Source organism: Rhodopseudomonas faecalis (assembly GCF_003217325.1).
GTDB lineage: Bacteria > Pseudomonadota > Alphaproteobacteria > Rhizobiales > Xanthobacteraceae > Rhodopseudomonas > Rhodopseudomonas faecalis.
Genome location: NZ_QJTI01000002.1, coordinates 275,973 through 331,483, shown reverse-complemented (window position 1 = coordinate 331,483; position 55,511 = coordinate 275,973). Strand labels below are relative to the sequence as shown.

General features: G+C 64.2%; 59 protein-coding genes (2 of these 59 cut by a window edge). 25 read left to right on the top strand and 34 right to left on the bottom strand.

Annotation, left to right across the window (positions count from 1 at the left end):
• Positions 1-271: the end of a methyl-accepting chemotaxis protein gene (locus tag BJ122_RS03410; RefSeq protein ID WP_110779748.1), read on the top strand. 1,757 nt of this gene lie to the left of the window's left edge; only the last 271 of its 2,028 coding nucleotides appear in the window; the start codon falls outside the window, past its left edge; it ends in the stop codon at positions 269-271.
• 130 nt (positions 272-401) lie between these two features.
• On the opposite strand, the gene bfr is transcribed toward BJ122_RS03410, so the two are convergent.
• Entirely contained in the window at positions 402-881 is a 480-nt protein-coding gene (gene bfr / locus BJ122_RS03405; protein ID WP_110779747.1) for a bacterioferritin, read from the bottom strand.
• A gap of 148 nt (positions 882-1,029) precedes the next feature.
• Positions 1,030-1,287 (bottom strand): (2Fe-2S)-binding protein, encoded by a 258-nt coding sequence (locus BJ122_RS03400; protein ID WP_110779746.1) that lies wholly within the window; start codon positions 1,285-1,287, stop codon positions 1,030-1,032.
• 493 nt (positions 1,288-1,780) lie between these two features.
• Here BJ122_RS03400 and BJ122_RS03395 point away from each other — a divergent pair, with 493 nt between their 5' ends.
• Both BJ122_RS03395 and BJ122_RS03390 read left to right on the top strand, forming a co-directional pair.
• On the top strand, positions 1,781-2,077 hold the full coding sequence (locus tag BJ122_RS03395) for a hypothetical protein (protein ID WP_110779745.1): 297 nt from the start codon (positions 1,781-1,783) through the stop codon (positions 2,075-2,077).
• Between the two features lie 223 nt (positions 2,078-2,300).
• Positions 2,301-2,588 (top strand): hypothetical protein, encoded by a 288-nt coding sequence (locus tag BJ122_RS03390; protein ID WP_027277760.1) that lies wholly within the window; start codon positions 2,301-2,303, stop codon positions 2,586-2,588.
• A 148-nt stretch (positions 2,589-2,736) separates the two neighbouring features.
• On the opposite strand, the gene BJ122_RS03385 is transcribed toward BJ122_RS03390, so the two are convergent.
• From BJ122_RS03385 to ettA, 4 genes are all read right to left on the bottom strand, one after another.
• Positions 2,737-3,978, bottom strand: a complete 1,242-nt coding sequence (locus BJ122_RS03385; RefSeq protein ID WP_181418869.1) for a lytic murein transglycosylase — start codon at positions 3,976-3,978, stop codon at positions 2,737-2,739.
• A gap of 56 nt (positions 3,979-4,034) precedes the next feature.
• Positions 4,035-4,625 carry a TIGR00645 family protein gene (locus BJ122_RS03380; RefSeq protein WP_103012774.1) on the bottom strand — a complete coding sequence of 197 codons (591 nt, stop codon included), beginning with the start codon at positions 4,623-4,625 and terminating at the stop codon, positions 4,035-4,037.
• A 124-nt stretch (positions 4,626-4,749) separates the two neighbouring features.
• A complete protein-coding gene (tam, locus tag BJ122_RS03375) occupies positions 4,750-5,520 on the bottom strand; it encodes a trans-aconitate 2-methyltransferase (RefSeq protein ID WP_110779744.1) in 771 nt (256 codons plus the stop codon).
• Between the two features lie 313 nt (positions 5,521-5,833).
• The gene (gene ettA, locus BJ122_RS03370; protein WP_110779743.1) at positions 5,834-7,483 is read right to left on the bottom strand and encodes an energy-dependent translational throttle protein EttA; all 1,650 of its coding nucleotides are present in this window, start codon (positions 7,481-7,483) and stop codon (positions 5,834-5,836) included.
• A 241-nt stretch (positions 7,484-7,724) separates the two neighbouring features.
• On the opposite strand from ettA, the gene BJ122_RS03365 reads away from it, so the two are divergent.
• Positions 7,725-7,928, top strand: coding sequence for a hypothetical protein (locus BJ122_RS03365; RefSeq protein WP_110779742.1), 204 nt, complete (start codon positions 7,725-7,727; stop codon positions 7,926-7,928).
• 147 nt (positions 7,929-8,075) lie between these two features.
• Here the strand turns inward: BJ122_RS03365 and BJ122_RS03360 are convergent, their stop codons facing one another.
• Positions 8,076-9,380 carry a L,D-transpeptidase gene (locus BJ122_RS03360; protein ID WP_110779741.1) on the bottom strand — a complete coding sequence of 435 codons (1,305 nt, stop codon included), beginning with the start codon at positions 9,378-9,380 and terminating at the stop codon, positions 8,076-8,078.
• 66 nt (positions 9,381-9,446) lie between these two features.
• On the bottom strand, positions 9,447-9,683 hold the full coding sequence (locus BJ122_RS18945) for a hypothetical protein (RefSeq protein ID WP_146227149.1): 237 nt from the start codon (positions 9,681-9,683) through the stop codon (positions 9,447-9,449).
• A 30-nt stretch (positions 9,684-9,713) separates the two neighbouring features.
• Here BJ122_RS18945 and BJ122_RS03355 point away from each other — a divergent pair, with 30 nt between their 5' ends.
• On the top strand, positions 9,714-10,499 hold the full coding sequence (locus BJ122_RS03355; protein ID WP_110779740.1) for a hypothetical protein: 786 nt from the start codon (positions 9,714-9,716) through the stop codon (positions 10,497-10,499).
• Between the two features lie 33 nt (positions 10,500-10,532).
• Here the strand turns inward: BJ122_RS03355 and sseA are convergent, their stop codons facing one another.
• From sseA to BJ122_RS03340, 3 genes are all read right to left on the bottom strand, one after another.
• Complete coding sequence (gene sseA, locus BJ122_RS03350) at positions 10,533-11,390, bottom strand: 3-mercaptopyruvate sulfurtransferase (RefSeq protein WP_110779739.1); 858 nt, start codon at positions 11,388-11,390, stop codon at positions 10,533-10,535.
• A gap of 114 nt (positions 11,391-11,504) precedes the next feature.
• Positions 11,505-11,924 carry a rhodanese-like domain-containing protein gene (locus BJ122_RS03345; RefSeq protein WP_110779738.1) on the bottom strand — a complete coding sequence of 140 codons (420 nt, stop codon included), beginning with the start codon at positions 11,922-11,924 and terminating at the stop codon, positions 11,505-11,507.
• Positions 11,925-12,109: 185 nt separating this feature from the next.
• The gene (locus BJ122_RS03340; protein ID WP_110779737.1) at positions 12,110-13,285 is read right to left on the bottom strand and encodes a vWA domain-containing protein; all 1,176 of its coding nucleotides are present in this window, start codon (positions 13,283-13,285) and stop codon (positions 12,110-12,112) included.
• 366 nt (positions 13,286-13,651) lie between these two features.
• On the opposite strand from BJ122_RS03340, the gene BJ122_RS03335 reads away from it, so the two are divergent.
• Positions 13,652-14,494, top strand: a complete 843-nt coding sequence (locus BJ122_RS03335) for an AAA family ATPase (RefSeq protein WP_027277771.1) — start codon at positions 13,652-13,654, stop codon at positions 14,492-14,494.
• A gap of 145 nt (positions 14,495-14,639) precedes the next feature.
• On the opposite strand, the gene BJ122_RS03330 is transcribed toward BJ122_RS03335, so the two are convergent.
• Complete coding sequence (locus BJ122_RS03330; RefSeq protein WP_110779736.1) at positions 14,640-14,948, bottom strand: DUF6894 family protein; 309 nt, start codon at positions 14,946-14,948, stop codon at positions 14,640-14,642.
• A 408-nt stretch (positions 14,949-15,356) separates the two neighbouring features.
• Here BJ122_RS03330 and BJ122_RS03325 point away from each other — a divergent pair, with 408 nt between their 5' ends.
• The 10 genes from BJ122_RS03325 to BJ122_RS03280 all read left to right on the top strand — a co-directional run bounded on the left by BJ122_RS03325 (position 15,357) and on the right by BJ122_RS03280 (position 24,229).
• Positions 15,357-17,102: an ATP-binding protein gene (locus tag BJ122_RS03325; RefSeq protein ID WP_110779735.1), complete on the top strand. Its 1,746-nt coding sequence runs from the start codon at positions 15,357-15,359 to the stop codon at positions 17,100-17,102.
• An 88-nt stretch (positions 17,103-17,190) separates the two neighbouring features.
• Positions 17,191-17,769, top strand: a complete 579-nt coding sequence (locus BJ122_RS03320) for a peroxidase-related enzyme (protein ID WP_110779734.1) — start codon at positions 17,191-17,193, stop codon at positions 17,767-17,769.
• Positions 17,766-18,287, top strand: a complete 522-nt coding sequence (locus tag BJ122_RS03315) for an MgtC/SapB family protein (protein WP_110779733.1) — start codon at positions 17,766-17,768, stop codon at positions 18,285-18,287. The genes BJ122_RS03320 and BJ122_RS03315 overlap by 4 nt, the downstream gene beginning before the upstream one ends.
• An 86-nt stretch (positions 18,288-18,373) precedes the next feature.
• Positions 18,374-18,706, top strand: a complete 333-nt coding sequence (locus BJ122_RS03310; RefSeq protein WP_110779732.1) for a hypothetical protein — start codon at positions 18,374-18,376, stop codon at positions 18,704-18,706.
• Positions 18,707-18,888: 182 nt separating this feature from the next.
• Complete coding sequence (locus BJ122_RS03305) at positions 18,889-19,170, top strand: acyl carrier protein (RefSeq protein WP_011472564.1); 282 nt, start codon at positions 18,889-18,891, stop codon at positions 19,168-19,170.
• Positions 19,171-19,181: 11 nt separating this feature from the next.
• Positions 19,182-19,655, top strand: a complete 474-nt coding sequence (locus BJ122_RS03300; protein ID WP_110779731.1) for a 3-hydroxyacyl-ACP dehydratase FabZ family protein — start codon at positions 19,182-19,184, stop codon at positions 19,653-19,655.
• Positions 19,648-20,856 carry a beta-ketoacyl-ACP synthase gene (locus BJ122_RS03295; RefSeq protein WP_110779730.1) on the top strand — a complete coding sequence of 403 codons (1,209 nt, stop codon included), beginning with the start codon at positions 19,648-19,650 and terminating at the stop codon, positions 20,854-20,856. The genes BJ122_RS03300 and BJ122_RS03295 overlap by 8 nt, the downstream gene beginning before the upstream one ends.
• A gap of 17 nt (positions 20,857-20,873) precedes the next feature.
• Positions 20,874-22,160, top strand: coding sequence for a beta-ketoacyl-ACP synthase (locus BJ122_RS03290; RefSeq protein ID WP_110779729.1), 1,287 nt, complete (start codon positions 20,874-20,876; stop codon positions 22,158-22,160).
• A gap of 114 nt (positions 22,161-22,274) precedes the next feature.
• Positions 22,275-23,297: a zinc-binding dehydrogenase gene (locus tag BJ122_RS03285; protein WP_110779728.1), complete on the top strand. Its 1,023-nt coding sequence runs from the start codon at positions 22,275-22,277 to the stop codon at positions 23,295-23,297.
• Entirely contained in the window at positions 23,297-24,229 is a 933-nt protein-coding gene (locus BJ122_RS03280) for a lipid A biosynthesis lauroyl acyltransferase (protein ID WP_110779727.1), read from the top strand. The genes BJ122_RS03285 and BJ122_RS03280 overlap by 1 nt, the downstream gene beginning before the upstream one ends.
• A 200-nt stretch (positions 24,230-24,429) precedes the next feature.
• On the opposite strand, the gene BJ122_RS03275 is transcribed toward BJ122_RS03280, so the two are convergent.
• The 8 genes from BJ122_RS03275 to BJ122_RS03240 all read right to left on the bottom strand — a co-directional run bounded on the left by BJ122_RS03275 (position 24,430) and on the right by BJ122_RS03240 (position 32,995).
• Positions 24,430-25,542: a polyamine ABC transporter substrate-binding protein gene (locus tag BJ122_RS03275; RefSeq protein ID WP_110779726.1), complete on the bottom strand. Its 1,113-nt coding sequence runs from the start codon at positions 25,540-25,542 to the stop codon at positions 24,430-24,432.
• Between the two features lie 52 nt (positions 25,543-25,594).
• Positions 25,595-26,749, bottom strand: coding sequence for an aminotransferase (locus tag BJ122_RS03270; protein WP_110779725.1), 1,155 nt, complete (start codon positions 26,747-26,749; stop codon positions 25,595-25,597).
• An 8-nt stretch (positions 26,750-26,757) separates the two neighbouring features.
• Positions 26,758-27,105: a rhodanese-like domain-containing protein gene (locus BJ122_RS03265; protein WP_110779724.1), complete on the bottom strand. Its 348-nt coding sequence runs from the start codon at positions 27,103-27,105 to the stop codon at positions 26,758-26,760.
• Between the two features lie 273 nt (positions 27,106-27,378).
• Positions 27,379-28,206, bottom strand: coding sequence for an OmpA/MotB family protein (locus BJ122_RS03260; RefSeq protein ID WP_110779723.1), 828 nt, complete (start codon positions 28,204-28,206; stop codon positions 27,379-27,381).
• Between the two features lie 29 nt (positions 28,207-28,235).
• Positions 28,236-29,009 carry a motility protein A gene (locus tag BJ122_RS03255; RefSeq protein ID WP_110779722.1) on the bottom strand — a complete coding sequence of 258 codons (774 nt, stop codon included), beginning with the start codon at positions 29,007-29,009 and terminating at the stop codon, positions 28,236-28,238.
• 331 nt (positions 29,010-29,340) lie between these two features.
• On the bottom strand, positions 29,341-30,210 hold the full coding sequence (gene pssA / locus BJ122_RS03250) for a CDP-diacylglycerol--serine O-phosphatidyltransferase (RefSeq protein WP_110779775.1): 870 nt from the start codon (positions 30,208-30,210) through the stop codon (positions 29,341-29,343).
• 78 nt (positions 30,211-30,288) lie between these two features.
• Entirely contained in the window at positions 30,289-30,987 is a 699-nt protein-coding gene (locus BJ122_RS03245; RefSeq protein ID WP_110779721.1) for a phosphatidylserine decarboxylase, read from the bottom strand.
• A 49-nt stretch (positions 30,988-31,036) separates the two neighbouring features.
• Entirely contained in the window at positions 31,037-32,995 is a 1,959-nt protein-coding gene (locus tag BJ122_RS03240) for an ABCB family ABC transporter ATP-binding protein/permease (RefSeq protein ID WP_110779720.1), read from the bottom strand.
• Between the two features lie 220 nt (positions 32,996-33,215).
• Between BJ122_RS03240 and BJ122_RS03235 the strand changes: the two genes are divergently transcribed.
• A complete protein-coding gene (locus tag BJ122_RS03235) occupies positions 33,216-33,818 on the top strand; it encodes an LOG family protein (protein ID WP_110779719.1) in 603 nt (200 codons plus the stop codon).
• A gap of 14 nt (positions 33,819-33,832) precedes the next feature.
• Here BJ122_RS03235 and BJ122_RS03230 read toward each other — a convergent pair whose 3' ends face one another.
• From BJ122_RS03230 to cysS, 8 genes are all read right to left on the bottom strand, one after another.
• Positions 33,833-35,215, bottom strand: coding sequence for an FAD-binding oxidoreductase (locus BJ122_RS03230; RefSeq protein WP_110779718.1), 1,383 nt, complete (start codon positions 35,213-35,215; stop codon positions 33,833-33,835).
• Between the two features lie 10 nt (positions 35,216-35,225).
• Positions 35,226-36,782, bottom strand: coding sequence for an acetolactate synthase large subunit (locus tag BJ122_RS03225; RefSeq protein WP_110779717.1), 1,557 nt, complete (start codon positions 36,780-36,782; stop codon positions 35,226-35,228).
• A 366-nt stretch (positions 36,783-37,148) separates the two neighbouring features.
• Positions 37,149-38,747 (bottom strand): citramalate synthase, encoded by a 1,599-nt coding sequence (gene cimA, locus BJ122_RS03220; protein ID WP_110779716.1) that lies wholly within the window; start codon positions 38,745-38,747, stop codon positions 37,149-37,151.
• A complete protein-coding gene (locus BJ122_RS03215) occupies positions 38,744-39,253 on the bottom strand; it encodes a GNAT family N-acetyltransferase (protein WP_110779715.1) in 510 nt (169 codons plus the stop codon). The genes cimA and BJ122_RS03215 overlap by 4 nt, the downstream gene beginning before the upstream one ends.
• 5 nt (positions 39,254-39,258) lie before the next feature.
• Complete coding sequence (locus BJ122_RS19745) at positions 39,259-39,390, bottom strand: hypothetical protein (RefSeq protein WP_283808415.1); 132 nt, start codon at positions 39,388-39,390, stop codon at positions 39,259-39,261.
• 14 nt (positions 39,391-39,404) lie between these two features.
• The gene (locus BJ122_RS03210; protein ID WP_245407585.1) at positions 39,405-39,782 is read right to left on the bottom strand and encodes an endonuclease domain-containing protein; all 378 of its coding nucleotides are present in this window, start codon (positions 39,780-39,782) and stop codon (positions 39,405-39,407) included.
• A 271-nt stretch (positions 39,783-40,053) separates the two neighbouring features.
• Positions 40,054-40,221: a hypothetical protein gene (locus BJ122_RS19390; RefSeq protein ID WP_210205427.1), complete on the bottom strand. Its 168-nt coding sequence runs from the start codon at positions 40,219-40,221 to the stop codon at positions 40,054-40,056.
• Complete coding sequence (cysS, locus tag BJ122_RS03205) at positions 40,218-41,681, bottom strand: cysteine--tRNA ligase (protein ID WP_110779713.1); 1,464 nt, start codon at positions 41,679-41,681, stop codon at positions 40,218-40,220. The genes BJ122_RS19390 and cysS overlap by 4 nt, the downstream gene beginning before the upstream one ends.
• A 334-nt stretch (positions 41,682-42,015) precedes the next feature.
• Here cysS and BJ122_RS03200 point away from each other — a divergent pair, with 334 nt between their 5' ends.
• Positions 42,016-42,324 (top strand): hypothetical protein, encoded by a 309-nt coding sequence (locus BJ122_RS03200; RefSeq protein WP_110779712.1) that lies wholly within the window; start codon positions 42,016-42,018, stop codon positions 42,322-42,324.
• Positions 42,325-42,423: 99 nt separating this feature from the next.
• Complete coding sequence (locus tag BJ122_RS03195; protein WP_245407584.1) at positions 42,424-43,551, top strand: DUF2865 domain-containing protein; 1,128 nt, start codon at positions 42,424-42,426, stop codon at positions 43,549-43,551.
• A 221-nt stretch (positions 43,552-43,772) separates the two neighbouring features.
• On the opposite strand, the gene BJ122_RS03190 is transcribed toward BJ122_RS03195, so the two are convergent.
• The 3 genes from BJ122_RS03190 to BJ122_RS03180 are packed head-to-tail and all read right to left on the bottom strand — an operon-like array spanning position 43,773 to position 47,310.
• Positions 43,773-45,527 (bottom strand): NAD+ synthase, encoded by a 1,755-nt coding sequence (locus tag BJ122_RS03190; protein WP_110779710.1) that lies wholly within the window; start codon positions 45,525-45,527, stop codon positions 43,773-43,775.
• A 36-nt stretch (positions 45,528-45,563) separates the two neighbouring features.
• The gene (locus BJ122_RS03185) at positions 45,564-45,917 is read right to left on the bottom strand and encodes a diacylglycerol kinase (protein WP_110779774.1); all 354 of its coding nucleotides are present in this window, start codon (positions 45,915-45,917) and stop codon (positions 45,564-45,566) included.
• 4 nt (positions 45,918-45,921) lie between these two features.
• Positions 45,922-47,310 carry a class II 3-deoxy-7-phosphoheptulonate synthase gene (locus BJ122_RS03180; protein WP_110779773.1) on the bottom strand — a complete coding sequence of 463 codons (1,389 nt, stop codon included), beginning with the start codon at positions 47,308-47,310 and terminating at the stop codon, positions 45,922-45,924.
• Positions 47,311-47,479: 169 nt separating this feature from the next.
• On the opposite strand from BJ122_RS03180, the gene BJ122_RS03175 reads away from it, so the two are divergent.
• On the top strand, positions 47,480-48,379 hold the full coding sequence (locus BJ122_RS03175) for an alpha/beta hydrolase family protein (protein WP_110779709.1): 900 nt from the start codon (positions 47,480-47,482) through the stop codon (positions 48,377-48,379).
• 7 nt (positions 48,380-48,386) lie between these two features.
• Here the strand turns inward: BJ122_RS03175 and gor are convergent, their stop codons facing one another.
• From gor to rpiA, 3 genes are read right to left on the bottom strand one after another with little or no spacing between them, the layout of a single operon-like run.
• Positions 48,387-49,772, bottom strand: coding sequence for a glutathione-disulfide reductase (gene gor, locus BJ122_RS03170; RefSeq protein WP_110779708.1), 1,386 nt, complete (start codon positions 49,770-49,772; stop codon positions 48,387-48,389).
• Between the two features lie 37 nt (positions 49,773-49,809).
• Complete coding sequence (locus BJ122_RS03165; RefSeq protein ID WP_110779707.1) at positions 49,810-50,325, bottom strand: DUF2059 domain-containing protein; 516 nt, start codon at positions 50,323-50,325, stop codon at positions 49,810-49,812.
• Positions 50,322-51,047 (bottom strand): ribose-5-phosphate isomerase RpiA, encoded by a 726-nt coding sequence (rpiA, locus tag BJ122_RS03160; protein WP_110779706.1) that lies wholly within the window; start codon positions 51,045-51,047, stop codon positions 50,322-50,324. Before rpiA ends, BJ122_RS03165 begins: the two co-directional genes overlap by 4 nt.
• A gap of 157 nt (positions 51,048-51,204) precedes the next feature.
• Between rpiA and gph the strand changes: the two genes are divergently transcribed.
• The 5 genes from gph to BJ122_RS03135 all read left to right on the top strand — a co-directional run.
• Complete coding sequence (gph, locus tag BJ122_RS03155) at positions 51,205-51,891, top strand: phosphoglycolate phosphatase (RefSeq protein WP_110779705.1); 687 nt, start codon at positions 51,205-51,207, stop codon at positions 51,889-51,891.
• 140 nt (positions 51,892-52,031) lie between these two features.
• The gene (locus tag BJ122_RS03150) at positions 52,032-52,487 is read left to right on the top strand and encodes a PEGA domain-containing protein (protein ID WP_110779704.1); all 456 of its coding nucleotides are present in this window, start codon (positions 52,032-52,034) and stop codon (positions 52,485-52,487) included.
• 109 nt (positions 52,488-52,596) lie between these two features.
• The gene (gene moaA, locus BJ122_RS03145; RefSeq protein ID WP_110779703.1) at positions 52,597-53,628 is read left to right on the top strand and encodes a GTP 3',8-cyclase MoaA; all 1,032 of its coding nucleotides are present in this window, start codon (positions 52,597-52,599) and stop codon (positions 53,626-53,628) included.
• A 185-nt stretch (positions 53,629-53,813) separates the two neighbouring features.
• Positions 53,814-54,413, top strand: a complete 600-nt coding sequence (locus tag BJ122_RS03140) for a TRAP transporter small permease subunit (protein WP_110779702.1) — start codon at positions 53,814-53,816, stop codon at positions 54,411-54,413.
• Between the two features lie 26 nt (positions 54,414-54,439).
• Positions 54,440-55,511, top strand: partial view of a TRAP transporter large permease gene (locus BJ122_RS03135; RefSeq protein ID WP_110779701.1) — the 5' portion only. Its footprint extends 770 nt past the window's final position; the window shows 1,072 of its 1,842 coding nt (coding positions 1-1,072); its start codon is at positions 54,440-54,442; its stop codon lies off the right edge, out of view.

The following is a 55,511-nucleotide window of genomic DNA, read 5'->3' as shown; positions in this document are numbered from 1 at the left end:
GACCATCGCCAAAATGTCGGAGATCGCCTCCACCATCGCTTCGGCGGTCGATCAACAGGGCATCGCCACCCAGGACATTTCCAGCAATGTCCAACAGGCCGCGCAGGGCACCACGCAAGTCAGCGCCAAGATCTCCGACGTGCAGCGCGGCGCCAGCGAGACCGGATCGGCATCGACCCAGGTGCTGAACGCCGCACGCATCCTGTCGGCCGACAGCGATGCCTTGCAGCGTCAGGTCGCGGCGTTCCTTGAGACAGTGCGCGCCGCTTAAGCGATTAGGCTTCAACGAACACCCACCAATGTCCGCGCTGGTCGCGGGCATTGTCGTCTTGCAGCGGCCCTACCAACGCAAGTGGCCGGGACGAGCCCGGCCATGACACGTGGATCGGTGTGGTTTGAAATCAGTGATCGAGTTCGCCGACCCGCGTCGACTGATAGAGCTCGTAGCCGATCTTATTGGCCAGCTCGATTTCGGTTTCGAGGAAGTCGATGTGATGTTCCTCGTCCTTCATCAGCTTCTCGAACAGATCGCGTGACACATAGTCCTTGACGCTCTGACAATAGGTGGCCGCTTCCTGATAGAGCGCGCGCGCCCCAAGTTCGGCCTGCAGATCGGCTTCCAGCACTTCGCGGACATTTTGGCCGATATGCAGCGGATCGAGCACCTGCATGTTCGGATGGCCTTCCAGGAAGATGATGCGGTCGGTCAGCAGGTCGGCATGTTCCATCTCCTCGATGGACTCCTTGCGCCAGACCTTGGCCATGTCCTTCAGACCCCAGTTCGCGAGCAGCCGATAATGCAGCCAGTATTGGCTGATGGCGGTCAGTTCGCTGCGCAGTCCCTTGTTGAGATATTCGATGACCTTCGCGTCGCCTTTCATGTCGCCTCTCCACTTGGCCGCGCGGCTCGGCGCGGCGCTCTCCACCTCCCCCTAGGTTAGGTGGGGAACCGGGTGACGACAACAAGGAATACGAAGCGATTGCATATTCGCCGCAGGCCCCAAGTTCCAGTGCGATGCCGCGGCGTGATCAGGCCGCCTCCTCGGCCAGCTGAAAATCGAGCGGTGCGGCGCGCCGTTCCAGGCCGTCCCCGGCTGCGGCGATGGCAGCATCGGCCGGCCCCATGGTCTCGTTCATGATGCGCTTGATGGTGCGCGCACAGCGGCCGCATTGCCGGCTACAGCCCAGGCAGCCATAGACGTCGCTGGTGGTGAGAGGGTCCTCGGCGGTTTGGACCACGCTGCGGACGTCGTGGTCGGTCAGGACATTGCATGAGCACACAATCATGAAGAGCTGTCTTCCCCATTCTTGCGCCGGCTGCGCCGGCGGCCCCACATATTGCCATTGATAATGATACCGATACGCAACAAAACCGTGCAGTGCAAAGGATGAAGCGGTAATCTGAAGCTATTCCAAAACGCCGCCGGTATCTTGATCTCGCTCAAACTCGCGACTGGGTCGCAACAACCTGGCGCTATTCACGGCGGCATGGCGCGATCGGGCGCGTTGATCGTCCGCCCCAGGTCCCCCCTCTCGCCCGGGTGCCGTCCTCTGGCCGGCTGCGGGGGCTGCGTTGTCGGCCTCCCGGGGGCCAAGACGGCAGCGGTTCAAACGGAACGAGCCACGCCGGCCTCCCGCAAACGGGCGACCGGCGCGTTCCTTGGCCGCCCCACATGCGGCAACGGCATTCATTCACCGTTCAACTGTTCCGTGCTGAAATCGCCGCCATGAGGTGCCGGGGTGAAAGCTCGCAGGCATTTCGAGCCAGGAGTGTTCAGCCGTGAACAAGACGATTTTGGCCGTGACGGCCGCAGCCACCCTCGCCATGACCGCGCTGGCGGCGCCGGCGCCGGCACAAGCCCATGACGGTTTCGGCGTCGGGCTGGCCGCAGGGCTGCTCGGCGGCGCGCTGGTCGGCGGCGCCTTCGCCGGCCCCGGCTATTATTACGGGCCGAGCTACTATTACGGACCGAGCTATGTGGTGTCCCCGGGCTATTACAGCGACTGCTATTGGCAGCGGCAGCGGTTTTGGGACGGCTATGGCTGGCGGATTCGCAATGTGCGGGTCTGCGGCTGACGCCCGGACGCAACAGTGCTTCAGTTCCCGCATCGCAACCGCTTTGCGGTTTGACCTTTGCAGTTTGACATCGGCCCGAAAAACACCTTTTTTGAAAGGCAATGAGCCGACGCTGGTGCCGCGAGGTTGACGATCTTCGGAATTGCCCGGAGCCTGTCGAGACCCCACAAGCGTATGACCAACCCGGCGCCGATTCGCGGCGCCACTCCAGGAGAGCCACTCAATGAAGAAGACAGTTTCCGCTCTGCTCGCGGTTGCAACGGTCGCCGGATCGCTGGTGGCCATCGCTCCGGCCGCCAAGGCCGACGGAGGGCAGATTGCCGCTGGCGTCGCCGGCGGCCTGATCGGCGGCGCGCTGCTCGGCAGCGCCATCGCCAGCAGCCGCCCGGCCTATGCCGCGCCGGCCCCGGTCTATGTCGAGGAACCGCCGCCGTGCCGCGTGGTGCGCGAACGTTTCTGGGATGACTATCGCGGCGTCTGGCGTACCCGCCGCGTCGAGGTTTGCGATTAATCGAATCGCGCCGGCTGCTTGAGCCGCGCGGTTTGTTGCAGTGGTCTACCTGGAGCCGGGTCGCGCAAGTGGCCCGGCTTTTGGTTTTGTGGGCTTTTGGTTTTCTGGCTCGGCTTGCAGGCTCGGCTGGCTTGTCTGATGCCGCGCGTCAGCGCGCGCGCTGCAGCGCCTGCAGCACCGAAACGCTCGGCCAGCAATCGACCTTCAGCCCGGCCGCCTTCTGATAGGCGCCGAGCGCGGCGCGGGTCTGCATCCCGGCCTTGCCGTCGAGCTTGTCGGCATAGAGCCCGAGCCGCGTCAGATGGCGCTGCATCGCCTCGACATCCTTGCTGCGCAGCTGCGTGGTCGCGGCCCAGGGCGTCGCAAAGGGCTGCGGATCGCGAATCCGGTCGGCGACGTGGCCGACGAACAGCACATAGAGATCGGAGAAATTGTATTCCTTGATCACGAAGTAGTTCTTGGTGGTCAGGAATGACGGGCCATAGATGCCCTCTGGCTGCAGCAGCGACGCCGGCTGCGCCTGCTCGGCGGCGCTGAGCCGTTGGCCGCGCACCGGCACAAAACCCTGGCGCAGCCATTCGCCGATCGGTCGGCTCACTTCCGGCACGCCGAGCGTGCAATCGACATTGGCGGGCGCGCGCACCTCATAGGCCCAGCGCACCCCGCTCTGCCAACCCTTGTTGGCGAGCTGCTGCGCCGCCGAGGCCAAGGCGTCGGGCACCGAATGCCAGATGTCGATCCGGCCATCGCCGTCAAAATCAACGCCGTGCTTATAGAATTCCGAGGGCAGAAACTGCGTCAGCCCGGTGGCGCCGGCCCATGACGAGCGCAGATTACCGCGCGCGGCGTGGCCTTCCTGCACGATCTTCATCGCCTCGATGAATTCGACTTGGTACTGCTCCTTGCGCCGGCCGACATAGGCCTGGGTGGCGAGCACCCGCATCAGATCATAGGGCAGCCGGTAGCGGCCGAAATCGGTCTCGCGGCCCCAGATCGCCAGCACCACCGTGGCCGGCACGCCGAATTGCCGCTCGATGCGATCGAGCGTGGCGCGGTGCTGCTGCAACAGCCGCTGGCCATAGGACGCCAGACGGCTGATGGTGGTTTCCTTGAGATAGTCGGCCGGAACCTGCACGAACTCGGCCTGCGACGGCGCGCCGGTTTTCGGCCGCCCGGGCAGAATGAGATCAGGCAGCTTGTAGTCGGGCTCAAGCCCGGCGGTGATCGCCTCGAAAGTGGCGCGCGAAATGCCGGCATCGCGCGCCTGCGGCCACATCGAAGCCAGGAAGCCGTTGAAGCCGGCATCGGCCGCCGCGGCGGCACGCGGCCATTGGCCGAGCACCACACACAGCAGCAGCGCAACAATGACGATGTGGATGCGACGTGTCATCACCGGCCAGGGTGCCAGAAGCGTTGTCCGCAAACTAGCACCCAGGCCGGAGCTCCTCAATGATGATGCCCGCCGCTGTCGCGCGCGACCGCGTCATTGGACAGCTTGTCGACATAGGCGATGCCGATCGCCGACAGGATGAATACCGTATGGATGATGGTCTGCCACATCACGCCTTCGGCGGTGTAGTTCGAGGTGCGGCCCGGGGCACCAAGGCCGCCGGCTTCGATGAAGGTGCGCAACAGATGGATCGAGGAAATGCCGATGATCGCCATCGCCAGCTTGATCTTCAGCACGCTGGCATTGACGTGGCCAAGCCATTCCGGCTCGTCCGGATGACCTTGCAGATTGAGCCGCGACACAAAGGTCTCGTAGCCGCCGACGATCACCATCACGAGGAGGTTGGAGATCATCACCACGTCGATCAGGCCGAGCACCACCAGCATGATCTGCTGCTCGCTGAAATCGAACGAATGCGCAATCAGGTGCCACAGTTCCTTGAGGAACAGCACCACATAGACGGCTTGTGCAACAATCAGGCCGACATAGAGCGGCAATTGCAGCCAGCGGGAACCGAAGATCAGCACCGGGATCGGCCGCATCGGCAGTCTCTTCGGGGGCAATGGGGTTTCGGGAGTCGTGGACATTGAGAGGGCTCTCGCAAATTGGATTTTCATCAGTAGTGACAAGCAAACGCGGGCTTATACCTGATCGCAGCAGACACGATCATGGCGCGTTTACGCGGCAACTGGCCGCAGTGCGGAACGGCAACTAACGGGTGGCGACGATGAACAGCCGCGGGAAGCGCAGCAGCACCTTGCCGTCGGCCTGCGGCAGATAGGCGGCCGCAATCCGCGCGGTGTAGGCGGCGATGAAGTTCTTGCGCTCCGGCAGATCGAGCGGATCGACAAACGGCCGCAGCCCGGTGCCTTTCAGCCATTCGACGATCTCGATCGCGCTGTCGAGCGGGTGGTTATAGATGGTGTGCCAAATCTCAAGCCGACTGCACAGCGGCTTCAGCGCGTCATAATAGACGCTCGGCTTCGGCAATTGATCACGCGTTTCCGCGGCCTTCGACAATTGCTCGCGCCACGGCTCCTGCATCGCCACTTCGCGCATCAGGACATGTGACGGTTCGTCAAGATTGTCCGGCATCTGCACCGCCAGCACGCCGCCCGGCCCGAGCGCGCCCAGCAGCCGCTGCATGTGCTTGAGGTGGTTCGGCACCCAATTGAGCACGGCGTTGGCGAAGATCACTTCGGTGCCGACCGGCGCTACCCAATGGGCGATATTGGCTTCGATAAAGTTGTGCCCCGGCAGCCGCTCGCGGGCTTGGCGCAGCATGTCGGCCGAGGTGTCGACGCCGGTGACCTTGGCCTGCGGCCAACGCTTGACCAGCAATTCGGTGGAGTTGCCGGGCCCGCAGCCGATGTCAGCGACCCGGCGCGGATCATCGAGCCGGATCTGCGCCAGCAGGTCGCGCGCTGGACGCGTACGCTCATCCTCGAACCTCAGATACTGCTCGGCACTCCAGTCAGCCATTCTCGATACTGTCCTTGCCTCCGCGGGATTCAGCGCTGGAAAGCTATTGATCCCCCTCGATATTGCAATATCCCGCGATGATCACCGAATCGTTGCCGTTTGAGAGATTGCGACGATCGAGGACCGAATGCAGTCGCTATCGCGCGGGCGTCGTTGCCGGGGTGATGCGTTGATCGGTCGCGGCGCTTGAAAAGCGCATCTTGCGATGACACGGCGGCGTGTCGATCGCGGCCGCAGCAGGCGGCGGTTGGAACAAATTCGGTGCCATGCTCCGGTCTGGCGTCGAAGCACCAGACCGGACACGCTATGGCGGTTACCGCGTCAGCTTCTTGTACTTGGCGCGGTGCGGGATGATGGCGTCCTGGCCGAGCCGGCGCATCTTGTCCTTCTCGTAGTCCTGGAAGTTGCCTTCGAACCACTCGACATGACTGTCGTCCTCAAACGCCAGGATGTGGGTGGCGATACGGTCGAGGAACCAGCGGTCGTGGCTGATGATCACGGCGCAACCGGCGAAATCCTCGAGCGCTTCTTCCAGCGCGCGCAGCGTGTCGACGTCGAGGTCGTTGGTCGGTTCGTCGAGCAGCAGCACGTTGGCGCCGGACTTCAGCATTTTGGCGAGATGCACGCGGTTGCGCTCACCGCCCGACAGTGAGCCGACCTTCTTCTGCTGGTCGCCGCCCTTGAAGTTGAAAGCGGAGCAATAGCCGCGCGAATTCACTTCCTTCTTGCCGAGCAGGATCAGCTCGTTGCCGCCGGAGATTTCCTCCCACACCGTCTTCTTGGCGTCGAGTGCGTCACGCGACTGGTCGACATAGCCAAGACGCACCGTCTCGCCGATGGTGATGGTGCCGGAATCCGGCTTCTCCTGCCCGGTGATCATCCGGAACAGCGTGGTCTTGCCGGCGCCGTTCGGGCCGATCACACCGACGATGCCGCCCGGCGGCAGCTTGAAGGTAAGATTGTCGATCAGCAACCGATCGCCAAAACCCTTGGTCAGGCCATCGAAGTCGACGACATTGGCGCCAAGCCGCTCCGCCACCGGAATGATGATCTGCGCGGTCTGGGTCTGCTTCTCGGAGGCCTTGGCGAGCAATTCCTCATAGCGCTGGTAGCGCGCCTTGGACTTGGCCTGACGCGCCTTCGGCGAGGCCGCGATCCATTCCTGTTCGCGCTCGAGCGTCTTCTGGTGGGCTGCATCCTCGCGCCCCTCCTGCTCCAGGCGCTTCTGCTTCTGCACCAGCCAGGACGAGTAGTTGCCCTCGTAGGGAATGCCACGGCCGCGGTCGAGCTCGAGAATCCAGCCGGTGACGTTGTCGAGGAAGTAACGGTCGTGGGTGACGATCAGGATCGCGCCCGGGTAGTTACGCAGATGGCTTTCCAGCCACGACACCGATTCGGCGTCGAGATGGTTGGTCGGTTCGTCGAGCAGCAACAGATCGGGCTGATCGAGCAACAGCTTGCACAGCGCGACGCGGCGGCGCTCACCGCCCGACAGCTTGGTGACGTCGGCATCGTCCGGCGGGCAGCGCAGCGCGTCCATCGCCTGATCGACCTTGCTGTCGAGATCCCACAGCCCCGCGGCCTCGATCTGGTCCTGCAGCTGCGTCATCTCGTCGGCGGTTTCCTCGGAATAGTTCATCGCCAGTTCGTTGTAGCGATCGAGGATCGCCTTCTGCTTGGCGACGCCGAGCATGACGTTTTCGCGCACGGTGAGCGCCGGATCGAGCTGCGGCTCCTGCTCGAGATAACCAACGCGGGCGCCTTCGGCGACCCAGGCCTCGCCGGTGTATTCCTTGTCGATCCCGGCCATGATCTTGAGCAGCGTCGACTTGCCGGCGCCGTTGACGCCGAGCACGCCGATCTTGGCGTCCGGATAGAACGACAAATGGACGTTATCGAGCACCTTGCGGGTCGGGTAGGCCTTGGTCAGACCCTGCATGAAATAGACGAACTGGCGAGCCATCTTGATCCTTGAAGATGCGATCCCTGAGAACCTTGGAATGTGCGGGGGTGTTGGCGCTGATGTAGCGGGGCCGTCTGCAAAGGGCAACCCGCCGCCCTGACCGTTAACGGATCGTTCAACATATCGGCGTCTGCTGGAGCCATACAGACGATTTGGAATGCTCCTTCACCGAGCCGGCGAAAGCTGATCGCAGACGTTCGGCATTGCGCGCGCATTTCGCGCTGTTTGAGCCGCACCCGACATGGCCCTCGTCACGCCCACCGCCCCGCCAAACCCGGACTCACATCTGGACGATAACGTACGCCTGATCGACGAAATCCGCGATTTCTGGCGGCAATTTTTCGTGGCGGCGTTCAACCCGTATCAGCCGGAGCGCCACTACATGCGCGGCCCCGGACCGGCATGGCGCGCCAAGCATGACAACGAAACCGAGACGCCCGAATGACGGAGCTGGCCCGCGCGGCTTTCAGCGCGGGCACCGGTGTCGTCACGCGAACGGGGCGGCCTTCGCGCGGGACACTCTCACCTCAGAACGATATCGTCCGGCACAAAAGCAAACTGCGGTCCTGGAGGACCAGAACCGCAGCTGTGGTTAGCGGATGGTGACCGGCGCCGGCAGCGGCGGCACATTGGTCGGCGAGGTGCCGGCCGTGGGCGCCATCTGCGCGGTCGGCAGCTGCCCCTGCGGCACCGCGCCAGGTGCTCCAGGGGCTGCGGCGGGAGCCAAAGCCGGCTGCGGCGGCGTGGCATTGGCGCTGGCGCCGGGCGGCGGACCGCCGGGCATCACCACCACGCGGGTGCCGACCTTCACGCGATCGAACAGATCGGAGACGTCCTCATTGAGCATGCCGATACAGCCCGACGATACGAACTTGCCGATCGTCGAGGGCTGGTTGGTGCCGTGAATGCGGTACACGGTCGAGCCGAGATACATGGCGCGCGCGCCCATCGGATTGCCCGGACCGCCCGCCATGAAGCGCGGCAGATAGGGCTGGCGCTCGATCATCTCGGTCGGCGGGTGCCAATCCGGCCATTCCGCCTTGCGCGACACTTTTTGCACGCCGTTCCAGGTAAAACCGTCGCGGCCGACGCGCACGCCGTAGCGGATGGCGCGGCCATTGCCGAGCACGAAATACAGATGGGTGTTGGAGGTATCGACCACGATGGTGCCGGGCGGCTCCTTGGTCTGGAACGCGACCTCCTGCCGGCGCAGATGCGGCGGCAATTGCTTGGGCGCATCAAGCTCCGGCTGTTCTTCCGGCGGCAGCGCCGACACCGACATGGCGCGGCCATCCGGACCGGGAGCCCCGGCCGGCGGCGCGCCATTGGCCACACCGCCCTGCGGAGCACCGCCCACGGCCTCCGGCGGACGCAGCGAGCGCGGGTCATCATGGGGCGCCCCGGCCGCAGCCGGACGGTCGGAATAGATCACCGGCGGCGGACCGGCCGGACGGCCGTAACGCGGATCATCGGGCGACAGAATCGGGCCCTGCGGCGCGCCCTGAGCGCCGGAATAAGCGGGCGGCGCGGCGGGACGGCCATAGCGCGGATCATCCGGCGACAGGATCGGGCCTTGCGGCACCGCGGCCTGCCCCTGCATCGGGGCTGGCGCGCCCGCGGGGCGGCCATAACGCGGATCGTCCGGCGACATGATCGGGCCCGGCGCCGGCAGCGCCATCGAGCCCGGACCGCGGCCGCCGTCCTCATCGTCGAGCGCATCGAAGTCCGGCATCGCGTCGGGACGTCGGTAGTCAGGCGATGCCGCACCGCCCGCATAGGGCGGCGGCGAAGTGTAGGTCCCGGGCGCAGGAAGGTTGCTTTGCGCGCCAGCGAGTGTGGAGGCGGCAGCGCCGCCCGCAAGGGCCGCAAAAACCGTCAAAATGCGTTTGATCGTCATTACTTTTCTATAAACCCCAAGCGACACCGGATCGTTAAGGGGGATTGGCGGAGGATCACGGCGCATTCAAGACAATTTCCGCGATTCGTGGCGAATTTCATCATAATGTCCGGAACTTGAGCGAATTGTGAAAGCGACCGACGCCGTGGCTAAGCGACGCTGACGCCGATGGTCGCGCAAATTTTCGGCAAGGCTGGCGGCCATTGCGCTATCCTTAAAGAGCCCTGATTCGTGGTGCAGCATGTCTTTGCCGCCACTCTGGGCGCGTTGCGTTGCCACCGAGTTCCCGTTTGTTTCCAGCATCTTCGCTCCGGCGAAGCGAGAACGAGACTGATGCTTCCCGGACTGCGTTTTCTGTTTGCGGCCGTTGTTCTATCGCTGTCGATGCTGGTGTTCGGCCTCGGCGCGGCGGCGTTGCTGCGGGCCTCGCATGACCGCTTTGTCTCCACCCCGAAAATTCGCTCGGCGCCGCCGCCGCTGTTGGCGCAGCATGCCGAGCCAGCCACCCCGACCCTCAGCTTGCTGCGCGTCGAAGACCCGGCGGCCGCCACCGACTCGGCGCTGGCAACCGCCACCGACGCCGTCGCCGCCGAGTCCACGCTGACGCCGGAAGACACCCAGGCGGCCCATAGCATCGCCGCTGCCCCGTCCGCCCAGCCGGAAGACCTCAAGCAGGCAGAAGCGCCGGCCACGACCATGGCGCCCCCGGAGGCGCCGGTTGCCCCGACTTCCGACAGCGCTGCGCCGGCTGCCGTCACCGCCTCGTCGCCGGTCGAGCCAAGCGCCGCTGCCAATCCCTCTGAAAGCAAGGCTTCTGAAAGCAAGGCTTCTGAAAGCAAGGCTTCTGAGAACAACGCTGCCGAGGCCGCCGCCACAGAGGTCGCCCCCGCAGCGCAGCCCGACGCCGCAGCCAAGAGCAACGATGCCCCCTCGGTGGCAACGCTCAGCGAAGAGGCTGTGCCGGTGCCGCCGCGGCTGCCGGTAGCGCGTCCGGTGATCCGCACCAGCAAGCCCAAGGCGCGGCGTGTCGCGCATAAGCGCAAGCATGTGGTGCGCCGGCGCGTGGCCGTGCCGACCGCCGCCGAGCAGAGCTTCCTGCCCGGCTTCGGCGGCAGTTAGTTCTTAAGATAATCCGATCCGACGAAGCCGGCCTCAGGCCGGCCCGGTGGCGAGTGCCGGCCCGTCCGGCAGGCCCCATTCGGCCCAGGAGCCGTCGTAAAGCGCGGTGCGATCAACGCCGAGCCGCGCCAAAGCCAGCGTGATCACCGCCGCGGTGACGCCTGAGCCGCAACTGGTGACGATCGGCCGATTAAGATCGACCTTGGCGGCGGCGAAGATCGCGCGCAGCTCGTCCGGCGATTTCAGCGTGCCATCGGCAGCGATCAGCTCATTGAACGGCACGTTAAAACTGCCCGGAATCCGGCCGGAGCGGCGCCCCGGCCACGGCTCGGCGACCGCGCCTTCAAAACGCTCGCGCGAGCGGGCATCGACCACCTGCTCAGCGCCACTGTCGAGATTGGCGATCAGCTGCTCGATGCGCCGCAGGCGCTCCGGCTCAAATTGCGGCGTCAGGGTTGCGGCGCTGATCGCCGGCGCGCCGCTGGCAATGGCGCGACCCTCGGCCTGCCATTTCGCCAGCCCGCCCTCGAGCACCCGCACCTCGGCCAAGCCGTACAGCTTGAACATCCACCAGGCGCGCGGCGCGCCGAGATAATCGCCGGCGTCATAAACCACCATGCGGCAACCATCGCCGACGCCGAGCGCGCCGACCTGCTCCGCGAACTCCTGCGGCGACGGCACCATATGCGGCAGCGAGGTTTCCGGATCGGCAATGGCGTCAATGTCGAAGAACGCCGCGCCCGGCAGATGACGCTCGGCGAATTGCTCGGCCGCGGTCGGCGGCCGCATCGCCGGCATCCGGAACGACGCATCGAGAATGCGCAGCTTGGGGTCATCGAGATGGGCGGCGAGCCAGTCGGTCGAGACCAGCGGAGCGGAAGGAAACGTCATCGGGTTCGTCCATCAGCAGGAAAAGGACCAGGGCGCGCCGGAACGGATCGCCGCTGATCGACATCGCATGGCGGTGCGATCGTCTCAATCAGTCTCAATCAGCCTCAATCAGTCTCAATCAGTCTTGGGTCGTTTCGGCGGCGGCATTTCGATCGGCCCGCCAACCTCGCACCAGGCGGCAAAGCCACCGGCGATATGAGCGACCGGCCGCAGTCCCATATCCTGCGCCGTTTTCGCTGCCAGTGCCGAGCGCCAACCACCGGCGCAATACAGCACGAACTTCTTGTCCTGCTGGAAGATCGGCTTGGCGTAGGGGCTGTCCGGATCGATCCAAAATTCCAGCATGCCGCGTGTGCAGGAGAACGAGCCGGGGATGCGCCCTTCGCGCTCGATCTCACGCGGATCGCGGATATCGACCAGCACCACGTCATCCTGTCCCGCGATCGCCATCGCCTCGGCCGCGCTCAGCGTCTCGATCTCGGCATTGGCTTCGGCGAGCAGCGCTTTGATGCCGCGGGTGATGGTCTGAGGCATAGGGGACCCTTCTGTTGATTGCCGCTCACGTCGCCGCCTTGGCAGCGCGCTCCTTCTCCCCGCGGGCGGGGAGAAGGTCGGGATGAGGGGGCGTCTCAACAAAGTTATGACTTGGTGAGACGCCCCCTCACCCGCCGCGCAAGCGCGGCGACCTCTCCCCGCGCAGCGGGGAGAGGTGATCATCACTACCGCACCAGCTCGCGCATGGCGCTTTCCAGGCCCTCGATCGTGATCGGATACATCCGGCCGGAGAACAGCCGGCGGATCATGATGGTCGATTCCGAATAGTCCCAGTGCCGCTGCGCCACCGGATTGAGCCAGACCGCGTGCGGATAGGTATGCAGCACGCGCTGCAACCACACCGCCCCGGCCTCCTCGTTGACATGTTCGACCGAACCGCCCGGCACCATGATTTCATAGGGCGACATCGAGGCATCGCCGACGAACACCACCTTGTAGTCGTGCGGAAACTTATGCAGCACATCCCAGGTCGGCATGCGATCGCTGAACCGGCGCTTGTTCTGCTTCCACACGCCCTCATAGAGGCAGTTGTGGAAGTAGAAGTATTCCATGTGCTTGAATTCGCTCTTGGCGGCGGAGAACAGTTCTTCGACCTGCGCGACATGAGCGTCCATCGAGCCGCCGATATCGAAGAACACCAGCACCTTCACCGCATTGCGCCGCTCCGGCCGCATGTGGACGTCGAGATAGCCGTGATTGGCGGTCTCGCGAATGGTGGTGTCCAGATCGAGCTCGTCCGGCGCGCCGGTGCGCGCGAATTTGCGCAGGCGCCGCAGCGCGACCTTGATGTTGCGGATGCCGAGCTCGACATTGCCGTCGAGGTCCTTGAACTCGCGGCGGTCCCAGACCTTGACCGCGCGGCGATGCCGACTCTGGTCCTGGCCGATGCGCACGCCCTCGGGATTATAGCCATAGGCGCCGAATGGCGAGGTGCCGGCGGTGCCGATCCATTTGTTGCCGCCCTGGTGCCGTTCCTTCTGTTCCTTGAGCCGCTCGCGCAACGTCTCCATCAGCTTGTCCCAGCCCATGGATTCGATCTGCTTTTTCTCCTCCTCCGACAGATATTTTTCGGCGAGCTTTTTCAGCCATTCCGCCGGAATTTCAGACTTCTCCATCGCTTCCAGCAGGTTTTCCAGCCCCTTGAAAACCGTACCGAACACCCGATCGAATTTGTCGAGATTGCGCTCGTCCTTCACCAGCGTGGCGCGCGACAGATAATAGAAATGCTCGATCGAATAGCCGGCAAGATCGGCGTCGAGCGCTTCCATCAGCGTCAGATATTCGCGCAGCGTGACCGGCACCTGTGCATCACGCAGCGATGTGAAGAACTGAAGGAACATCTATGGTCCCGCGCCTCCGCGATGCACGTTGTTGCTATGCACGTCGTTGTCCTCCGCATGGGCCATGGCCGATGGCCGGCACCGCCGGTCAATAGCCGGCCGGCTGGCGCCTTGCGGCGCTTCTGGCCAAAACCCTGCCGCGCAGATTGCCAGTCCACGGCAGCGCGTCAAGAGCTGCTCCGCGCCCTGCGTCCCGAGCGGCATGCCGCGGCCCTCTCTGGACCTCGCCGTCATTTCCATTAGATTGCCAGCTCGCAGCGGCGGCGCAGAACCGCCTAACGCGAATGTCGCCCGATCAAGGCGGCACCATCAAGGTGGAGGAGCGCGGGCTTCCCGCTTGGAGAGACAGCACAGGGCACACTTCGGATGAAATTCACCGGCACTCAGAACTACGTCGCCACCGATGACCTCAAGGTCGCCGTCAACGCCGCGATCGTGCTCGAACGACCGCTGCTGGTGAAAGGCGAACCCGGCACCGGCAAGACCGTGCTGGCCGAGGAGGTGGCCAAGGCGCTGAACGCGCCGCTGCTGACCTGGCACATCAAATCGACCACCAAGGCGCAGCAGGGCCTGTATGAGTACGACGCGGTGTCGCGGCTGCGTGACAGCCAGCTCGGCGATCCGCGGGTGTCGGACATCCGCAACTACATCAAGCGCGGCAAGCTTTGGGAGGCGTTCACCAGCGAGCAGCGGCCGGTGCTGCTGATCGACGAGATCGACAAGGCCGACATCGAGTTTCCCAACGACCTGCTGCTCGAACTCGACCGCATGGAATTCCATGTCTACGAGACCGGCGAAACCATTCGCGCCGCGCGCCGCCCGATCCTGGTGATCACCTCCAACAATGAGAAGGAACTGCCCGACGCCTTTCTGCGGCGCTGCTTTTTCCACTACATCAAGTTCCCCGATGCCGAGACCATGCACCAGATCGTCGATGTGCATTTCCCGGGCATCAAGCAGCGGCTGGTGCAGGAGGCGCTCAAAATCTTCTTCGAGGTGCGCGACGTGCCAGGACTGAAGAAGAAGCCGTCGACTTCGGAACTGCTCGACTGGCTGAAACTATTGCTCAACGAAGACATGTCGCCGGAACAGCTGCGCGAACGCGATCCGCGCAAGCTGATCCCGCCGCTGCATGGCGCTTTGTTGAAGAACGAACAGGACGTGCACCTGTTCGAGCGGCTGGCGTTCCTCAGCCGCCGCGAGGTCTAATCAACGCAAGGTCTGACCGCCACTCCGCGCCAGTGCCCGGGAAAGTTGGGCGCTGGCTGCATAGCTCAAATGCTGGCGCCTCGCCCAAGGGCGAGCTGGCCTTGTTGAGCCGCTTGACTGCGCTGGGTTCTGGAACGCGCCGATCTTAAGAGCCGGCGCGGGCGCCTTTCAGCGACGGCGTGGCCAGGATCTCGAACGGCAGATCATCGGTCCACTGCGGGCGCAGCAGCACCTGACAGCCCTTTTCGAACGGCAGCATGCCGACCTGACGGTCGTCCTGGAGGATTTCGATCGCCCAGTTCCGGGACGCATGCGGATGCTTCTGCACCAGCCGCCGGATCACGGTCGCCGCGAACAAGGTCGCGTCGATATCATCATCGAGCGCCGCCCCGTCATGGCCGGGACCATCTACGCGGTTGATCGGGTCGCGAACGTGAAAGCGATAGAAAGGCATAGCGCTAGTACACACGGCCCTGTTGCGAAGAAAATGATGTGCATCAATTCACTTGCCCCGTAGAATCCGCAGGATGAACGTAGCGTTTCAGCGCTGTCCAGGTTCCTTGCGTCACCGGCCGCTGTGATTTGATCACGCCGACGACTGCCCGCTGCTCGCCCGTGGCGGTCGGTTTGCTTGGTGCCTGCCGCCTGTTGTTCGGCTGACCTCCCCTTCCCGTCAGCGCTAGTTGCCAGCTTCTCTCAAGCTCGGGCCTGGTTCGCCGAGTTCGCAGGCGTGTTCGCCCAACGAACGGGTTGCCACAACCCTCGCGATCAAAGAATCCCTTTTCCCGCAATTCGTTACTTAACTATTTCTCCAACAAAGTGGCCGATCTTGGCCCCAGAAGACGCAGGAAGCGAACTAGAAATGTCTGATTTCCAAACGACAGCACCTTTAGGGACCGTCATTTCTGTGCGCGGATCGGTCGCGCGCATCGGACTTTTTGCCAATGCAACGCTGACGCTTGCGCAGATGCGCGCCACGGTCGGCCGCTTCATCAGCATTCGCGCGGGTAGCAGCGCGATCATTGCCACCATCACCGAAGTGTCGTGTGAGGATCTGCCGGCCAGCGGCCAGTTCGTAGCCTGTGCGTCGGTCGATCTGCTCGGCGAGATCACCTACGGCGCGCGCCCCAAGTTTCAGCGCGGCGTCACCACCTATCCGACCATCGGCGATGCCGTCCAACTGATCACCAGCGATGAGCTGCGCACCGTGTACGCGCCGAACGGCTCCGACCAGATCGATGTCGGCACGCTACAGCAGGACCCTTCGGTGATCGCCTATGTCGATATCGAAGAACTGCTGTCGAAGCATTTTGCGGTGCTCGGCTCGACCGGCGTCGGCAAATCGACTGGCGTGTCGCTGCTGCTCAATGAGATTCTGAAGTCGCGGCCCAATCTGCGCATCTTCCTGCTGGACGTGCACAACGAATACGGCCGCTGCTTTGGCGAACGCGCGATGGTGATCAACCCGCGCAATCTGAAGCTGCCGTTCTGGCTGTTCAATTTCGACGAGATCGTCGATGTGCTGTTCGCCGGCCGCCCAGGCGTGCCGGAAGAACTCGACATTCTGGCCGAAGTGATCCCGCTGGCGAAAGGCATCTACACCCAGTACCAGAACGCCGACCGCATCGGCCTCAAGCGCATCGATCCGAAAACCAGCGGCTACACCGCCGATACGCCGGTGCCGTACCGGCTGGTCGATCTGATTTCGCTGATCGACGAGCGGATGGGCAAGCTCGAGAACCGCTCCTCGCGCATCATCTATCACAAGCTGATTTCGCGCATCGAGACGGTGCGCAACGACCCGCGCTACGCCTTCATGTTCGACAACGCCAATGTCGGCGGCGACACCATGGCGGAAGTGATCAGCTATCTGTTCCGGCTGCCCGCCAATGGCCGGCCGATGACCATCATGCAGCTCGCCGGCTTCCCGGCCGAGGTGGTGGATTCGGTGGTGTCGGTGCTGTGCCGTATGGCGTTCGACTTCGGGCTGTGGAGCGATGGCGTGTCGCCGCTGCTGTTCGTGTGCGAAGAAGCGCATCGCTACGCGGCGGCCGATCGCAGCATCGGCTTTGGCCCGACCCGCAAGGCGGTGTCGCGCATTGCCAAGGAAGGCCGCAAATATGGCGTCTATCTCGGCCTGGTGACGCAGCGCCCGGCCGAACTCGACGCCACCATCCTGTCGCAATGCAACACGCTGTTTGCGATGCGGCTTGCCAATGATCGCGACCAGGCGTTGCTGCGCTCGGCGGTGTCCGACGCCGCGGCCAATCTGCTGTCGTTCGTGCCCTCGCTCGGCACCCGCGAAGTGCTGGCGTTCGGCGAAGGCGTGGCGCTGCCGACCCGGCTGCGCTTCAAGGAGGTGCCGGCCCATCAATTGCCGCGCAGCGATGCCGCGATTTCGACGATGCCCTCGCTGTCGGGTCATGACATGAGGTTCGTCGATGCGGTGCTGGAGCGCTGGCGCGGCGCGACCATGCATCGTGAGGTGCCGAACGATCCGATCATCGCCGACCGCCCGGCCGCCCGGACCTTGGACGCACCGATGCTGCAGCCGGCGCTCGGCCTCGACCCGGATCGGTTCTCGCTGTTGAAGAAGCCGCTGCGCTGAGCTGACGGACGGCGCTGCGGCGCCGTCTTGCATTCGCGCAAGCACCGAACGAGACTGATCTTTGTCAGCCCTCGTCGGATGCTTCATCATGACCTCACCGTCCGTGTCCCGGTTTCCGGTCCCCGCGCTTGATCAGCTGCCTGATGACATCCGCGCCCGCATCCTGGCGGTGCAGGAGAAGTCGGGCTTCGTGCCCAATGTGTTTCTGGCATTGGCCTATCGCCCCGACGAGTTCCGGGCGTTTTTCGCCTATCACGATGCGCTGATGGAGAAGGACGGCGGCCTCAGCAAGGCCGAACGCGAAATGATCGTGGTGGCGACCAGCGCCGCCAATCAGTGCCATTATTGCGTGATCGCGCATGGCGCCATTCTGCGCATCCGCGCCAAAAACCCTCAGATCGCCGATCAGATCGCCATCAATTATCGCAAGGCCGACCTGCTGCCGCGGCAGCTCGCCATGCTCGATTTCGCGCTGAAAGTCAGCCGCGCGGCCGAGACGGTGTCGTCCGCCGATTTCGAGACCCTGCATCGGCATGGGTTTAGTGAGGACGATGTCTGGGACATTGCCGCGATCGCGGCGTTCTTCGCGCTGTCGAACCGGATGGCCAACGTCTCCAGCATGCGGCCCAATGACGAGTTCTATCTGATGGGCCGCCTGCCGAAATGACGATCGTTCCAGAGCCGCACACTGTTATCGACTGGCTGGAAATCGTGATCCGGCTCGGCGTCGCGACCGCGGCCGGCGCCATGATCGGCCTGAACCGCGATCTGCATGGCAAGCCGATCGGGCTGCGCACGCTGGCGATCGTCAGCCTGGCTTCGGCGATCGTGGTGCTGATCGCCGATCTGTCCGACAATGTCCCAAAACTATCCGACGCCACCAGCCGGGTGATTCAGGGCATTTTGACCGGAATCGGCTTTCTCGGCGCCGGCGTGATCATGCGCGCCAAAGGCCAGATGCGCGTGCGCGGCTTGACCAGCGCGGCCTGCACCTTCTTCACCGCTTGCGCCGGCATCGCCTGCGGCGTGGGACAATGGCGGGTGGTCGGAACCGGCATGGCCTTCGCGCTTCTGATTTTGACGCTCGGCGGCCCCTTGGAACGCGCGCTGCACCGCGTACTTGGCGGCCGCGATCCTCAGCCGAGCAAACCCGAGCCGAAGCCTGAGCCGCCGCAATTGCCGTAGCGTCACGCAGGCGCGCGGTTGTGTCTTAACGGTGCTGCCGCGTTGAGCTACCATTGAGATGGTTGGCAACGCGCGGAACCGCCGCGATGAAGGCTCCAAAACCAGCCCGCCCTGATCCAGCCGGGCCTGATGATGAGCATCGGGTGATCCCGTTTCGCCCGCGCTCGCCGCGTGCGGCTGGCCCAACCGGCCAATCCAAGCGACCGGCCGATTCGCGCGCCACCCCGCCCGAGCCCTCGCCGCCCCCCGATGATTTCCGCCAGCGCATGCTGGCCAATCTCGCGGCCTTCATATTCGCCGCGCTGTTGACCGCGATCGGCATCTGGCTCGCCACCACCATGGCCGATCTGCGCAAGGGCCAGGATTGCAGCCTGCTCGGCCGCCATGATTGCGAACGGCCGATCTCAAAATCACGCTGACGCAACCGCCCATCAAAGCGGCACCATGACACCGTAGCGACCGCTGTGCGCGCGCCATTGAACTCCGGGCGGGGGTCCGTTATACGGGCGTACACGCTTGAGCCATGCTGGACAGGGCGGCCCGGACTCTTCAACCCAGGTCGCGCGCAGGCATGTTTACCCACAAGTTCAAAGGCTTAATGATGACTTCCACATTTGATCGGGTCGCCACCATCATCGCGGAAACCTGCGACATCCCCCGCGACACGATCACGCCGGAGAGCCACGCGATCGATGATCTGGGCATCGACAGCCTGGATTTCCTCGATATCGCCTTCGCGATCGACAAGGCGTTCGGGATCAAGCTGCCGCTGGAAAAGTGGACCCAGGAAGTCAACGACGGCAAGGCGACCACCGAACAGTACTTCGTTCTCAGCAATCTCAGCGCGCGCATCGACGAGTTGGTCGCCGCCAAGGGCGCGTAAGCGCCGGCACCATGAATCTCGAATACTTTCATCTGATCGACCGCATCGTTCAGCTCGACCTCGCTGAGCGCAGGATCACTGTCGAAGCCAACGTTCCGCAGCAAAGCACCATCTTCGAAGGGCATTTTCCCGGCTACCCGCTGATGCCCGGTGTGCTGCTGATCGAAACGATGGCGCAGACGTCCGGCTGGCTGCAGATCGGGCTGATGAAGTTCGAGCGCATGCCGTTCCTCGCCGCGGTGAAGGAAGCGAAGATGCGCAGCTTCATCACCCCCGGCGAAGCGCTGACGGTCGAGGCCGGCATCGAGCACGAAGGCTCCGGCTTCACCGTGACCAATGCCAAGATTTCGAGCGGCGGCAAGCTGGCTTGCAACGCCACGCTCACCTTCCGCCATGTTCCCTTTCCGAACGCGGAGCTGCGCGGCCACATGGAAGTGATGGCCGAACGCATCGGGTTCCCGCAACAGGCGCGCGCTGATGTCTGAAACCGCATCGACTGCCAAGCAACCGGTTGAAGCCTGGATCACCGGCATCGGGCTGGCCTCATCGCTGGCCGAGGGCCTGGATGCCCATTGGCAGGCGCTGGCCGAGCGCCGCATCAATGTCGATGACAAGAATTTCGCGCCTTGCGTCGTGCATCCGCTGGCACCGATTAGCTTCGATCAGCAGATCCCCAAAAAGGGCGATCAGCGCCAGATGGAAGCCTGGCAGCGTATCGGCACCTATGCCGCCGGTCTCGCGCTGGAATCCGCGGGCCTGAAGGGCAACAAGGACGTGCTGTCGCGCATGGACATGATCGTCGCCGCCGGCGGCGGTGAGCGCGATCTCGCCGTCGATGCCGCGGTGCTCAACGATCAGGCCAAGGGCAATGCCGGCCCGGCCGCGATCAATGAGCGGCTGATGAATGATCTGCGGCCGACGCTGTTCCTGGCGCAGCTCTCCAATCTGCTCGCCGGCAACATCGCGATCGTTCATGGCGTCACCGGCTCGTCCCGAACTTTTATGGGCGAGGAAGCGGCCGGCGTCGACGCGGTGCGGATCGCGCTGGCGCGCATTGCCGCTGGCCAGAGCGACGTCGCTCTCGTTGGCGCGGCGCAGAATGGCGAGCGCAAGGATCAGCTACTGCTGTACGAATTCGGCGACTACAATCTCAAGGACGGCTACGCCCCGGTGTGGCAGCGCGCGCCCAAGGGCGGCTTTGCGCTCGGCTCGGGCGGCGCGTTCCTGGTGATCGAATCGCGCGCCCACGCCGAAGCGCGCGGCGCCAAGCCGTTTGCGCGGCTCAGCAAGGTGGTTGCCGACCTGTCGCACCGCAAGGCGCCCGGCGATGTCACCGCGACACTCGACAAGCTGTGGACCTCGCTCGGCGCGCCGAGCGGCAACACCGCGATCATCACCGGCGCCACTGGCGCGGAACCTGTGACCGCGGAGGAACGCGCGTTCCTGCAAAACCATCCCGGCATGCCGGTGCGCGCCACCGGCACCATGTTCGGTCACATCATGGAATCGCAGTTCCCGCTCGGCATTGCGCTGGCGGCGCTGTCGCTGTCGCGCGGCGCGCTATTCCCTGCCAATGACCCGACCGGGCTCGAGACCGAAACCACCGAACAGCCCAACCAGATTGTCGTGATCGGCGCCGGCCATTGGCGTGGCGAAGGCATGGCGCTGGTCGAAGCTATCAACTGAACTACGACGGAGTGATCATGACCGCGACGCGCGATAAATTCGGCCGGCCGATCGTGGCCGTCACCGGCATGGGCGTGATCACTTCGCTGGGCGCCGGGCTGGCCGAAAACTGGAGCAAGCTGACCGCGGGGCAATCCGGGCTCAGCACCATCACCCGCTTCCCGACCGATGGTCTCAAGACCACCGTGGCCGGCACCGTGGATTTCATCGCGGTCGATCCGTTCACCTCGACCGATCTCGGCGAGCGACTCGCCGATCTCGCCACCGAGGAAGCGATCAGCCAATCCGGCATCGGTTCCAAGGGTGACTTCCCCGGCCCGCTGTTTTTGGCGGTCGCGCCGGTCGAGACCGAATGGACCGCGCGCGAACAGCTCGCCAAGGCGGTCGGCGGCGATGCCGAGATCGACTATGACGCGCTGCTGCGCGTCGGCGGTGGCGGCCGTTTCGCGCATTTCCATCGCCGCTTCCTGTTCGGCTCGGTCGCCGATCATCTCGCCGAAACCTTTGGCACCAAGGGCTCGCCGATCTCGCTGTCGACCGCCTGCGCCTCCGGTGCCTCGGCGATTCAGCTCGGCGTCGAAGCGATCCGCCGCGGCGAAACCGACGCCGCGCTGTGCGTGGCCACCGATGGCTCGGTGAACGCCGAAGCGTTGATCCGGTTCTCGCTGCTGTCGGCGCTGTCGACTCAGAACGATCCGCCGCAGGCCGCGTCAAAACCGTTCGCGAAAAACCGCGATGGCTTCGTGATGGCGGAAGGCGCCGGCGCGCTGGTTTTGGAAAATCTCGATGCCGCCAAAGCGCGCGGCGCCAAGATTCTGGGCGTGATCGTCGGGTGCGGTGAACTCGCCGACTCGTTCCACCGCACCCGCTCCAGCCCGGACGGCAAGCCGATCATCGGCTGCGTGCGCAATGCGCTCGCCGACGCCGGCCTTGCGCCCGAGCAGATCGACTACATCAACGCCCATGGCACCGGCACGCCGGAGAACGACAAGATGGAATATCTTGGCATCTCCACGGTGTTCGGCGACCGCACGCCTTCGATTCCGGTGTCGTCCAACAAATCGATGGTCGGCCACACGCTGTCGGCGGCCGGTGCGGTCGAAGCGATCTTCTCGCTGCTGACGCTCGAACATCAGCGCATTCCGCCCACCATCAATTACGACGTGCCCGATCCGGCGATCCCGTTCGACGTGGTGCCGAACAAGGCGCGCGACGCCCGCGTCACCGCGGTGATGTCGAACTCGTTCGGCTTTGGCGGTCAGAACGCCTCGCTGATCCTGACGCGGGAACCGCTGTCGCACTGACGCCAGCTTCGCGCCGGCGCGCTTTGCGCGCTGGCGGCGCCCTGGTTGACGCCGTCGAGTGTACGGGCGATACGCAACCAGCCCTTCAAAATCCCATTGTTCCGGACATTCGCCATGCGTGCGCTCACTCTTGTTGCCGACCGCCAGTTGGTGGTCGCCGATCTCCCCGCCCCGCCCGCTCCGGGCCCTGGTGAGGTGCAGATTCGGGTCGGCGCCGTCGGCCTGAACCACATCGACGTCTGGGGCTATCGCGGCATGGCGTTCGTGAAGCGCAAGCTGCCGATCGTGGTCGGCGCTGAAGCGGCCGGCGAGATCGCTGCGGTCGGCGAAGGCGTGACCCGCTTCAAGGTCGGCCAGAAGGTGGCGATGTATGGCGCGCAGACCTGCGGCCACTGCAAGCCGTGCCAGGAAGGCCGCGACAATCTGTGCGAAAACGTCGGCGGGCTGATCGGCTTTCATGTCGATGGTTTTGCCCGCGAACTGATGAACATGCCGGAGCGGCTGGTGATCCCGGTGCCGGATCAGGTCAGCGTGCGCGACGCCGCCTGCGCGCCAATCGCGTTTTCCACCGTGCAGCACATGCTGTTCGACAATGCCAAGCTGCAGCCCGGCGAAACCGTGCTGGTGCATGCCGGCGGCTCGGGCATCGGCACCGCCGCGATTTTGATGGCGAAGGCGATCGGCTGCACGGTGATCACCACGGTCGGAGATGATTCCAAGATCGAGGGCGTCAAGAAGCTCGGCGCCGATCACGTCATCAACTACCGCACCGATCGTTTTGAGCACGAGTGCCGCAAGATCACCAAGAAGAAGGGTGTCGACGTGGTGTTCGAGCATGTCGGCGCCGACACCTTCAACGGCTCGCTGCTCAGCATGAAGCGCGGTGGCCGGCTGGTGACCTGCGGCTCGACCTCGGGCCCGACCACCACCATCAATCTGATGCAGCTGTTCCAGCAGCAGTACAAAATCTTCGGCTCGTTCGGCGCCACCATCCGCAACATCGAAGAAAGCCTCGCCAAGATGGCGAACGGCATCTTGCCGGTGATCGACACCGAAGTGACGATCGAGGATGTCGAAGTCGCGCTCAAGCGCATGGAAAGCCGGCAAGTGTTCGGCAAGATCATCGTTCGGCTGTGATGCGCCGCCCCCTGATCCGCGCCGCCGCGATCGCGCGCAATGCCACCAAGCCGCTGGCCGGCGCCGTGGTCGGCGCATTGGCGGTTGGCCTTTTGCGCACCACGCGTCATTTCGATCCGATCAAGACCGCGGACTTCTTTGGCGCCGCGATGCGCAAGATCGGTCCGCGGCTGTCCGAGCACAAGGTCGGCCGCGACAACCTCACCGCGGCCTTCCCCGAAAAGTCGCCGGAGGAAATCGACGCCATTCTCGCCGGGGTCTGGGACAATCTCGGCCGGCTCGCGGCCGAATTCGCCCATCTCGATCACGCCTGGCAGCTCGATCGCGATCACCCCGAGAACGGCCGCGTCGAAATCACCCCGCGCAGCATCGAGCTGTTCGACCAGCTGCGCAACGACGGCAAGCCGGCGCTGATCTTCGCTGCCCATCTTGGCAATTGGGAGCTGCCGGCGGTCGCTGCCGCCGAGCATGGCCTTGATGCCGCCGCGCTGTTCCGCCGCCCCAATGTGCCGGCAGCGGACCGGATCGTGCAGCAGATGCGTTCGGTGAAAATGGGCACGCTGATCGCCGGTGGTCCGACCGCGCCATTCAAGCTCGCTGAAGCGCTGCAAAAGGGCCAGCATGTCGGCATGCTGGTCGATCAATGGTACACCAAGGGCGTCGAAGTGACGTTCTTCGGTCGCAAGACCCGCGCCAACCCGATGCTGGCGCGGCTGCTGCGCCAGATCGATTGCCCGCTACATGGCGTGCGCATCATCCGCCTGCCCAATCACCGCTTCCGCGCCGAGCTGACCGAGCAGATCACGCCGATCCGCGACGCCAAGGGCAATGTCGATATTCAGGGCACCATGCAGGTGATCACTTCAGTGATCGAATCCTGGGTGCGGGAATATCCCGATCAATGGCTGTGGCTGCATCGCCGCTGGCGCTGAGATCAGCGCCTTTGCCATCAGTAGTACCAACGGCGCCATGGCCGGGCTCGTCCCGGCCATCCACGTCTTTGATCTGCAGCGCTTTCAAGACGTGGATGCCCGCGACAAAGCGCGGGCATGACGGACCAAGGTCAGCATAAACGAAACGCGCCGAACCAGGTTCGGCGCGTTTGTCGTTTGCGGTGGTGTTTGTGCTTGCGTCAGCGGCCAGTCTTGATCCGGGTCCACAGCCGGTTGATGGCGCGCTGCGTCTGCTGATCGCGCGCGGTGACGATGAACAGGCCCTTCTCGGTCGCCTCGTCCGGGAAGATCATCTTGTCGTTGATCACCTTTTCGCTGATCAGTTTTTGGCTGGCGAGATTACCGTTGGCATAGGACAGGAAGTCGGAGTTCTTCGCCGCCACTTCCGGCCGGTACAGATAGTTGATCAGTTCGTGCGCTTCGGCAACGTTCTTGGCGTCCGCGGGGATCACCAGATTATCAAAGAACATCTGCGCGCCCTCCTTGGGAATGGCGTAGCCGATCCGGATGCCCTTGTTGGCTTCGGCGGCGCGGCTGCGCGCCTGCATGATGTCGCCGGACCAGCCGACCACCAGGCAGATCTCGCCGGTGGCGAGCGCGTTCAGATACTCCGAGGAATGGAATTTGCGCACATTGGGCCGGATGGTCGCCACCAGATCGGCCGCCTTCTCCAGGTCAGCCGGCTTGGTCGAGTTCGGATCAAGGCCGAGATAGTTCAGCGCCGCCGGCAGAATGTCGGACGGCGAGTCCAGCATATGAACGCCGCAATCCTTGAACTTGGCGATGTTCTCCGGCTTGAAGATCATGTCCCAGCTATCGATCACCGCGCCGCGGCCGAGAATGTTCTCGACCATGTCGATGTTGTAGCCGATGCCGGTGGTGCCCCACATGTAGTTGGCGGCATATTGATTGCCGGGGTCATAGACTTGCAGGCGCTTGGTGACCACGTCCCAGGCATTGGTGAGGTTCGGCAGCTTGCTCTTGTCGAGCTTCTGGAACACGTTCGCGGAAATCTGCCGCTGCAGGAAATACGCGGTCGGCACCACCAGGTCATAGCCGGACTTGCCGGCCAAAAGCCGGGTCTCCAGCGTCTCGTTGGTGTCGAAGGTGTCGTACACCACCTTGATGCCGGTCTCCTTGGTGAAATCCTCCAGGACGCCCGGCGCCATGTAGCTCGACCAGTTGAAGAAGTTGACGGTGCGCTCCTGCGCATTGGCCGGCACCGCCGCCCATGCAACGGATGCCAGCACTGCTGCCCAAGCCGGCAGCCGCTTACGAACCTGACCCCACATCGCTATCCCTCCTCGTTCACGATCCGCTCAGCGGCGGATCATGGAAACCTCCCTACCGGCGATGCACGGCATCCGACAGCCGTTCCAGCGCCGCATCGATCGTCGCGTCTTTCTTCGCGAAGCAGAACCGGACCACGGAGGTCACGGGGTTGTTTTCATAGAACGCCGACACCGGGATCGCGGCCACCTTGTACTCGGTCACGATCCGTCGACAGAACGCTTCATCACTCTCATTGAGGCCGAGCGGCGACAGATCGACCGTGAGGAAATAGGTGCCCTGCGAGCGGATCACCGGAAAGCCGATGGTCTGCAGCCCGCTCGCCAGCCGGTCGCGGCTGCGCGCCAGTTCCTTACGCATCTGCAGGAAGTAATCGTCGGCCTTGCCGAGCCCATAGGCGACCGCGACCTGCAGATTGGGCGGCGTGGTGAAGGTCAGAAACTGATGCACCTTGGCGGCGACGCGCAATAGCGGCGGCGCGGCGCACACAAAGCCGATCTTCCAGCCGGTCAGCGAAAAGATCTTGCCGGCCGAGCCGATCTTGATGGTGCGATCGCGCATCCCCGGAATGCCGAGCAGCGGCTGATGTTGCAGGCCGTCGAAAGTGACGTGCTCCCAGACCTCGTCGCAGATCGCGATTGCATCGAACTCCTGGCAGAACCGCGCCAACAATTCGAGGTCTTCGCGCGGATAGACCACCGCCGCGGGGTTCAAGGGATTGTTGAAGATCACCGCCTTGGTTTTCGGCGAGAACACCGCGCGCAGTGCATCCTCGGTCAACCGCCAATGCGGCGGTTCAAGGCGCACCAGCTTCGGGATGCCGCCCGCCTGGCGGATGATCGGCAGATAGGAATCATAGACCGGCTGGAACACGATCACTTCGTCGCCGGGCTCGACCACCGCCAGGATCGACGCGGTCAGCGCTTCGGTGGCGCCGGAGGTGACCATCACTTCCGCCATCGGATCGAGATCGACGCCGTGCCAATGGTGGTAGTGGCTGGCGATCGCTTGGCGCAGCTCCGGAATCCCCATCATCGACGGGTACTGATTGTTGCCGTTCATCACCGCGTCGGCGGCCACGCGGCGAATATCCTCCGGGCCCGGATCGTCGGGAAAGCCCTGGCCAAGATTGATGGCGCCGTTGTCGCGCGCGAGCTGCGACATGGCCTCAAAGACGGTGACCGGCAGCCCGGCAAAGACCTTGTTCATCGTAGTGATCAACGGCCGGTTTTGGTCGGCTGACCGGCGGCTTTCCAGGCAATGATGCCGCCCGCCAGATGACTGTCGTAATTCAATCCGGCGGCCTGCGCGGCCAGCGAAGCGGTCACCGAGCGTCGACCGAACCGACAGGCGAACACCACCTGCTTGCCCTGCGGATCGGGAATCTGCCGCGCATCGAAGCGCGACAACGGCAAGGCAATGGCGTCCGGATAAGCCTCGGCGGCGATCTCGTCCGGCTCGCGGACATCGATCAGCACCATGCGCCCTTCGGCCAGTCCTTGCGCAACCTGCTGCGGCGTCAGATCGTGAACTTTGGCCACCCGCTTCTCCTGTGCCAATGCCATGCTGGGACCAAGGCCCGCAACGACAGGAGCGATCGCGCCCGCCCATTGCGCGGCCAAAGTTGCCGCTGATGTCGCGAAAATCAAGGTCTGGATCTGTGGGGGAGCCACGGAAACCCCTTTGCTCGCTGCGTCAGATCGACACTTCCGGCAGCGCGCAATGGATGAGCGGCCGACCGTCATGCCCTGAGCATGATTAGCCGAGCTTGGCAGCGTCTTGAACAGGCAATTGTGCCAAACGGAGCTAGCCGAAGCCGGTCACGACTTCGCGCGCGATCAGGGTTTTAGCCCAGGCGGCAGCGGCGGCGGCTCGCGCATCAAGGTGATGGTGACGCGGCGATTGGCAGCCAGCGTCGGATCGTCCGGGAACAGCGGCTGGCTGTCGGCGCGGCCCGACACCGAGTAGATCTGATTGGTCGGCACGCCCTCGCGCTCCAGAATCTGGCGCACGGCATTGGCGCGGTCAGATGACAGATCGAAGGCATTGTAGTCCGCACGGCCTGGCAGCACCCCGGCCGAGGTGTGGCCCGAGATCGAGATGCGCAGCGGGGTCTGCCGCAGCGGCTCGGCGATGCGCTGGATCAGCACCTTGGTGCGCTCATACGGCACCTTGGAGCCCTCGGCGAACATCGAGCGCCCTTCCTGATCGACGATCTCCATGTTGAGACCATCCTTGGTCTCCTCGAAGATCACGTTTTTGGAGATGTCGGTCAGCTCCGGCATGTCCTGCAGCGCCTGGCGCAGCGAGGCCGAGGCCAGCGCGAACTCCCGCTGGGCTTTGGTCTTGCCGCCGGCGGTATCCGACACGCCGCCATCGTCGGGGCTCGGCGTATTGGTCGACTGGTCCGGCGAGATATGCGCGGAGTTCTTCAGCTTGCCGCGATTGGGCACGCCATCGGTTTCGAGCACGCCGGCGTAGCGCGAGTCCTGCTGCACGCCGAACGCCTCGCGCATCGAGCCGGCGACGATCTTCAGCTTCTGCTTGTCCTGGGTCGAGAACGCCACCAGCATCACGAAGAAGGCAAGCAGCAGCGCCATCAGGTCCGCGAACGTCACGAACCAGCCATGACCGCCATGTGCCTCTTCGCGCTTCTTCTTGGCCATTGCCCGCTTTCCGGATCGCCGTTGCTAGCTTACGCGGGCACCGGCTCTCCCTCTTCGTGGCGATGCTTCTCCGGCAGATAGGCCAGCAGCATTTCGCGCACCAGCGCCGGGCTCTTGGATTCACGGATCATCAGAATGCCGTCGATGATCAGCGTGCGGTTAGTTTCTTCATCGACCAGCTTGCCATGCAGCTTGTCGGCGATCGGCAGACAGATCAGGTTGGCCACCACGGCGCCATACAGCGTCGCCAGCAGCGCCACCGCCATGAACGGGCCGAGCTTGGAGGGGTCGGACATGTTGGAGAACATCTGCACCATGCCCAGCAGCGTACCGATCATGCCGAACGCCGGGGCGCAGTCACCGATGGCGCGATAGATCTTCGAGCCTTCGTTGAGGTGCAGCAGAAAATTGTCGCGGTCGCGCTCCATATTGTCGCGAATGAACTCGAGATCGTAGCCGTCGGCGACGTAGCGGATACCCTTGGCCAGAAACGGCTCGTCGGTCTCGACCTTTTCCAGTCCGACCGGGCCTTGCTTACGGGCGATTTCGGCAATGCGGGCCAGTTCGTCGACCAGATCGCGGGCCTGCAGACTGCTGAGCGTGAAGGCGAATTTGGCACCGAGCGGCAGACCGTGCAGCATCGACGACAGCGGGAATCGGATCAGCGTCGCGGCGAACGAACCGCCGAAAATGACGATGACCGCATGGATGTCATAGAACATCCCGAAGTTACCGCCCATCAGGATGAGCGAGGACACGACGGCGGCACCCGCAGCCAGGCCCAGGAGTGTGGCGATATCCATGAAGTACTCCGACACGCGCACTCGCGCGCCAGCCCGCGCTGGCGCCGGCACAGCGCTTCTGCACTGCACGGGCTTACCGTAGCGTGGTCGCCATTAAAGACGCGTAAAGGTTAAACTGCGGGGAGACCCCAGAAAGCCCTCGTTGAGCGCGCGGACGGATCAGCAACCACCAGCAAGACCATCCACTTAGTTCAATGACTTGCTGAGTGCGGCGGCCCTCAAGACGCGCCCGCTGGGCCAGGATGAGCACACCCACGGGTCGCGCTCATCAACCAGTTGCTAACCTTGTTAGCGTCGGCCGCTCAGTTTGGGCCGCTCAGTCGAGGCCCGCTTAGTTCAGGCGGGTCGGACGTTCTTCATGCGCGGCGCCGCTCGCCGGCGGCACATTCGCGGACAGCCCGCTCGCCGCACCGGGTTCGGCGCCCATCAACGCCGCCTCGGCCTTGACCTTCTCGCGGTAGGATTTGAGCCCCAGCGGCAAGGTCGCCAGATAGAGCACGGAGCCGATCGTCAGCACGTGCCAGGGATAGCCGATCAGCAGCGCGATGATGAACACCACCGACACGAACACCGGCAGCACCAGCTCCGGCGGCACCCGCATCCGCACCGCCTTGCCGGAAAACACCGGCAGCCGCGACACCATCAGCCCGGCAATCACCAGGGTGTAGAGCGCGGTGACCACCGCCGGAATGCGCGGCGCACCGAGGAATTCCAGATAGACCGGCAGCATCACCGCGATCGCGCCGGCCGGCGCCGGCACCCCGGTGAAGAAATTGGCGGCCGCCGCAGGCTTGGGATCATCGATGGTGGAGTTGAAACGCGCGAGCCGCAAGCCGCCGCTGATCGCGAAGATCATCGCGGCGATCCAGCCGACATTGTGCAGGTCGTGCAGCTGCCAGAAATACAGGATCAGGCCGGGCGCGACGCCGAAATTGACGAAGTCGGCGAGGCTGTCGAGTTCGGCCCCGAACTTCGACTGGCCCTTGATCATGCGGGCGACGCGGCCATCGATGCCGTCCAGCACCGCGGCGAACACGATCGCGGCCACCGCCAGTTCCATGCGCCCTTCGGTGGACAGCCGGATCGCGGTCAGGCCGGCGCCAATCGCCAGCAGCGTGATGAAATTGGGAACCAGCAGGCGCACCGGGATCGGGCCGAACCGGCGCTTGGGTCGATCGCGCAATTTCGGGTCGAACGGCATCTGCATACACCTCTTATAACGCGCGCCGACCGATTTTGCCACCGGCGCCGCGTGGCGCCGGGGCAAAGCCCGTCACCGCTAGTCGGTCCGGTAGGTCCGAGAACCCTCGCCCGGACGGAAATCCGCCAGCACGGTTTCGCCGGCAATGGCGGTCTGGCCGGGCGACACCAGCGTGGTGGTGCCTTCCGGCAAAAACACGTCGAGCCGCGAGCCGAACCGGATCAGGCCAAAACGCTCGCCGGCCGCCATCTCCTGGCCGACCCGCACGAACGATACGATGCGCCGCGCCACCAAGCCGGCGATCTGCACCACGCCGATCTCGCCATGCTGGGTCGAGATCACCATGGCGTTGCGCTCATTGTCCTCGCTGGCCTTGTCGAGCTCGGCGTTGATGAACTTGCCCGGCGTGTAAACGATCCGCTCGATCCGGCCCGGCACCGGGGCGCGGTTCACGTGGCAATTGAACACGCTCATGAAGATCGAGACCCGCAGCATCGGCTTGGGGCCGAGGCCGAGTTCCGGCGGCGGCACCACCGAGGTCACCATCGACACCCGGCCGTCGGCCGGCGACACCACGAGGCCGTCGCGAATCGGGGTGACGCGCTTCGGGTTACGGAAGAACAGCGCGCACCAGACCGTCAGCGCCGCGCCGATCCAGCCGAGCGGCGACCAGATCAGGAACAGCACCAGGCTGACGAGCGCGAATGCGCCGATGAACGGATAGCCCTCCGGATGGACCGGCGGGATTTGCGCGCGAATGGAGTTGACGATGGACATGTGAGAGAACCTGGTTCCTGGATGTGGCTAGCTAATCGAGCGGGAAACGCTAGTCGACCGCGGCGGGAGCCGTGAGGTCATCATCGTCATCGACCGCCGGGGCGCGCTTCGGCGTTTCTTCATCATCGCCGATCAACGCCAGCTTTTCGCGCGCCTCCTGGGCCTCACGTTGCCTGTTCCACATGCTGGCGTAAAGGCCATTTGCGGCCAGAAGCTGTCCATGACGGCCGCGCTCCACAATTCGTCCCTGGTCGACCACCAGGATCTCGTCAGCGCCGACGATGGTGGACAGCCGGTGCGCAATCACCAGCGACGTACGGTTGCGGGATACCCGTTCAAGCGCGTCCTGGATCTCGCGTTCGGTGTGGCTATCGAGCGCCGAGGTGGCCTCGTCCAGCACCAGAATCGGCGGCGCCTTGAGAATCGTGCGCGCGATCGCGACTCGCTGCTTCTCGCCGCCCGACAGTTTTAGGCCGCGCTCGCCGACTTCGGTCTCATAGCCCTTGGGCGAGGCCTTGATGAAGGCGTCGATCTGCGCGGTGCGCGCCGCCTCCTCGACCTCGGCGTCGCTGGCGTCCCAGCGGCCATAGCGGATGTTGTAGCGGATGGTGTCGTTGAACAGCACGGTGTCCTGCGGAACCATGCCGATCGCGGCGCGCAGCGAGGTCTGGGTGACCTGGCGAATGTCCTGACCGTCGATCAGAATCCGGCCGCCCGAGACGTCATAAAGCCGGAACAGCAGCCGCGAGATGGTCGATTTGCCGGCACCGGACGGGCCGACGATCGCCACGGTCTTGCCGGCCGGCACCTCAAAACTCAGCCCCTTGAGGATCGGCCGGTTCGGGTCATAGGCAAAGCGCACGTCCTCGAACGTCACCGTGCCATTTTGCACTGCCAGCGGCTTGGCGCCCGGCAGATCCTTGACCTCGGGATTCTTGAGCAGCACGTCGAACATCTTCTCGATGTCGACCACGCCCTGCTTGATCTCGCGATAGACCATGCCCATGAAATTCAGCGGCTGATAGAGCTGGATCATCATGGCGTTGATCATGACGAAATCGCCGACCGTGTTGGTGCCGTTGCGCACCCCGATCGCGCACATCACCATGGTCACGGTGAGGCCGATGGTGAAGATCGCGGCCTGGCCGGCGTTCAGCACCGCCAGCGAGGTGTAGGTCATCACGCTGGCCTGCTCATAGCGCTCCATCGAGCGGTCATAGCGCGCGGCCTCGCGCTGTTCGGCGCCGAAATATTTGACGGTCTCGTAATTGAGCAGCGAGTCGATCGCCTTGGTGTTGGCCTCGCTGTCGGATTCGTTCATGCGCCGCCGGATGCCGATCCGCCATTCGGTCGCGACATAAGTGTACAGCATGTAGAAGGTGACGGTGATCACCGTGACCGCGACATAGCGCCAGTCGAACTGCCACAGCAGCACGCCCATCAGCAGCGCCAGTTCGATGATGGTCGGCACCAGCTGCAGCAGCACCATGCGCACAATGGTCTCGATGCCATTGCGGCCGCGCTCCAACACTCGCGTCAGCCCGCCGGTCTTGCGCATCAGATGGAAGCGCAACGACAATTCGTGCATGTGGATGAAGGTCATGTGCGCCAGCTTGCGCACCGCATGCATCGCCACCTTGGCGAACATGCCGTCGCGCCACTGCGTCAGCAGCGCCATCAGCACCCGCGTCGCGCCGTAGCTGACCGTCATGATCAGCGGCGAGGCGATCAGCCACAGCATCCAATTATTGGGATCGACCGGCGCACTGCCCTCGCCGGTCAGGCCATCGACCGCCCATTTGAACGTGAACGGCACGGTCATGGTGGCGATCTTGGCGGCGATCAGCAGCAGCACCGCCCAGACCACCCGCATTTTCAGATCGAGGCGATCGCCCGGCCAGATATAGGGCCACAACTGCAGCAGCGTCCCGAACAGCGTTGCCTTCTGCGCCGGATCAGTCTTGGCGCTGGCCGGCTCCGCCGCCCTGTGCGCATGCGAGTGAGACATCAAAAGGCCTTAACGAGCTCAAATGAAGACGCGACCCGAAGCGGCCGCATCGCATTCAATGGGATGATGGTCGGGGTTTCATATTCGGGTTTTCATATAGTCGGTTTGGGCCTGGGATGCACGCCCGGAGCGCCCGCATTCTCGGCACGGAGCTATGAGTTTGCCGTGAAGGACACTGCGCCGTCTTGACGGGCAATTTCCGCAATGCCACATCGCCGGCATGAATGAGATCAGAACCGTTTGCGTCTATTGCGGCTCCAGCGTCGGCAGCAATCCCCGTTTTGTCGAAACCGCCCGGACTTTTGGCCGGCAACTGGCCGAAAATGGCATCCAGCTGGTCTATGGCGGCGGCGCGATCGGGCTGATGGGCTCGGTGGCGCAGGCCGTGCTCGACCATGGCGGCACGGTCACCGGCATCATCCCGGGCTTTCTCAGCACCAAGGAAATCGCCCTCGAACGCGTGCAGGAGCTGATCGTCACCGCCGACATGCATGAGCGCAAGCGGCTGATGTTCGAGCGCTCGGACGCCTTCGTGGCGCTGCCGGGCGGCGTCGGTACGCTGGAAGAACTGGTCGAGCAGATGACCTGGCAGCAGCTCGGCCGCCACACCAAGCCGATCCTGATCGCCAATATCGACGGCTTCTGGGACCCGCTGCTCGGGCTACTCGGGCATATGCGCGAAACCGGCTTCATCCGCTCGCATCTGCCGGTCGAGCTGCTGCAGGCCGATCAGGTCGATGACATTCTGCCAAAACTGCGCGCCGCCGCTTTGGCGCGCGCCGACGATACCGGGCGGGCAGCAGCGATTTCGCAGCGTTTCTGAACGGCTCGCGCCGTTCAGAAAATCTTGCCGGGGTTGAGCAGGCCCTTGGGATCGAGCGCGGTCTTCAAGGTCTTCATCACGGCCAGCTCGGCCGAGCTGCGGCTGAGATGCAGATAGGGCTTCTTCTCAAGCCCGATGCCGTGCTCGGCCGACACCGAGCCATTGCATTCGGCGAGCGGGCCATAGACCAGCGCTTCCACCTTGGGGCGCAGCGCCAGATACTCCATCGGCTTGACCTGCACCACGACATGCAGATTGCCGTCGCCGAGATGGCCAAAAATCCAGAGCTTGTGCTCGCTGATCTCGGCGGCCAGCGTCTCGCGCAGCGTGTTGGCGTAGCGCTCCATCGCAGCGATCGGCAGCGAGATGTCGAACACCACCGGCATGCCGCCCTGCATGACCTGCCCGACATCGTCGCGCAGCGCCCAGAATGCGTGGCAGTCATCGGCTGATTGCGCGATCGCGGCATCGGCGATCAGGCCCGCTTCCAGTGCCGATTCCATCGCGGCGTTGAAGCGCTGGCTGTCGAGATCCTGATCGGCGCCCTGGCTTTCGATCAGCACGTAATAAGGATGGTCGGAGGTGACCGGCGGCCGCCCCTTGGCGGGCGGCGTGGTGACGAGCTGATAGAACGAGCGCCACATCACCTCGAACGCCGACAAGGTGCCGCCGAGCGAGCGGTCCATGTGTTTCAGCAGTTGCGCGAGCGCGTCAAAACTGTCGACGCCGGCAAAGGCCATGTTGGTGGCGCGCGGCTTTTCGCGCAGCCGCAGCACCAGGCGGGTGATGATGCCGAGCGTGCCCTCCGAACCGATGAACAGGTGTTTGAGGTCGTAGCCGGTGTTGTTCTTGATCAGCTGGTTCAGCGACGACACGATGGTGCCGTCGGCCAGCACCACTTCGACGCCGAGCACCATGTCGCGCGTCATGCCATAGCGGATCACCCGGTTGCCGCCGGCATTGGTGGCGGCATTGCCGCCGAGCGTGGCGGTGCCGCGCGCGCCAAGATCGAGCGGAAAGGCCAGATCGTGCTTGTCGACCTCCTCCTGCAGCGTTTGCAGCACCACGCCGGCCTGCACGGTGGCGGTGCGTTGCAGCGGATCGATCGCCTCGATGGCACGCATCCGCTCCAGTGACAGGATCACATCATCTGGCTGCGCGTCGGCGCCATGAACAAGGCCGGTCAGCCCGCCATGGGTGACCACCGAGATCCCTCTGGCATGGCACCAGCGCATCACCTCCGCCACCTGCGCGGTGCTGCTCGGGCGCACCAGCGCCGCGCCGCGCAGCGTGTCGAACCGCCACATGCCGGCGGATCGCTTGCTGATCTCGGCCGGTTCGAGCACGCCGCTGTCACCGACGATCGCGCGCATGGCAGCTACGATTTCTGTGCTCATGGCGCTCTCCTTAGATCATCGCTTCGATCAGCCGGGGGCCGCGCTGCTTCATCGCCGCGGCATATTGGTCGGCAAATTCCTCGGCGGTGCTGGCGCGGCTGGCTTCGACGCCGAGGCCGCTGGCGATCTGCACCCAGTTGATCTCCGGATTGTGCAGATCAAGCATCGACAGCGCCTTGGCGCCGGCGCTGCCGACCCCGACCCGCTGCAGCTCGATATTGAGAATGGCGTAGGAGCGGTTGGCGTAGATCACCACGGTGATGTCGAGATTTTCCCGCGCCATAGTCCACAGCGCCTGCAATGTGTAGGCGGCGCCGCCATCGCCATGCGGGCACACCACCTTGCGATCCGGGGCGGCGAGCGCCGCGCCGATCGCCAGCGGCAGCCCCTGCCCGATCGAACCGCCGGTCAGCGGCAGATGGGTCAACGGCCGGGCGCGCGCCAGATGCATCATCAGCGGCAGGCCGGAGGTGTTGGCCTCCTCGGCATAGATCGCGTGATCGGGCGTGTAATGCGCGATCACCTGCGCGGCGCTCACCGAGTTGAGCCGGCCTTTCGGCAGCTCAGGCAGCACCAGCTGGGTCGAGACTGCCGGCTGCGGCGGCGCGCCAAGTTCATCCGCAAGATCCTGCAGCGCCTGCGCGCCATCCTGATGCGGCTCGGCCAGATAGATCATGGCGCAGCCTTCCGGCGCGCCGCGGCTCGGCTTGCCGGGATAGGCGAAAAACGACACCGGCGGCTTCGAGCCGACCAGGATTAGCTGTTCGACATCCTTGAGGAACAGCACGATCTGCTCGGCGAAATAAGGAATGCGCTCGACCGGCACCCGGCCGGCACCAAGCTCCGCATGCGGCGCGAAAGTGTCGCACAGAAGCCGCGCGCCGGTCTTGGCCTGCACCCGCCCGGCCGCTTCCAGCCCAGCGCCGCGCAGCGCGCTGCCGCGCAGCAGCAGCGCCGATTTCTTGCCGTTGCCGAGCAGCGCCGCGACTTCGCGAATGGTCTCGGCCTCAACCCGCGCCGGGCCAATGTCATCGAGCTTGCTTGCAGGACGGCTGGCCGGGTCCCAGGCGACATCGGCCGGAATGATCAACGTGGCGATGCCGCCGGGCGCGCTACGCGCCGCCTGCACCGCGCGCGCGGTGTCGCCGGCCACCATGCCGGGGCTGCGCGCTTCATGCAGCCAGGACGACACCGGCCGCGCGAAGCCGGCGATGTCGGACGCCAGCGGCGCGTCATATTGCAGATGATAGGTGGCGTGATCGCCGACCAGATTGACGATCGGGCTCGCGGCGCGGCGCGCGTTGTGCAGATTGGCAAGGCCGTTGGCGAGGCCAGGGCCAAGATGCAGCAATGTCGCGGCCGGTTTGCCAGCGACCCGGCCAAAACCGTCGGCCGCGCCGGTGGCGACGCCTTCGAACAGACACAGCACCGGGCGCAGGCCGCTGACCGAATCCAGCGCCGCGACAAAGTGCATTTCAGAAGTGCCGGGATTGGCGAAACAAACTTCGACGCCGCAATTCACCAAGGTCTGCACGAGTGATTGCGCGCCATTGATTGCGTGACCCACGCGAACGTCTCCTCAACTGCCGGCCCGATCGCGGCATCTGGCGACGTCCGCCCCGGGCTTTGATTTGTTTAGCGCCGCATAGTGTCGGCGCCGCTGGTCGGCTGCAAGGAGGAAATAGCGGCACGGCGGCCGGAACCAACGCCAACTGGATGTGTCAGCGGTTCGTACCGCCTGACGGAATACGCCGCCCGGCACGCCGGCCGGTGACGGCGCCGCAATGCCTGCGGCGCTCATGCGTCGTACCAATGACCGTCATGCCCCCCGCTTGTCGCGGGTATCCACGTCTTGAGATCGCGGCAAAGACGTCAATGGCCGGGACGAGCCCGGCCATATGTGCGGCGTGGTTGGTATCAATTGCCGTTGCTATCAGGCCGGCGCGTTCGACTTCACCAGCTTGTAGATCACCGAATCCATCAGCGCCTGGAACGAGGCATCGATGATATTGGGCGACACGCCGATCGTGGTCCAACGCTCTCCGAGCTCGTCCTCGCTCTCGATCAACACCCGAGTCACGGCCTCGGTGCCGCCATTGAGGATACGAACCCGGTAGTCCACCAGCTTCATGCCATCGATGTATTTCTGGTACTTGCCGAGGTCCTTGCGCAGCGCCACGTCGAGCGCGTTGACCGGGCCGTTGCCCTCGGCGGCGGAGATCAGCACGTGGCCTTCGACGTTGACCTTGACCACCGCCATCGCCACGGTGACGCGCACGCCGTGCGAATTGTAGCGCTGCTCGACATTGACGTCGAACTGCTCGACCCGAAAGAACTCAGGTACCTTGCCGAGCGTGCGCCGCGCCAACAGATCGAACGACGCATTGGCAGCCTCATAGGCGTAGCCGCCGGCCTCGCGCTCCTTCATCTCTTCGATCAGCCGCGTCAGGCGCGGATCGTCCTTCTCGAACACGATGTTGCTGCGCGATAGCGCCGCCAGCACGTTGGAGCGGCCGGCCTGATCGGACACTAGCACCTTGCGGTGATTGCCGACGCTTTCCGGCGACACATGCTCATAGGTCTGCGGGTCCTTCAGCACCGCGGAGGCATGAATGCCGGTCTTGGTGACGAAGGCACTCGAGCCGACATAAGGCGCGTGCGGATCGGGCACGCGGTTGAGGATGTTGTCGAGCGTGCGCGACACCTGCACCAGCGACGCCAGTTTTTCGTCGGGGATGCCGATCTCGAATTTGTCGGCAAATTCCTTCTTCAGCTTCAGCGTCGGGATCATCGAGCACAGATTGGCGTTGCCGCAGCGCTCGCCGAGGCCATTGAGCGTGCCCTGGATCTGGCGCGCACCGGCGCGCACCGCAGCCAATGAATTGGCAACCGCCTGCTCGGTGTCGTTATGAGCGTGGATGCCGACATGATCGCCGGGGATGTGCTTGACCACTTCGCGCACGATGGTCTCGACCTCGTGCGGCATGGTGCCACCATTGGTGTCGCACAACACCACCCAGCGCGCGCCGGATTCATAAGCGGTTTTCGCGCAGGACAGCGCGAATTCCGGGTTCTCCTTGTAGCCGTCAAAGAAGTGCTCGCAATCGACCAGCACTTCGCGCCCCTTGGCCTTGGCGGCGCCGACACTGTCGCGGATCGAGGCGAGGTTTTCCTCGTTGGTGGTCTCAAGCGCGACGCGCACCTGATACTCCGACGATTTCGCCACAAAGCAGATCGCATCGGCCTTGGCTTCCAGCAGCATCGCCAGGCCCGGATCGTTCGAAGCCGAACGGCCCGGACGGCGCGTCATGCCGAACGCGGTGAAGGTCGCCGATTTCAGGCCCTGCTCTTGCGAGAAGAATTCGGTGTCGCTGGGATTGGCGCCGGGATAGCCGCCTTCGACGTAATCGATGCCGAGTTCGTCGAGCAGTTGCGCGATCAGCCGCTTGTCGTGCAGCGTGAAATCGACGCCGTTGGTCTGGGCGCCGTCGCGCAGCGTGGTATCGAACAGATAGAGGCGTTCGCGGCTCATGGTGTCGCTCCTGCGGCTGGCGTCGCCAGCGTTTTCTGCATTGTGGTGTTGGCGAGCCATTCGCCGTTCAAGGAAACCGAATTGCGCTGCGTCGGGTTGTAGCCGCGCTTGGCGAAAAAGCTCTGCGCGGTGTCGCTGGCATCGACGGTCAGGCTGTTGGCGCCGCGGGCGCCGGCGAGCTTTTCCAGCGCGTCGATCAGCGCGCTGGCAACGCCCTGCCCGACTGCGCCGGGATGGACATACAGCAGGTCGATCACATCGGCGCCCTTCAGCGAGGCGAACCCGACCGGCGCGCCTTGCAGCGTCGCAATCAGCGTGAGCTGCGAAGAAAGGCGCTTGCCGAACGCGGCTTCGTCATCGATCGCCGCAGCCCAGGCTTCCTGCTGCGACTCGCTATAATCGTCGCCGGTCAGCTCCTTGATGCTGGCGGCGAAAATATTGGCCAGGATTTCGGTGTCGGCGGGCAGATAGGGCCGCAGCGCCGGCTTCGGCATCGACTGTCCCATCGCGCTCACCACAATCCGTAGAGTTTGAGCACCAGCGCGGTGGCGCCCGCCAGCAGCACGATCTTGATCGCGATGTAGTACAGCCAGTGTTTTGGGAATGGGGTGTCTGGACGCGCGCTGCGCTTGTCTTCTGTCATGGCGATTGTCTCTCTTAACCCTCTCCCCCTGCGGGAGAGGGTGGCGGCGAGCGCAAGCGAGCCGCCGGGTGAGGGGGACCGCTCATGACGGTCACCAGATTTTCCAGAACCCCCTGCAGATTCTGCAGGACGTCGTTATTCCAATAACGGACGACTCTGAATTCGTTGCTGGCGAACCACTCGTCGCGCACCAGATCACGAGCACAGTCGGCGTGCTGGCCACCATCGACTTCGATGATCAGACACAACTCGAAGCAGACGAAATCAGCCACGTAGGGGCCAATCGGGACCTGACGACGGAACTTATAGTTCTCAAACCTGCGATCCTTCAGCGCCAGCCACAGCTTGCGTTCAGCGTCTGTGATACGCGAACGAAGCTGCCGAGCGACCACGGTCGATCGCGCCCCCTCACCCGCCCCGCGCCTTCGGCGCAGGGCACCCTCTCCCGCAGGGGGAGAGGGTTGGTCCCTCTGCGGCGTCATCGTGCGATCTCCCAAAGAGCTGAGCGCAGCTGCGCGCGCGACGACATGGTGTTCCCGTCATTGCGAGCGCAGCGAAGCAATCCAGATCCAAGCGTGCATGGATTGCTTCGTCGCTGCGCTCCTCGCAATGACGAAGCAGCGGCTCGGACGTGCGCCGTCACACCACCCCAAAGGACGATGATCATCGCGCGATCTCCGTTCTTGCCGTCGCGGCATCGAACAAACTCTCGTGCGTCATTCCGGGATGCGCTGCGCCAGCAGCGCAGACCCGGAATCCCGAGACAGCGAGATTCCGGGTTCGCACGCTTCGCGTGCGCCCCGGAATGACGCAGCGGATGGTGTCGGTCATCGCGCGATCTCCCAGGTGGTGACGGGTTTGCCGTCGGCGTCCTTGCCGTCCTTCAGCACCACGCCGAGCGCGGCGAGTTCGTCGCGGATGCGGTCGGACTCCGCCCAATTCTTGCTGGCGCGCGCGGCGGCGCGGGCCGCCACCAGCGCGTCGAACTTAGCGCGTGAGGCATCATCAATTTCGGCGTCCGCCGCACAGGACTGCACCGCCTGATCCCAGGCCACGCGCTGCAGCCCGAGAAAATCAGCGGCACCAGCCAGCTTCTTGGCGGCCAGATAATCGCCCGCGCGCGCGGCCTTGGCCCATTGATGCATCTCGGCAATCGCGCGCGAGAAATTGAGATCGTCAGCGAGCGGCGCGATCACCTCGTCCGGCGGCGGATAGGAGCCGGCTTCATCAAGGCCGTGCGGCGTCACCGCGTCATTCCACGACGCGATGTTGTCGAGCGATTCCTGCAGCGCCTGCGCGGTCCAGTCGATCGGCGAGCGATAATGGGTTTTGAGCATGGTCAGGCGCAGCACCGCGCCGGGCCAGGAGCGGCCGCCAAATTTGTCGGTCGCCAGCAGCTCGCGAATGGTGACGAAGTTGCCGAGGCTCTTCGACATCTTCTCGCCTTCGACCTGCAAAAAGCCGTTGTGCATCCAGGTTTCGGCCATGCGCGGCGTATGGAACGCGCAGCACGATTGCGCCACCTCGTTCTCATGATGCGGAAACACCAGATCGATGCCGCCGCCATGAATGTCGAAACGCTCGCCAAGATGCTTCCATGACATCGCCGAGCATTCGATGTGCCAGCCGGGCCGACCCGGGGTGCTGATGCCGCCCGGCGACGGCCAGGACGGCTCGCCCGGCTTGGACGGCTTCCACAGCACGAAGTCGGTGGCGTCGCGCTTGTAGGGCGCGACATCGACGCGCGCGCCGGCGATCATCTCATCAAGCGAGCGGTTGGCGAGCGTGCCATAGCGCGGCAAGCCGCCGTTTGCGGCATTCATCGCGCCCGGCGAGAACAGCACGTGGTCCTGCTCGACATAGGCAAAGCCGCCCGCGATCAGCTTTTCGATGATGGCGCGCATTTCATCGATATGTTCGGTGGCGCGCGGCTCGACCGTCGGCCGCAAGCAGCCGAGCGCATCGACGTCGTCATGAAACTGGCGCTCGGTCTGTTCGGTGACCTTGCGGATCGCCTCGTTCAGCGGCAGCCCGGGATAGTCGCGCGCGGCGCGGTCGTTGATCTTGTCATCGACGTCGGTGATGTTGCGCACATATTTGACGTGCTCGGCGCCGTACAGATGGCGCAGCAGCCGAAACAGCACGTCGAACACGATCACCGGCCGCGCATTGCCGATATGGGCGAAGTCGTAAACCGTGGGGCCGCACACATACATGCGGACCAGAGTCGGATCGAGCGGCGTGAACGCACGCTTCTCGCGGCTCAGCGTATCGTAGAGGCGCAATTCCATGGGTACCCGTCCCTGTGGCCGGGCGTCCAGTGATCTCGGGAGAGAAAAGACGGCCTCAGCCAGCGTTGAGCTAGCTCGTAATCTCGCGGATAATGCCGCAAATGGAGAAAAGACCGTGCATAACGGCACCATGGAACAGGCGGTGAATCCCGTCAAGTCCGCCAATAGCCGTGGGCGGGTGCGCCGGGACGGCACACGCAGGAACCAGGCTCCCGGCGACCGATTTCGGCCATGATCGCGTCCTAGATCGCTGGCCCTGCTCCATGGTTAATCATTCTTAACCGTTTGAGGTTTATGGAATGAGGGCCGTCGTCTCCCCCATTCCAGGTGCGCTATGAAATCGATTGCCACGCTTGCGTCGTTCGCCTGCCTGCTGTCCGCCCAGGTGGCGTTGGCCGACACCCGGGTTTTCATCATCCCGAATCTGTCTGACGGCTATGGCATCGACCAGTGCCTGGCCAAGGGCGATCGTTGCGGCTCATCGGCGGCGCGTTCCTATTGCCAGTCGCACGAATTCACCTCGGCGGTGTCCTATCGGCGGATCGATCCGGATGAAATCACCGGCTCGATTCCCGTGACCATGAGCTCCGCCTGTCCGCGCGGCAATTGCTCGGACTTCCTCGCCATCACCTGCGAACGGTGAGCAGGGTTCGCCATACCGGCGCCTCGGAAACGACGTGACGATGCCCCGAGAAGCGGTTAGACCGGGTCGCGGCCCCGCCGAGACATGGTTGAAAATGTGATGCAATCTTCGATTCGCCAGACCCTTGCCTGCGCCCTGCTGCTGGGCGCTGCAACGTTCAGCCTCGCCGGGAGCGGCGAAGCACTGGCGCAGCAGGGGTATCCGCCGCAGCAAGGCTACCCGGCCGAAGCGCAGCAGGCGCCCGCCCCGAATCCGATGTGCGCGCGGCTGGAAGGTCAGCTCGCCAGCCTGGATCGCGGCGGCGGCGACCCCGCCAAGGCCGATCAGATTCGCCGCTTTGAGGATGCTGCCGCCAAGCAGCAGTCGGAACTCGACCGGGTGACGACTCAGGCGCGGCGCATGGGCTGCGACAGTTCCGGCTTCTTCTCGCTGTTCAACAATCAGTCGGCGCAGTGCGGCCCGGTCAACAACCAGATCCAGCAGATGCGCGCCAATCTCGATCAGATCACCAGCAGCCTGGAGCGGCTGCGGGTCGGCGGCGGCGTTTCGGAGCGCGACAATCAGCGCCGCTCGGTGCTGCTGGCGCTGGCGCAGAACAATTGCGGCCCGCAATATGTCGCGGCGGCGCGCGCGGGCGGCACATTCCTCGACAACTTCTTCGGTGGCGGCGGCGGACAACCTCTGCCGCCCCCCGCTGATTCCGGCTCGCCGTCCGGCACCTACCGCACGGTGTGCGTGCGCAGCTGCGACGGCTACTACTTCCCGATCTCGTTCGCGACCGTGCCGGCGCGCTTTGCCGACGACGAACGGGCCTGCAAGAGCCTGTGCCCGGCCGCGGAAGCGACGCTGTTCACCTATCGCAATCCCGGCGAGGACATCAACCACGCGGTCTCGCTCAGCGGCCAGAGCTACACCTCGCAGCCGAATGCGTTCCGCTATCGCCAGGAATACAACGCCTCGTGCCAGTGCAAGGCCGCCGGGCAGACCTGGTCGGATGCGCTGAAGGCGATCGACGACAAGGCCTCGATCGAACAAGGCGACATCATCGTCACCGAGGAGCGCGCCAAGAAGATGTCGCAGCCGCCGAGCCGGCCGGCGCCGCAGAAGAAGGACGCCGCCGCGACTGCGCCGACCAATGGCGCGGCCAGCACCGGCACGACCGCCACCACCGAGGACGGCAACAAGCCGATCCGTTCGGTCGGCCCGACCTTCATCCCGGCGCGCTGATTAGCTAAGTCGCGCTTGCAGTTGAGAGTTGTGATGCCCGCGCTCGCCGCGGGCATCGCCGTTTTGAGGCTGCTTATACCAACCGCGATTGATACCAACCACTCCGCACGTCATGGCCGGGCTCGTCCCGGCCATCTACGCCTTTGATCTTGCTACGATTTCAAGACGTGGATACCCGCGACAAGCGCGGGTATGACGGTCATTGGTACGACCCGATGGTATTAGTCGTCAAAAGCCTCGACCGACGGCCGGCCGATGCAGACCAATAGCGCCGGATCAGGCGTCGGCAGCGGATCGCCGGAATCGCGGAAGCGATTGGTGATCGGATAGCGGCGGTCGCGGCCAAAATTCTTCTGCGTCACCTTCACGCCCGGCGCGGCCTGGCGGCGCTTATATTCGGCGACGTTCAGCAAGCGGTCGATCCGCGCCACCGTATCGTGATCGAAGCCGGCGGCGACGATGTTGGCGAGCGGTTCCTCGCGCTCGACCAGCCGTTCGAGAATGGCGTCGAGAATCTCGTAAGGCGGCAGCGAGTCCTGGTCGGTCTGGTTGTCGCGCAGTTCTGCGGTCGGCGGCCGGGTGATGATGCTGGACGGAATCACCTCGCCGATCGGCCCCTGCGCATCGGCCGGCTTCCAGTGATTGCGCAGCTCGGACAACCGGAACACCGCAGTCTTGTAGATGTCCTTGATCGGATTGAAGCCGCCATTCATGTCGCCATAGAGCGTGGCATAGCCGACCGACATTTCCGACTTGTTGCCGGTGGTGACCACCATGGCGCCGGTCTTGTTGGAGAGCGCCATCAGCAGCGTGCCGCGGGTGCGGGCCTGCAAATTCTCTTCGGTGATATCGCGCGGCAGCCCGGCGAATGGGCCGGCCAGAATCTCCTCAAAACCGTTCACCGCCTTGGCGATCGGCAGCACCTCATATTTGAAGCCGAGCGCGGCCGCGAGCCGCTGCGCGTCATCGAGCGACACCTGCGCGGTGTAGCGGAACGGCAGCATCACGCCGCGCACCCGCTCGGCGCCGAGCGCATCGACCGCGATCGCCGCGCACAGCGCAGAATCGATGCCGCCGGAAATGCCGAGCAGCACGCCGGGAAAACCGTTCTTGCGCACATAGTCGCGCAGGCCGAGCACGCAGGCGGCGTAGTCGGCCTGATCGCCTTCCAGCACCGGCACCACGGCGCCGTCGCAGCGCCAGCCGGCATCGCCCCTGCGCCAGGTCAGCGTGGTGACGCTCTCCTGAAAGCACGGCAATTGCGCCGCCAGCGAGCGATCGGCATTGAGCACGAACGATGCGCCATCGAACACCAGATCATCCTGGCCGCCGACCTGATTGAGATAGACCAGCGGCAGATCGCATTCCGTAACCCGCGCCACCTGCACGGCGATGCGCACATCATGCTTGCCGCGTGCATAGGGCGAGCCGTTCGGCACGATCAGAATTTCCGCGCCGGTTTCGGCCAAGCACTCGACCACGTTCTCGTAGTCGGCGCTTTCCTCCATCCACGTGTCTTCGCAGATCGGCACCCCGATCCGCACGCCGCGAATGGTGACCGGCCCGGCCAGCGGCCCGCGCGCAAACACCCGCTTCTCGTCGAACACACCGTAATTGGGCAGATTGACCTTGTAGCGGATCGCGGCGATCGCGCCGGCATCGAGCAGCGCGCAGGCATTGTAGAGCTTGCCATCATCGACCCAGGGCGTGCCGATCAGCAGCGCCGGTCCACCATCGGCGGTCTCGCGCGCCAATTGCTCGACCGCGGCGCGGCACGCCGCCTGAAACGCCGGCTTCAGCACCAGATCTTCCGGCGGATAGCCGGACATGAACAGCTCGGGAAACACGACCAGATCGGCCCCGGCCGCCTGCGCCTGCGCGCGCGCGGCGCGTGCCTTGGCGGCGTTGCCGGCGATGTCGCCGACCGTCGGATTGAGTTGGGCCAGAGTGACGGTGAAAGTAGCAGCTTCAGTCATGTGATGACTTACCTTGGCACGCGCGGCGGAATGACCTCAGATCATGCCGATCCGTTCAGCAATCGCAAACAGCCAGACCGCGCCAGCGAGCAGCAGCGCCACGCCGACCGCGGCCGAGCCCATGTCCTTGACGCGGCCGATCTGCGGGTCCTGCTCGGTGGTGAGACGGTCGGCCAGCTTTTCGATGGCGGTGTTGAGCAACTCGACCACCATCACCAGCAGCACCACGCCGATCAGTTCGATGCTGCGCATTGCGGTGGCACCGATCACAAAGGCCAGCGGCACGACCAGCGCCAGTGCCACCACCTCCTCGCGAAACGCCTGCTCCGACCGGAAGGCGAAGGTCAGGCCGTTACGCGAGTTGATCGTCGCCCGCCACAAGCGCCGCAGCAAGTCACAGACCTGCGGCGGCGGGCATCGGGCTGGTCTTGCCGGCGCGGCCTTGCTTCAACAGTTCCGCGATCAGGAACGCCATGTCGATCGACTGTTCGGCATTGAGCCGCGGATCGCAGGCGGTGTGATAGCGGTTGTTGAGGTCTTCGTCGGTGATGGCACGGGCGCCGCCGAGGCATTCGGTGACGTCCTGGCCGGTCATCTCCAGATGCACGCCGCCAGGGTGGCTGCCCTCGGCACCGTGAATGCTGAAGAACGACTTCACTTCCGACAGGATGCGGTCGAACGGCCGGGTCTTGTAGCCGGTGGTCGACGAGACGGTGTTGCCATGCATCGGATCGCACGACCACACCACCGCCCGGCCCTCGCGCTGCACGGCGCGGATCATCGCCGGCAGATGATCGCCGATCTTCTCGGCGCCAAAGCGGCTGATCAGCGTCAGGCGGCCCGGCTCGTTGTCCGGGTTGAGAATATCGATCAGCTTGAGCAGCTCGTCGGTCTTGAGCGACGGGCCGCACTTCAACCCGATCGGATTCCTGATGCCGCGGAAATACTCGATATGGCCGTGATCGAGCTGGCGGGTGCGATCGCCGATCCACAGCATGTGGCCCGAGGTCGCGTACCAGTCGCCGGTGGTGGAATCGATCCGGGTAAAGGCCTGCTCATAGCCGAGCAGCAGTGCTTCGTGGCTGGTGAAGATCTCGGTCGAGCGCAGCTCGGGGTGGCTTTCCAGATTGAGGCCGCAGGCGCGCATGAAATTGAGCGCGTCCGAAATGCGGTCCGCCAATTCCTTGTAGCGGCGGGACTGCTGAGAGTCCTTCAGGAAACCGAGCATCCACTGATGCACACTGCCGAGATTGGCATAGCCGCCGGTCGCGAACGCGCGCAGCAGGTTCAGCGTCGCGGCCGACTGGCGATAGGCCATCAGCTGTCGATGCGGATCGGGGGTGCGCGCTTCGACCGTGAAGCCGATGTCATTGACGATGTCGCCGCGATAGCTCGGCAGCTCGACGGCGTCGCGCTTTTCGAACGGCGAGGAACGCGGCTTGGCGAACTGCCCGGCGATGCGGCCGACCTTCACCACCGGCACCGCGCCGGCATAGGTCATCACCACCGCCATCTGCAGCAGCACGCGGAAGAAGTCGCGGATGTTGTTGGCGCCGTGCTCGGCAAAGCTCTCGGCGCAGTCACCGCCTTGCAGCAGGAACGCCTCGCCGGCGCATACCCGCGCCAGTTGCTTTTTCAGGTTGCGCGCTTCACCTGCAAAAACCAGCGGTGGGAAGCTCGCCAGCTGCGCCTCGACCTCCCCCAGATGCTTGAGATCCGGATAGTCGGGCATCTGCTGCACCGGCTTGCTGCGCCAACTGTCGGGTGTCCACCGCTCGGACATGGTCAACTCCTGAGGGAAAACGCGGGTTAGGCTCCCGGCGGAGGCCGGTATATACACAGGCTTCCGGCCCACCGCTAGTTGGAAATCATGAGCAACACCCAAGCTCTTGCGGTCAAAGCCGAATTCGAATTTGCTGCAACCGTCTTGGAAGGCCCCGGAAATCGCTGGCATGGCTGCGCTAGACGACGTCTTTAGCGACGACATCACTTTCCCGGCGACCGACGGGTTTGCGCTGGCGGCGACGCTCTATTTGCCGCTGGGGGCCAGGCGCAATGCCGTGCTGATCAATTCGGCGACCGCGGTGCCGCGCAAAATCTATCGCGGCTTTGCCAGCTATCTGGCGCGGCGCGGCAGCGCCGTGCTGACTTATGACTATCGCGGCATTGGCGGCTCGCGCCCGCCGCCGCCGCGCGGCAGCAACCGGGCGCCCTCTTTGGCGCGGTTCGAGGCCACCATGGCCGACTGGGCCGCCAAGGACGTCACCGCCGCGGTGGCCTGGATGCGCGAACGCTACGACACCCTGCCGCTGCGCTATGTCGGGCACTCATTCGGCGGCCAGGCGCTCGGGCTGTTGCCCAATAATCATGAGATTTCGCGGGCGCTGCTGGTGGCCGCCCAGGCCGGCAGCTGGAAGCTGATCGCCCACCCCGAGCGCTACCGGGTGGCGCTGCTGCTCAACGTGCTCGGCGTGCCGCTGACCCATCTGTTCGGCTACGCCCCCGGCCGGCTCGGGCTTGGCGAGGACCTGCCCAAGGGCGTGTTTCTGCAGTGGGTCGATTGGGTGATGCGCGAGCGCTACATGTTCGACGACAAGAGCCTGGTCGCGCTCGCGAATTTTCCATTCTACCGCGGCGCGCTGCGCGCGCTGTGCTTCACCGACGATCCGTGGGCGACCCGCCCAGCGGTCGAAATGCTGTGCGACGGCTTTGAATCGGTCCGCCCGGAAATCCTGACCATCGCCCCGGAGGACGCCGGGGTCGAGGCGATCGGCCATTTCGGCTTTTTCCGCCCCGAACACCGCGAAACGCTGTGGCGCGCCGCCGCCGAATGGCTGGAAGGCCAGGACTGACCGCCCCCTACTCGGCCGCCTCGCGGACATGGCGCGCACTCGGGGTGCGCATGGTCACCAGTTCCTCGGCTGCGGTCGGATGCAGCGCCATGGTGGCGTCGAAATCAGCCTTGGTCGCTTTCATCTTCACGGCAATGGCGATCACCTGCACCAGCTCGGCGGCTTCCGGGCCGACGATATGGCAGCCGACCACCCGGTCGGTCGTGCCATCGACCACCAGCTTCATCAGCACCCTGGTGTCGCGGCCCGACAGCGTCACCTTCATCGGCCGGAACGAGGTCTTGTAGATATCGACGCGGCTAAACTGCGCGCGCGCCTCGGCCTCGGTCAGGCCCACGGTGCCGACCTCGGGCTGCGAAAACACCGCGGTCGGGATGTCGGCGTAGTCCACCATGACCGAGCGTCCGCCGAACACGGTGTCGGCGAAGGCGTGGCCCTCGCGGATCGCCACCGGCGTCAGGTTGAAGCGATGGGTGACGTCGCCGATCGCGTAGATATGCGGCACCGAAGTGCGCGAAAAACCGTCGACAGCGATGCCGCCCGTGGTGGGATCGATGGCAATGCCGGCCTTTTCCAAGCCGAGATTGGCGACATTGGGATGGCGGCCGATCGCGAACATCACCTGATCGGAGGCGACGCTCGAGCCGTTCGACAGATGCGAGGTGTATTCCTCGCCGTGCTTGTCGATCGCGGCCACGGTGCAGCCGGTCAAAATGGTGATGCCGGCCTTTTCCATCTCGGCGCGGACATGGGCGCGCACGTCATCGTCAAAGCCGCGCAGCACGTTCTCGCCGCGATAGACCAGCGTCACGTCGCTGCCGAGCCCGGCGAAGATGCAGGCGAATTCCAGCGCAATATAGCCGCCGCCCTGGATCACGATCCGCTTCGGCTGCTGCGGCAGATGAAAAACCTCGTTCGAGGAAATCACATGCTCGATGCCGGGAATGGCAGGGCCATGATTGGGCGCGCCGCCGGTGGCGATCAGCACGGTGCGGGCACGCACCGTTTCGCCCGAGCTCAGCCGCAGTGTGTGCGGATCTTCAAACACCGCGCGCGACCGGACGATCTTGGCGCCGGACTTTTCGACATTGGCCGCATAGACCGCCTCGAGCCGGGCGATCTCGCGATCCTTATTGGCAATCAGCGTCGCCCAATCGAACGACGCCTGCGGGATGCGCCAGCCGAAGCCGGCGGCATCCTGCAATTCGTGGTGTACGTGCGAGGCGTACACCATCAGCTTCTTGGGCACGCAGCCGCGAATCACGCAGGTGCCGCCGAACCGATACTCTTCCGCCACCATGACGCTGGCGCCGTAGCCCGCGGCGACGCGCGCGGCGCGCACGCCGCCCGAGCCACCGCCGATTACGAACAGATCGACATCGAAATCGGTCATTCGACCTTGGCTCCTGCTGAACGCCCGCTATGCGGCGTTAGATTTCCTTGCCGCGCTTGCGCATCTCAGCGCGGAACTTGCCGTTGACTTCCTCGGCAAAGCTCTGCGCCCACTGGTTCATGTACTGCATGCTGGCAGCGATCGACTTCGGCTCCTGCGCCAGCAGTTTTTGGCCGAGCGGCGACTTGTAGAAGGTCACGAGGTCCTTCAGTTCCTGCTCGGTGAAGTCGTTGGCATAGATCTTCGCCATCTGCTCGGCGATTTCCTTCTCGCGGCCGGCGGTGTCCTTGGCCACCACCAGCGCGACCTCGTTGAGGTCCTTCTGATAGTTGAGATTGGTCTGGACCAGGGTGTCCTTGGTGCGCTGCACGATGTTGGGCACCGCGTTGGAGAACATCGCGCTGACGTTCTTCATCGCCAGGATTTCGCGCGCCGCCGCCATCGCCGCCGGCGTACCAGGCTTCAATTGCGCCGCCTGCTGTGCGGACACGGTCGTCATCGACACGCCGAGCGCAATGCCGGCAGCAAGCACGATATTCGCGATAGTCCTCATTTCGATTCTCCAGAAACGCGGCCGGATGACCGCTCCATGATGCGGATTCCTTGCGGGCTGGCGAGCACCGCCGAACTTGCAAGGCCGATGAATAAGCCGTGTTCAACCACACCGGGAATAAAGCTCAGTGTGGCAGCGAGGCGGGTCGCGTCAGGAATCCGGCCCAAATGGGCATCGATGATCCAGTGGCCGCCATCGGTGACAAAAGCATGGCCATCCTTGCCGCTGCGCAGCTTCAGCTCACCGGAAATACCGCAGCTGGCCATGGCCTGTTCGATCGCGTGCCGGGTGGCAGCCAGGCCAAACGGAATGATCTCGATCGGCAGCGGGAAACGGCCGAGCGTCTCGACCAGCTTGCTGTCATCGGCGATCACGATCATGCGATCGGACGCCGCCGCCACGATCTTCTCGCGCAGCAACGCGCCGCCGCCGCCTTTGACCAGATTGAGCGCGCCGTCGATTTCGTCGGCGCCGTCCACGGTGATATCGAGCCGATCGACTTCATCGAGCGTGGTCAGCGGAATGCCGCAGCGCTCAGCATCGGCGCGCGTCACTTCCGAGGTCGGCACGCCGATCACGTTCAGCCCGGCGCGCACTTTGGCGCCCAACAACTCGACGAAGTGTTTTGCGGTCGACCCCGTCCCCAATCCCAATTTCATACCATCGCGGACCTGCTCCAGGGCCGTTGCGGCGGCTTGTCGCTTCAAATCATCCGGACTCATCAGATAGGCTCACCCCTCGGGACCGCGGCAGCAATTGCGGCGATCGATACGCGAGCCTTATCTAGCGTTGATTGCCGGTGGCGAACAGGGCGGAAAAAACGTCGGCAACGGTCTAAGTAAGGTTGCGAAAACGCACAGGGAGCGCTAGCGGTTAAGAATGACATTATCTCGCATTATCGTCTTCGATCTCGATGGCACCTTGGTCGACACCGCCCCCGACCTCGTCAACGCCCTCAATTACATCCTGGTCCGCGAAGGTATGCCCGCCGTGCCGATGGCCGCGGCGCGCAACATGATCGGCGCCGGCGTTCGCAAGCTGATCGAACGCGGTCTGGAAGTTGATGGCCGCAATGCCAGCGTCGCCGATATCAACCGGCTGACCAATGATTTCATCGAGTATTATTCGGCCCATATCGCCGACGAGTCCCGGCCGTTCGAAGGGCTGGAGACGGCGCTCGATACCCTCGCCGCGCAGGGCTATCGGTTCGCGGTCTGCACCAACAAGCTGGAATGGCTGTCGAAACTGCTGCTCGACCGGCTCGACATGACCTCGCGCTTTGCCGCGATCTGCGGCGGCGACACGTTTGGCGTGTCCAAGCCCGACCCGGTGATCCTGCGCCAGACCGTGGCGCGCGCCGGCGCCGATCTGAACCAGGCGATCATGGTCGGCGATGCCGGGCCGGATGTCGGTGTTGCGCGCCGCGCGGGTATCCCTGTAATTGGCGTCGAGTTTGGTTATACCGACGTACCGATCGCGGAACTCAATCCGGACCGGCTGATCGGCCATTACAGCGAGCTGCCGGCCGCGGTCGCCAGCCTGATGGAAAACCGGCAGAGCGCCTGATACCGCTGGTTCGGCCCGCCCGGACGTGGTTAACCAAAGCTTAACGTTTATAGCCGTGTCGGTTGCAAGGGCCCCCGGTCGCCCGTAAGTTCCGAAGCGGGACTGTGGCGCGAAGCCGCATCAGAATTGGCAGAAATAACATGCGTAGAGTTTTCGTGATCGCAGCGGCGAGCTTGAGCTTGGCTGGCTGTTCCTCGATGTCGTTGGACGCCTTCAAGTCGGCGCCCCCCACCGTGACGGTGCAGCTCGATTCGGTGCCGTCCGGTGCTGAAGCCGTTACTTCGGTTGGTCCGAGCTGTAAGACACCGTGCTCGGTGACCGTGCCGGCCAACGGCAACTTCACCGTCACCTTCTCGATGAACAAGTATCAGAGCGCGACGGTGCCGGTGCAGGTCACCACCACCCCGGGCGACTTCACCTCGCCGCCGGTCACCTCGGCCGACCCGAACCCGGTGCTGGCCGAGTTGCAGGCCGCCACCCCGGCCAAGAAGTCGAAGCCGGTGCGCAAGCGCAAGCCGAAGCCGGCCGACGAGGCCCCGGCCGCGGCCGAGCCGGCCGAATCCTCGCCGTTCCCCGATCCGGCGGCGACGCGCTGATCAAGTCCGCGGTCCCGCACAATCATGTTTGATTGTGCGGGACCGCGCCGGCGCTTACATTGTTCTCCACGCCGCCATTTGAACGGCGACCGGGAGGACTGGTTGGACGATGGGAGCCGCGCTGACCCCACCTGCTGCCACGCCGTCAACCATGATCGACCGCTTTGGTCGATCGATCAGCTATCTGCGACTGTCGATCACCGACCGCTGCGATCTGCGCTGCACTTATTGCATGTCCGAGGACATGACTTTCCTGCCGCGCGCCGACCTGCTCACTTACGAAGAACTCGACCGGCTATGCGCGGCCTTCATTCAAAAAGGCGTGCGCAAGATCCGCCTCACCGGCGGCGAACCGCTGGTCCGGCGCAATGTCATGTCGCTGCTGCGGCTGTTGTCGCGCCATCTTGATAGCGGCGGCCTTGATGAGTTGACGCTCACCACCAACGGCTCACAATTGCAGCGCTACGCGGCCGAACTGCGCGATTGCGGCATTCAGCGCATCAATGTGTCGCTTGATACGCTCGATCCCGACAAATTCCGCGCCATCACGCGCTGGGGCGATCTTCACCGGGTGCTGGCCGGCATTCAAACGGCGCAGCGCGCCGGGCTTGCCGTCAAGATCAACACCGTGGTTCTCAAGGACCTTAATGAGGACGAGATCCCTCGCCTGCTCGATTGGGCGCATGGCCACGGCATGACCTTGACGCTGATCGAAGTGATGCCGATGGGCGATGTCGGCATCGGCCGCATCGACCAATACGTGTCGCTGTCGCTGGTACGCAACCGCTTGGCGCAGCACTACACGCTCAGCGAACTCGACGAACGCAGCGGCGGCCCCGCGCGCTATCTGCGCGTTCATGAAACCGGCGGCAAGCTCGGCCTGATCACGCCGATGACCCATAATTTCTGCGAATCCTGCAACCGGATCAGAATCACCTGCACCGGCACACTTCATACTTGTCTTGGCCAGGACGATGCCAGCGATCTGCGCGCCCCGCTGCGCGCATCGGCCGATGACCGCCTGCTGATCGCGGCGATCGACCGGGCCATCGGCACCAAGCCGAAGGGACATGACTTCATCATTGATCGGCGCAGCAACCAGCCAAGCGTCGCCCGGCATATGAGCGTCACCGGCGGGTGAGCGGCGTCCGCGGACCGCCGCAGGCAAGCCCCGTGGTACACGTCGTCGCGGCCAGCGAGCCCGTTGTTTTTCCGATTGACGTCACAATAGTCCGCTGAAATTGTGCGGCTATCTCTCCCAGCCTCGGCTGACGGCGGCTTAGCGCTCGGGGACCACCGACAAGCAGCAACCCGGGGGAAACAGCCTTGCGAAGCTTACTTGCACTCAGCCGGGCGATTGACGCCGTCAACAGCGTCATTGGGCGTTGGGTATCCTGGTTGATCCTGATTGCCGTGGTGATCTCGGCGACCAACGCGGTGGTCCGCAAGACCCTCGACGTGTCCTCCAATCTGTTTCTGGAGATGCAGTGGGTGCTGTTCAGCGTGGTGTTCCTGCTGTGCTCGCCCTGGACCCTGCTCAACAACGAGCACATTCGCATCGACATCATCAATCATGCGCTGCCGCTCAAGCTGCGCGGCTGGATCGACATGATCGGCCATGTGTTCTTCCTGCTGCCGTTCGCGGTGATCATGCTGTGGTGGTCGATCCCGTTTTTCCTCAACTCCTGGCATCAGAACGAACAATCGTTCAGCGCTGGCGGCCTGCCGCAATGGCCGGCCAAGTCGCTGATCATGGTGGCCTGCGTGCTGCTGATCATCCAGGCGATCTCCGAGATCATCAAACGCGCCGCCATGCTGATGGGGCGCATCCCGGACTCGAACGCCTCCGGCCCCGGTTCGCACCACTCGGCCGAGATCGAGGCCGAGCGGCTGATGGCCACAGTGATAGCCGGCGACAAGCGATAATCGCGGTCAGTTAAGAGGGTACGGCAATGACCGCGATGTTCATTCACTACATGGCGCCGATCATGTTCGTGTCGCTGGTGGTGTTTCTGCTGCTGGGCTATCCGGTGGCGTTTTCGCTCGCGGCGAACGGCCTGATCTTCGCCTTCATCGGCATCGAACTCGGACTGTTCCGTCCGGACTTTTTGCAGGCGCTGCCCGAACGGGTCTACGGCGTGATGAATAACGACACGCTGCTGGCCATTCCATTCTTCACCTTCATGGGGCTGGTGCTGGAGAGATCTGGCATGGCAGAGGACCTGCTGGAAACCATCGGCCAGTTATTCGGCTCGGTGCGCGGCGGCATCGCCTATGCGGTGGTGTTCGTCGGCGCGCTGCTGGCCGCCACCACCGGCGTGGTCGCGGCCTCGGTGATCTCGATGGGCCTGATCTCGCTGCCGATCATGCTGCGCTACGGCTATGACCGGCGCATCGCTTCGGGCGTGATCGCGGCCTCCGGCACCCTCGCCCAGATCATCCCGCCCTCGCTGGTGCTGATCGTGATGGCCGACCAGCTCGGCCGCTCGGTGGGCGACATGTATGAAGGCGCCTTCATCCCCGGCATCGTGCTGGCGCTGCTCTACGCCAGCTACATCTTCCTGATGACGATCATCGCACCGAAGTCGGTGCCCGGCCTGCCGCTGGAAGCCCAGACCCTGCGCGAGCCGGAGACCGCGCGCAGCCCGCTGATCCTGCCGCTCGCCGCGCTCACCGCCGCCGCGGCGTCCTATCTGCTCGTGGTGCATCTGCGGTTGTTCGACTGGACGGCACCGTTCTTTGCCACGGTTGGCGCCAGCGAACTGGTGATGCACGGCATCTGGTTCTTCCTGGTGCTCGGCATCATGACCAAGCCGTTCGTCGGCGCGATCCGGATGATGACGATTTCGCTGTTCCTGGTGCTAGCGGCGGCGACCGCGCTCGCGATCGTGGTGATGTCCTACACCGAGGTGAAGTCAGGCGCCGACTATGTGGTGCTGACCATGTCGGTGACGGTGGCGCTGTGCTTTGGCGCCGCGGTGATCAACCGGGTGCTGAAGCTCAAGCTGCTGTCGAAGCTTGCCG

Coding starts and splice junctions, on each gene's coding strand:
- bfr (WP_110779747.1), bottom strand. CDS start 881: ATGAAAGGCGACGCGAAGGTCATCGAATATCTCAACAAGGGACTGCGC.
- BJ122_RS03400 (WP_110779746.1), bottom strand. CDS start 1,287: ATGATTGTGTGCTCATGCAATGTCCTGACCGACCACGACGTCCGCAGC.
- BJ122_RS03390 (WP_027277760.1), top strand. CDS start 2,301: ATGAAGAAGACAGTTTCCGCTCTGCTCGCGGTTGCAACGGTCGCCGGA.
- BJ122_RS03385 (WP_181418869.1), bottom strand. CDS start 3,978: ATGACACGTCGCATCCACATCGTCATTGTTGCGCTGCTGCTGTGTGTG.
- BJ122_RS03380 (WP_103012774.1), bottom strand. CDS start 4,625: ATGTCCACGACTCCCGAAACCCCATTGCCCCCGAAGAGACTGCCGATG.
- tam (WP_110779744.1), bottom strand. CDS start 5,520: ATGGCTGACTGGAGTGCCGAGCAGTATCTGAGGTTCGAGGATGAGCGT.
- ettA (WP_110779743.1), bottom strand. CDS start 7,483: ATGGCTCGCCAGTTCGTCTATTTCATGCAGGGTCTGACCAAGGCCTAC.
- BJ122_RS03365 (WP_110779742.1), top strand. CDS start 7,725: ATGGCCCTCGTCACGCCCACCGCCCCGCCAAACCCGGACTCACATCTG.
- BJ122_RS03360 (WP_110779741.1), bottom strand. CDS start 9,380: ATGACGATCAAACGCATTTTGACGGTTTTTGCGGCCCTTGCGGGCGGC.
- BJ122_RS18945 (WP_146227149.1), bottom strand. CDS start 9,683: ATGCTGGAAACAAACGGGAACTCGGTGGCAACGCAACGCGCCCAGAGT.
- BJ122_RS03355 (WP_110779740.1), top strand. CDS start 9,714: ATGCTTCCCGGACTGCGTTTTCTGTTTGCGGCCGTTGTTCTATCGCTG.
- sseA (WP_110779739.1), bottom strand. CDS start 11,390: ATGACGTTTCCTTCCGCTCCGCTGGTCTCGACCGACTGGCTCGCCGCC.
- BJ122_RS03345 (WP_110779738.1), bottom strand. CDS start 11,924: ATGCCTCAGACCATCACCCGCGGCATCAAAGCGCTGCTCGCCGAAGCC.
- BJ122_RS03340 (WP_110779737.1), bottom strand. CDS start 13,285: ATGTTCCTTCAGTTCTTCACATCGCTGCGTGATGCACAGGTGCCGGTC.
- BJ122_RS03335 (WP_027277771.1), top strand. CDS start 13,652: ATGAAATTCACCGGCACTCAGAACTACGTCGCCACCGATGACCTCAAG.
- BJ122_RS03330 (WP_110779736.1), bottom strand. CDS start 14,948: ATGCCTTTCTATCGCTTTCACGTTCGCGACCCGATCAACCGCGTAGAT.
- BJ122_RS03325 (WP_110779735.1), top strand. CDS start 15,357: ATGTCTGATTTCCAAACGACAGCACCTTTAGGGACCGTCATTTCTGTG.
- BJ122_RS03320 (WP_110779734.1), top strand. CDS start 17,191: ATGACCTCACCGTCCGTGTCCCGGTTTCCGGTCCCCGCGCTTGATCAG.
- BJ122_RS03315 (WP_110779733.1), top strand. CDS start 17,766: ATGACGATCGTTCCAGAGCCGCACACTGTTATCGACTGGCTGGAAATC.
- BJ122_RS03310 (WP_110779732.1), top strand. CDS start 18,374: ATGAAGGCTCCAAAACCAGCCCGCCCTGATCCAGCCGGGCCTGATGAT.
- BJ122_RS03305 (WP_011472564.1), top strand. CDS start 18,889: ATGACTTCCACATTTGATCGGGTCGCCACCATCATCGCGGAAACCTGC.
- BJ122_RS03300 (WP_110779731.1), top strand. CDS start 19,182: ATGAATCTCGAATACTTTCATCTGATCGACCGCATCGTTCAGCTCGAC.
- BJ122_RS03295 (WP_110779730.1), top strand. CDS start 19,648: ATGTCTGAAACCGCATCGACTGCCAAGCAACCGGTTGAAGCCTGGATC.
- BJ122_RS03290 (WP_110779729.1), top strand. CDS start 20,874: ATGACCGCGACGCGCGATAAATTCGGCCGGCCGATCGTGGCCGTCACC.
- BJ122_RS03285 (WP_110779728.1), top strand. CDS start 22,275: ATGCGTGCGCTCACTCTTGTTGCCGACCGCCAGTTGGTGGTCGCCGAT.
- BJ122_RS03280 (WP_110779727.1), top strand. CDS start 23,297: ATGCGCCGCCCCCTGATCCGCGCCGCCGCGATCGCGCGCAATGCCACC.
- BJ122_RS03275 (WP_110779726.1), bottom strand. CDS start 25,542: ATGTGGGGTCAGGTTCGTAAGCGGCTGCCGGCTTGGGCAGCAGTGCTG.
- BJ122_RS03270 (WP_110779725.1), bottom strand. CDS start 26,749: ATGAACAAGGTCTTTGCCGGGCTGCCGGTCACCGTCTTTGAGGCCATG.
- BJ122_RS03265 (WP_110779724.1), bottom strand. CDS start 27,105: ATGGCATTGGCACAGGAGAAGCGGGTGGCCAAAGTTCACGATCTGACG.
- BJ122_RS03260 (WP_110779723.1), bottom strand. CDS start 28,206: ATGGCCAAGAAGAAGCGCGAAGAGGCACATGGCGGTCATGGCTGGTTC.
- BJ122_RS03255 (WP_110779722.1), bottom strand. CDS start 29,009: ATGGATATCGCCACACTCCTGGGCCTGGCTGCGGGTGCCGCCGTCGTG.
- pssA (WP_110779775.1), bottom strand. CDS start 30,210: ATGCCGTTCGACCCGAAATTGCGCGATCGACCCAAGCGCCGGTTCGGC.
- BJ122_RS03245 (WP_110779721.1), bottom strand. CDS start 30,987: ATGTCCATCGTCAACTCCATTCGCGCGCAAATCCCGCCGGTCCATCCG.
- BJ122_RS03240 (WP_110779720.1), bottom strand. CDS start 32,995: ATGTCTCACTCGCATGCGCACAGGGCGGCGGAGCCGGCCAGCGCCAAG.
- BJ122_RS03235 (WP_110779719.1), top strand. CDS start 33,216: ATGAATGAGATCAGAACCGTTTGCGTCTATTGCGGCTCCAGCGTCGGC.
- BJ122_RS03230 (WP_110779718.1), bottom strand. CDS start 35,215: ATGAGCACAGAAATCGTAGCTGCCATGCGCGCGATCGTCGGTGACAGC.
- cimA (WP_110779716.1), bottom strand. CDS start 38,747: ATGAGCCGCGAACGCCTCTATCTGTTCGATACCACGCTGCGCGACGGC.
- BJ122_RS03215 (WP_110779715.1), bottom strand. CDS start 39,253: ATGGGACAGTCGATGCCGAAGCCGGCGCTGCGGCCCTATCTGCCCGCC.
- BJ122_RS19745 (WP_283808415.1), bottom strand. CDS start 39,390: ATGACAGAAGACAAGCGCAGCGCGCGTCCAGACACCCCATTCCCAAAA.
- BJ122_RS19390 (WP_210205427.1), bottom strand. CDS start 40,221: ATGACCGACACCATCCGCTGCGTCATTCCGGGGCGCACGCGAAGCGTG.
- cysS (WP_110779713.1), bottom strand. CDS start 41,681: ATGGAATTGCGCCTCTACGATACGCTGAGCCGCGAGAAGCGTGCGTTC.
- BJ122_RS03200 (WP_110779712.1), top strand. CDS start 42,016: ATGAAATCGATTGCCACGCTTGCGTCGTTCGCCTGCCTGCTGTCCGCC.
- BJ122_RS03195 (WP_245407584.1), top strand. CDS start 42,424: ATGCAATCTTCGATTCGCCAGACCCTTGCCTGCGCCCTGCTGCTGGGC.
- BJ122_RS03190 (WP_110779710.1), bottom strand. CDS start 45,527: ATGACTGAAGCTGCTACTTTCACCGTCACTCTGGCCCAACTCAATCCG.
- BJ122_RS03180 (WP_110779773.1), bottom strand. CDS start 47,310: ATGTCCGAGCGGTGGACACCCGACAGTTGGCGCAGCAAGCCGGTGCAG.
- BJ122_RS03175 (WP_110779709.1), top strand. CDS start 47,480: ATGGCTGCGCTAGACGACGTCTTTAGCGACGACATCACTTTCCCGGCG.
- gor (WP_110779708.1), bottom strand. CDS start 49,772: ATGACCGATTTCGATGTCGATCTGTTCGTAATCGGCGGTGGCTCGGGC.
- BJ122_RS03165 (WP_110779707.1), bottom strand. CDS start 50,325: ATGAGGACTATCGCGAATATCGTGCTTGCTGCCGGCATTGCGCTCGGC.
- rpiA (WP_110779706.1), bottom strand. CDS start 51,047: ATGAGTCCGGATGATTTGAAGCGACAAGCCGCCGCAACGGCCCTGGAG.
- gph (WP_110779705.1), top strand. CDS start 51,205: ATGACATTATCTCGCATTATCGTCTTCGATCTCGATGGCACCTTGGTC.
- BJ122_RS03150 (WP_110779704.1), top strand. CDS start 52,032: ATGCGTAGAGTTTTCGTGATCGCAGCGGCGAGCTTGAGCTTGGCTGGC.
- moaA (WP_110779703.1), top strand. CDS start 52,597: ATGGGAGCCGCGCTGACCCCACCTGCTGCCACGCCGTCAACCATGATC.